The sequence below is a fragment of the Pseudomonas sp. lyk4-R2A-10 genome (assembly GCF_030209075.1).
Lineage (GTDB): Bacteria > Pseudomonadota > Gammaproteobacteria > Pseudomonadales > Pseudomonadaceae > Aquipseudomonas > Aquipseudomonas glycinae.
This window is the reverse complement of the sequence record NZ_JARVSR010000015.1, coordinates 111,830-168,267: the sequence shown is the minus strand read 5'-3', so window position 1 is coordinate 168,267 and position 56,438 is coordinate 111,830. Positions and strand designations below refer to the sequence as shown.

At 61.3% G+C, this 56,438-nt stretch carries 53 protein-coding genes; 24 read left to right on the top strand and 29 right to left on the bottom strand.

Features of this window, described 5'->3' with window-relative positions; all coding sequences use genetic code 11:
• Positions 1-80 precede the first annotated feature (80 nt).
• Positions 81-497, bottom strand: a complete 417-nt coding sequence (locus tag QRN46_RS25945) for an organic hydroperoxide resistance protein (protein WP_007956881.1) — start codon at positions 495-497, stop codon at positions 81-83.
• A gap of 158 nt (positions 498-655) precedes the next feature.
• Positions 656-1,669, bottom strand: coding sequence for an ABC transporter substrate-binding protein (locus QRN46_RS25940; protein ID WP_011333633.1), 1,014 nt, complete (start codon positions 1,667-1,669; stop codon positions 656-658).
• Positions 1,670-1,922: 253 nt separating this feature from the next.
• Between QRN46_RS25940 and QRN46_RS25935 the strand changes: the two genes are divergently transcribed.
• Positions 1,923-2,258 (top strand): hypothetical protein, encoded by a 336-nt coding sequence (locus QRN46_RS25935; RefSeq protein ID WP_011333632.1) that lies wholly within the window; start codon positions 1,923-1,925, stop codon positions 2,256-2,258.
• A gap of 305 nt (positions 2,259-2,563) precedes the next feature.
• The gene (locus QRN46_RS25930; protein WP_011333631.1) at positions 2,564-4,774 is read left to right on the top strand and encodes an LTA synthase family protein; all 2,211 of its coding nucleotides are present in this window, start codon (positions 2,564-2,566) and stop codon (positions 4,772-4,774) included.
• Positions 4,775-4,870: 96 nt separating this feature from the next.
• Here QRN46_RS25930 and QRN46_RS25925 read toward each other — a convergent pair whose 3' ends face one another.
• Complete coding sequence (locus QRN46_RS25925; protein ID WP_041475214.1) at positions 4,871-5,248, bottom strand: hypothetical protein; 378 nt, start codon at positions 5,246-5,248, stop codon at positions 4,871-4,873.
• Positions 5,249-5,522: 274 nt separating this feature from the next.
• Between QRN46_RS25925 and katG the strand changes: the two genes are divergently transcribed.
• Positions 5,523-7,790, top strand: a complete 2,268-nt coding sequence (gene katG / locus QRN46_RS25920) for a catalase/peroxidase HPI (RefSeq protein WP_285358134.1) — start codon at positions 5,523-5,525, stop codon at positions 7,788-7,790.
• 66 nt (positions 7,791-7,856) lie between these two features.
• Here the strand turns inward: katG and pepN are convergent, their stop codons facing one another.
• The 6 genes from pepN to QRN46_RS25890 are packed head-to-tail and all read right to left on the bottom strand — an operon-like array spanning position 7,857 to position 14,370.
• Positions 7,857-10,514 carry an aminopeptidase N gene (gene pepN, locus QRN46_RS25915; RefSeq protein ID WP_285358132.1) on the bottom strand — a complete coding sequence of 886 codons (2,658 nt, stop codon included), beginning with the start codon at positions 10,512-10,514 and terminating at the stop codon, positions 7,857-7,859.
• Positions 10,515-10,524: 10 nt separating this feature from the next.
• Positions 10,525-11,355, bottom strand: coding sequence for a DUF2797 domain-containing protein (locus tag QRN46_RS25910; protein WP_201817404.1), 831 nt, complete (start codon positions 11,353-11,355; stop codon positions 10,525-10,527).
• Positions 11,352-11,612, bottom strand: a complete 261-nt coding sequence (locus tag QRN46_RS25905; RefSeq protein WP_011333626.1) for a YeaC family protein — start codon at positions 11,610-11,612, stop codon at positions 11,352-11,354. Before QRN46_RS25905 ends, QRN46_RS25910 begins: the two co-directional genes overlap by 4 nt.
• Before the next feature lie 30 nt (positions 11,613-11,642).
• The gene (locus QRN46_RS25900; RefSeq protein WP_201817409.1) at positions 11,643-12,512 is read right to left on the bottom strand and encodes a rhomboid family intramembrane serine protease; all 870 of its coding nucleotides are present in this window, start codon (positions 12,510-12,512) and stop codon (positions 11,643-11,645) included.
• Positions 12,509-13,483, bottom strand: a complete 975-nt coding sequence (locus QRN46_RS25895; protein ID WP_181457917.1) for a metallophosphoesterase — start codon at positions 13,481-13,483, stop codon at positions 12,509-12,511. The genes QRN46_RS25900 and QRN46_RS25895 overlap by 4 nt, the downstream gene beginning before the upstream one ends.
• Entirely contained in the window at positions 13,480-14,370 is an 891-nt protein-coding gene (locus QRN46_RS25890) for an NAD(+) kinase (RefSeq protein WP_011333623.1), read from the bottom strand. Before QRN46_RS25890 ends, QRN46_RS25895 begins: the two co-directional genes overlap by 4 nt.
• Positions 14,371-14,485: 115 nt before the next feature.
• Here QRN46_RS25890 and QRN46_RS25885 point away from each other — a divergent pair, with 115 nt between their 5' ends.
• Positions 14,486-15,436, top strand: coding sequence for a DUF1853 family protein (locus tag QRN46_RS25885; RefSeq protein ID WP_221615760.1), 951 nt, complete (start codon positions 14,486-14,488; stop codon positions 15,434-15,436).
• Here the strand turns inward: QRN46_RS25885 and QRN46_RS25880 are convergent.
• Both QRN46_RS25880 and QRN46_RS25875 read right to left on the bottom strand, forming a co-directional pair.
• Positions 15,433-16,716 (bottom strand): arsenic transporter, encoded by a 1,284-nt coding sequence (locus QRN46_RS25880; protein ID WP_221615759.1) that lies wholly within the window; start codon positions 16,714-16,716, stop codon positions 15,433-15,435. The genes QRN46_RS25885 and QRN46_RS25880 overlap by 4 nt on opposite strands.
• Before the next feature lie 102 nt (positions 16,717-16,818).
• Positions 16,819-17,376 (bottom strand): NADPH-dependent FMN reductase, encoded by a 558-nt coding sequence (locus QRN46_RS25875; RefSeq protein ID WP_011333620.1) that lies wholly within the window; start codon positions 17,374-17,376, stop codon positions 16,819-16,821.
• A 185-nt stretch (positions 17,377-17,561) separates the two neighbouring features.
• On the opposite strand from QRN46_RS25875, the gene QRN46_RS25870 reads away from it, so the two are divergent.
• Together QRN46_RS25870 and QRN46_RS25865 are read left to right on the top strand one after the other, a co-directional pair.
• Positions 17,562-17,798, top strand: coding sequence for a hypothetical protein (locus tag QRN46_RS25870; RefSeq protein WP_007956926.1), 237 nt, complete (start codon positions 17,562-17,564; stop codon positions 17,796-17,798).
• An 85-nt stretch (positions 17,799-17,883) separates the two neighbouring features.
• Positions 17,884-18,777, top strand: a complete 894-nt coding sequence (locus QRN46_RS25865; protein WP_285358123.1) for a LysR family transcriptional regulator — start codon at positions 17,884-17,886, stop codon at positions 18,775-18,777.
• On the opposite strand, the gene QRN46_RS25860 is transcribed toward QRN46_RS25865, so the two are convergent.
• The 5 genes from QRN46_RS25860 to QRN46_RS25840 all read right to left on the bottom strand — a co-directional run bounded on the left by QRN46_RS25860 (position 18,743) and on the right by QRN46_RS25840 (position 23,936).
• A complete protein-coding gene (locus tag QRN46_RS25860; protein ID WP_221615757.1) occupies positions 18,743-19,357 on the bottom strand; it encodes a GNAT family N-acetyltransferase in 615 nt (204 codons plus the stop codon). The two genes, QRN46_RS25865 and QRN46_RS25860, sit on opposite strands and share 35 nt — an antisense overlap.
• A 14-nt stretch (positions 19,358-19,371) precedes the next feature.
• Positions 19,372-21,627 carry an Orn/Lys/Arg family decarboxylase gene (locus QRN46_RS25855; protein ID WP_285358121.1) on the bottom strand — a complete coding sequence of 752 codons (2,256 nt, stop codon included), beginning with the start codon at positions 21,625-21,627 and terminating at the stop codon, positions 19,372-19,374.
• 155 nt (positions 21,628-21,782) lie between these two features.
• Positions 21,783-22,541 (bottom strand): DNA polymerase III subunit epsilon, encoded by a 759-nt coding sequence (gene dnaQ / locus QRN46_RS25850; RefSeq protein WP_011333616.1) that lies wholly within the window; start codon positions 22,539-22,541, stop codon positions 21,783-21,785.
• Between the two features lie 82 nt (positions 22,542-22,623).
• Complete coding sequence (gene rnhA, locus QRN46_RS25845) at positions 22,624-23,085, bottom strand: ribonuclease HI (protein WP_011333615.1); 462 nt, start codon at positions 23,083-23,085, stop codon at positions 22,624-22,626.
• A gap of 92 nt (positions 23,086-23,177) precedes the next feature.
• Complete coding sequence (locus QRN46_RS25840; RefSeq protein WP_007956935.1) at positions 23,178-23,936, bottom strand: methyltransferase domain-containing protein; 759 nt, start codon at positions 23,934-23,936, stop codon at positions 23,178-23,180.
• A 65-nt stretch (positions 23,937-24,001) separates the two neighbouring features.
• Here QRN46_RS25840 and gloB point away from each other — a divergent pair, with 65 nt between their 5' ends.
• From gloB to fabI, 8 genes are all read left to right on the top strand, one after another.
• Complete coding sequence (gene gloB / locus QRN46_RS25835) at positions 24,002-24,769, top strand: hydroxyacylglutathione hydrolase (protein WP_236197186.1); 768 nt, start codon at positions 24,002-24,004, stop codon at positions 24,767-24,769.
• A 99-nt stretch (positions 24,770-24,868) separates the two neighbouring features.
• Positions 24,869-26,347 (top strand): transglycosylase SLT domain-containing protein, encoded by a 1,479-nt coding sequence (locus QRN46_RS25830; RefSeq protein WP_064382288.1) that lies wholly within the window; start codon positions 24,869-24,871, stop codon positions 26,345-26,347.
• A 175-nt stretch (positions 26,348-26,522) separates the two neighbouring features.
• The gene (locus tag QRN46_RS25825) at positions 26,523-28,355 is read left to right on the top strand and encodes an extracellular solute-binding protein (RefSeq protein ID WP_285358116.1); all 1,833 of its coding nucleotides are present in this window, start codon (positions 26,523-26,525) and stop codon (positions 28,353-28,355) included.
• Entirely contained in the window at positions 28,352-30,193 is a 1,842-nt protein-coding gene (locus QRN46_RS25820; RefSeq protein WP_285358114.1) for an extracellular solute-binding protein, read from the top strand. Before QRN46_RS25825 ends, QRN46_RS25820 begins: the two co-directional genes overlap by 4 nt.
• Positions 30,194-30,197: 4 nt before the next feature.
• The gene (locus QRN46_RS25815; protein WP_039770815.1) at positions 30,198-31,271 is read left to right on the top strand and encodes a microcin C ABC transporter permease YejB; all 1,074 of its coding nucleotides are present in this window, start codon (positions 30,198-30,200) and stop codon (positions 31,269-31,271) included.
• 1 nt (position 31,272) lies between these two features.
• Positions 31,273-32,292 carry an ABC transporter permease gene (locus QRN46_RS25810; RefSeq protein WP_221533088.1) on the top strand — a complete coding sequence of 340 codons (1,020 nt, stop codon included), beginning with the start codon at positions 31,273-31,275 and terminating at the stop codon, positions 32,290-32,292.
• A 1-nt stretch (position 32,293) separates the two neighbouring features.
• Complete coding sequence (locus tag QRN46_RS25805) at positions 32,294-33,904, top strand: ABC transporter ATP-binding protein (protein WP_285358110.1); 1,611 nt, start codon at positions 32,294-32,296, stop codon at positions 33,902-33,904.
• Between the two features lie 19 nt (positions 33,905-33,923).
• Complete coding sequence (gene fabI, locus QRN46_RS25800) at positions 33,924-34,718, top strand: enoyl-ACP reductase FabI (RefSeq protein WP_003202751.1); 795 nt, start codon at positions 33,924-33,926, stop codon at positions 34,716-34,718.
• Positions 34,719-34,830: 112 nt separating this feature from the next.
• Here fabI and QRN46_RS25795 read toward each other — a convergent pair whose 3' ends face one another.
• From QRN46_RS25795 to QRN46_RS25780, 4 genes are all read right to left on the bottom strand, one after another.
• Entirely contained in the window at positions 34,831-35,796 is a 966-nt protein-coding gene (locus tag QRN46_RS25795) for a sensor domain-containing diguanylate cyclase (RefSeq protein WP_285358106.1), read from the bottom strand.
• Positions 35,797-35,857: 61 nt separating this feature from the next.
• Positions 35,858-36,436, bottom strand: a complete 579-nt coding sequence (locus QRN46_RS25790) for a hypothetical protein (RefSeq protein ID WP_285358103.1) — start codon at positions 36,434-36,436, stop codon at positions 35,858-35,860.
• A 1-nt stretch (position 36,437) separates the two neighbouring features.
• On the bottom strand, positions 36,438-38,600 hold the full coding sequence (locus QRN46_RS25785) for a xanthine dehydrogenase family protein molybdopterin-binding subunit (RefSeq protein ID WP_285358101.1): 2,163 nt from the start codon (positions 38,598-38,600) through the stop codon (positions 36,438-36,440).
• A 17-nt stretch (positions 38,601-38,617) separates the two neighbouring features.
• Positions 38,618-39,073, bottom strand: a complete 456-nt coding sequence (locus QRN46_RS25780; protein ID WP_007956954.1) for a (2Fe-2S)-binding protein — start codon at positions 39,071-39,073, stop codon at positions 38,618-38,620.
• 240 nt (positions 39,074-39,313) lie between these two features.
• On the opposite strand from QRN46_RS25780, the gene QRN46_RS25775 reads away from it, so the two are divergent.
• Positions 39,314-40,144, top strand: coding sequence for an alpha/beta fold hydrolase (locus tag QRN46_RS25775; RefSeq protein WP_285358097.1), 831 nt, complete (start codon positions 39,314-39,316; stop codon positions 40,142-40,144).
• Between the two features lie 35 nt (positions 40,145-40,179).
• Here QRN46_RS25775 and QRN46_RS25770 read toward each other — a convergent pair whose 3' ends face one another.
• Positions 40,180-40,572, bottom strand: a complete 393-nt coding sequence (locus tag QRN46_RS25770) for a GFA family protein (RefSeq protein ID WP_011333604.1) — start codon at positions 40,570-40,572, stop codon at positions 40,180-40,182.
• 109 nt (positions 40,573-40,681) lie between these two features.
• On the opposite strand from QRN46_RS25770, the gene QRN46_RS25765 reads away from it, so the two are divergent.
• Positions 40,682-41,830: a GGDEF domain-containing protein gene (locus QRN46_RS25765; protein WP_011333603.1), complete on the top strand. Its 1,149-nt coding sequence runs from the start codon at positions 40,682-40,684 to the stop codon at positions 41,828-41,830.
• 38 nt (positions 41,831-41,868) lie between these two features.
• Positions 41,869-42,540 carry a class I SAM-dependent methyltransferase gene (locus tag QRN46_RS25760; protein ID WP_011333602.1) on the top strand — a complete coding sequence of 224 codons (672 nt, stop codon included), beginning with the start codon at positions 41,869-41,871 and terminating at the stop codon, positions 42,538-42,540.
• Between the two features lie 5 nt (positions 42,541-42,545).
• On the opposite strand, the gene QRN46_RS25755 is transcribed toward QRN46_RS25760, so the two are convergent.
• Positions 42,546-43,700, bottom strand: a complete 1,155-nt coding sequence (locus QRN46_RS25755; RefSeq protein WP_285358093.1) for an NnrS family protein — start codon at positions 43,698-43,700, stop codon at positions 42,546-42,548.
• Between the two features lies 1 nt (position 43,701).
• Entirely contained in the window at positions 43,702-43,950 is a 249-nt protein-coding gene (locus tag QRN46_RS25750; RefSeq protein WP_064382301.1) for a hypothetical protein, read from the bottom strand.
• A gap of 264 nt (positions 43,951-44,214) precedes the next feature.
• On the opposite strand from QRN46_RS25750, the gene QRN46_RS25745 reads away from it, so the two are divergent.
• Together QRN46_RS25745 and QRN46_RS25740 are read left to right on the top strand one after the other, a co-directional pair.
• Positions 44,215-44,718 (top strand): VOC family protein, encoded by a 504-nt coding sequence (locus QRN46_RS25745; protein WP_041475212.1) that lies wholly within the window; start codon positions 44,215-44,217, stop codon positions 44,716-44,718.
• Between the two features lie 35 nt (positions 44,719-44,753).
• Positions 44,754-45,587, top strand: a complete 834-nt coding sequence (locus tag QRN46_RS25740; RefSeq protein WP_011333598.1) for a helix-turn-helix transcriptional regulator — start codon at positions 44,754-44,756, stop codon at positions 45,585-45,587.
• Between the two features lie 121 nt (positions 45,588-45,708).
• On the opposite strand, the gene QRN46_RS25735 is transcribed toward QRN46_RS25740, so the two are convergent.
• Positions 45,709-46,296 carry a LysE family translocator gene (locus QRN46_RS25735; protein WP_285358087.1) on the bottom strand — a complete coding sequence of 196 codons (588 nt, stop codon included), beginning with the start codon at positions 46,294-46,296 and terminating at the stop codon, positions 45,709-45,711.
• Between the two features lie 142 nt (positions 46,297-46,438).
• On the opposite strand from QRN46_RS25735, the gene QRN46_RS25730 reads away from it, so the two are divergent.
• Positions 46,439-47,194, top strand: coding sequence for a type 1 glutamine amidotransferase domain-containing protein (locus tag QRN46_RS25730; RefSeq protein WP_285358085.1), 756 nt, complete (start codon positions 46,439-46,441; stop codon positions 47,192-47,194).
• Between the two features lie 8 nt (positions 47,195-47,202).
• On the opposite strand, the gene QRN46_RS25725 is transcribed toward QRN46_RS25730, so the two are convergent.
• Positions 47,203-49,440, bottom strand: coding sequence for an ATP-binding protein (locus QRN46_RS25725; RefSeq protein WP_011333595.1), 2,238 nt, complete (start codon positions 49,438-49,440; stop codon positions 47,203-47,205).
• A complete protein-coding gene (locus QRN46_RS25720) occupies positions 49,437-50,042 on the bottom strand; it encodes a biliverdin-producing heme oxygenase (RefSeq protein ID WP_011333594.1) in 606 nt (201 codons plus the stop codon). Before QRN46_RS25720 ends, QRN46_RS25725 begins: the two co-directional genes overlap by 4 nt.
• A gap of 273 nt (positions 50,043-50,315) precedes the next feature.
• Between QRN46_RS25720 and QRN46_RS25715 the strand changes: the two genes are divergently transcribed.
• Positions 50,316-50,936: a LysE family translocator gene (locus QRN46_RS25715; protein ID WP_011333593.1), complete on the top strand. Its 621-nt coding sequence runs from the start codon at positions 50,316-50,318 to the stop codon at positions 50,934-50,936.
• Here QRN46_RS25715 and QRN46_RS25710 read toward each other — a convergent pair.
• Positions 50,933-51,346, bottom strand: a complete 414-nt coding sequence (locus QRN46_RS25710; RefSeq protein ID WP_011333592.1) for a VOC family protein — start codon at positions 51,344-51,346, stop codon at positions 50,933-50,935. The genes QRN46_RS25715 and QRN46_RS25710 overlap by 4 nt on opposite strands.
• A gap of 109 nt (positions 51,347-51,455) precedes the next feature.
• Here QRN46_RS25710 and QRN46_RS25705 point away from each other — a divergent pair, with 109 nt between their 5' ends.
• The 3 genes from QRN46_RS25705 to QRN46_RS25695 are packed head-to-tail and all read left to right on the top strand — an operon-like array spanning position 51,456 to position 53,988.
• Positions 51,456-52,538 (top strand): bifunctional transcriptional activator/DNA repair enzyme AdaA, encoded by a 1,083-nt coding sequence (locus QRN46_RS25705; RefSeq protein WP_221615741.1) that lies wholly within the window; start codon positions 51,456-51,458, stop codon positions 52,536-52,538.
• Positions 52,539-52,560: 22 nt separating this feature from the next.
• Positions 52,561-53,358, top strand: a complete 798-nt coding sequence (locus QRN46_RS25700) for an isocitrate lyase/PEP mutase family protein (protein ID WP_285358079.1) — start codon at positions 52,561-52,563, stop codon at positions 53,356-53,358.
• A gap of 3 nt (positions 53,359-53,361) precedes the next feature.
• Positions 53,362-53,988, top strand: a complete 627-nt coding sequence (locus QRN46_RS25695) for a DNA-3-methyladenine glycosylase family protein (RefSeq protein ID WP_011333589.1) — start codon at positions 53,362-53,364, stop codon at positions 53,986-53,988.
• Positions 53,989-54,185: 197 nt separating this feature from the next.
• On the opposite strand, the gene QRN46_RS25690 is transcribed toward QRN46_RS25695, so the two are convergent.
• Positions 54,186-55,283, bottom strand: coding sequence for an extracellular solute-binding protein (locus QRN46_RS25690; protein WP_201817437.1), 1,098 nt, complete (start codon positions 55,281-55,283; stop codon positions 54,186-54,188).
• A gap of 2 nt (positions 55,284-55,285) precedes the next feature.
• The gene (gene aguA, locus QRN46_RS25685) at positions 55,286-56,401 is read right to left on the bottom strand and encodes an agmatine deiminase (RefSeq protein WP_285358077.1); all 1,116 of its coding nucleotides are present in this window, start codon (positions 56,399-56,401) and stop codon (positions 55,286-55,288) included.
• Between the last annotated feature and the right edge of the window lie 37 nt (positions 56,402-56,438).

Here is a 56,438-nt window from a genome sequence, read left to right as displayed (position 1 = left end):
CTGACTGACAGATACACGGCTTCAAAAAACAAAAGGGGCGGCATGATCGATGATCATGCCGCCCCTTTTGCATCTGAATGTCAGACCAGTTTCAATTCGACCTCGATATTGTTGCGCGTGGCCTTGGAGTACGGGCACACCTGATGCGCCGCATCCACCAGCTGCTGCGCCGCGCCGCGCTCCATGCCCGGCAGGCTTACATTCAGTCGAGCCTGCAGCAGATACCCTCCCGAATTAGTGCCCAGGTCCACTTCGGCATCCACCGCCAGGTCCGCCGGCAGGCTGATTTTCTGCTGCCCCGCCACCGCTTTCATCGCGCCGATGAAACACGCCGACCAGCCTGCGGCGAACAGTTGCTCCGGATTGGTCCCGCCGCCACTGGAACCGGGCGACGACAGTTTTACATCGAGGATCCCGTCGGAACTGCGCGATGCGCCGTCACGTCCGCCGGTGGTGTGGGTTTTCGCGGTGTAGAGGACTTTTTCGATCTGACTCATGGCGATCTCCTGAATGAAAAACAGCAGATTGTTCACTCGGCGCCTCCCGTCGCAGCCTTGAGGTGCGCCACCGGTTTCACACAGCCCTCTCACTATAGACGCGGGTTTACCGCTCACCCGGCAAGAGGATGGGCGGATGGTTCAGCAATCACGACTGCTCAACTTCCCGCACCGCCATGCGCCTCTTCAAAGAAATAATCCTTCCAGCTGTCCGCCTTGTTCTTCAGCACGCCCAGCTCCTGCAATTTCTCTGCATAGATAAAGGTGCGTTGCGGCACCACGGTGAAATCGATTTCCGGGTCGGTGACGATTTTCTCCACCAGCGCCAGCGGCAGCTTTGACTGTTCAACCCGAATGTAGGCCTGAGCCGCCGCAGGTTTGTCGGCCTTGATGATCTTCTCGGCCTCGGCCAAGGCGTCATAGAAAGCCTTGTAGGTTTTCGGGTTTTCGTCGTGGAATTTTTCCGTGGTGTAGAGCACGTTGAACGTGGCCTGGCCGCCGAGCACGTCGTAGGAACTCAGCACTTTGTGCACGTTGGGATTCTGCAACGCCTGATACTGGAACGGCGGGCTGGAGAAATGCGCGTTGATTTCCGAGCCGCCGGCGATCAGTGCAGCCGTGGCATCCGGGTGCGGCAGGCTGACGGAGATGTCGTCGAATTTCTTGTAGTGGTCATTGCCGAATTCCTTGGCCGTTTCGATCTGCAGCGTGCGTGACTGGAAGCCCACGCCCGCCGCCGGCACGGCGATGCGATCCTTGTCGCTGAAGTCCTTGAGGGTTTTCACGTTCGGGTTATTGGTCAGCAGGTAGTTGGGCATCGAACCCAGCGAAGCGATGGCCTTGACGTTCTGCTTGCCCTTGGTGCGATCCCATACGGTGAGCATCGGCGGCACGCCCGCCGAGACCACGTCCAGCGATCCGGTGAGCAATGCTTCGTTCATCGCGGTGGCGCCGGAAATGCTGTTCCAGTCGACCTTGATGTCCAGACCCTGAGCCTTGCCGTGTTTCTCGATCAATTGCTGATCGCGCACCACATCCAGAATCAGATAACCGATGCCGAATTGCTGGGCGATGCTGATCTTGCCTTCGGCTTGCGCAGTGTTGCCGAGCAGTGCGCCAGCCAGCGAGGCCGCCAGCAGCGTCAGTGCAGAACGTTTGAACGGTAGGGTCATGACAACCTCGCAGTGATTTACAGGGAAATCTGTGAGGCGGGACTCTATCGCTATAAAAAACGAAATTTAAATACCGTTATCGCATATTGATATCACCTTGAAGCCGGTCTTGAATCGGCGCCGGGAATTATAAAATCGCCTCAAAGAATGATTTGATCTAAAAAACTGACAAGTTTGACAGGTTCAGCAACGACATTTGCTCACTAATCTGCTGAGAGGTTATTTCCGACCGCAATTTCACAGGAATCTTAAAATGAGTCACCTCTCTCGGCAGAATCTAGGCCCAAACACCGCCACCTTTAAGGACTTCGAAATCGAAGGTTTAAACCCTGTAGACATGACGATTTCCTTGAGGGCGATCTCCGCTCAAGGGGCGAGAGTCACAACTAAACTTGCGACAAACGGACTCACAGTAGATCTCCTTAATCCCGACTCACTGCGAATGGAGCGCAAGTCTCAAACAACGCGAATTCTGGACACAATCATCCCTCGCTCGTATCTGGAAGATGCATATAACAAGAACCTGGATTGCATATTGATCGCTACGGGGATCGGCATGGTCTTCGGATTAATCAAGGTCATCTCGTAATAACTGCGATAAGAGTAGCTGAGCCGCTACAGCTACTTGGCGCTTCATCCCTTTGGGCTGCAACCGCTGCGAGAAGGAGCGAAGATGTTGCTCCGGCCAAACACTCAGTAACAATAATTATGTCAGGCAGTTTTCCTTCGGTTGGACCTCTTTAGTCAAGTCGGTCAAAGGCCTCACGCATTTCTCGCTCGCGTGCTCCACGCGCAATGGGCTCGTTACTGCGTTTAAAAACACGATCAGCCTTCCTACCCTTGGTATCATCGCCCACACTTTTATGACGGTTTAATGGCTGGAAGGTCTTTTTTGTGAGCGCTCTTTTTCAACGGCTGCGGCGCCTGGATGCCCGCCTTCTTTCTCTGGTTTTCCTGGTACTGATCGTGCCGGTGTGCCTTCGCGCGGCGCTCGGCTGGTCGAGCCTGTTCGGCTACCTTTCGGATCTGGCCATCGGCAGTCTGCTGTTGGTTTTGTTGCATCGCCGTCCCTGGTGGCTGGCGCTGCCGGTGCTGCTGTTCTGGGGATTGCTGGCGGTGGCGACCGCTGAACTGGTCAGCGCAGTCGGTCGCCTGCCGACCGTGGCGGATCTGCATTACCTGATCGACCCGCAGTTCGTGGAAAACTCCACCGGCGGCGGATTCGCCCATCCCGGTGTGGCGGTTACGCTGCTGGTGGCTCTGGCCTTTTGGTTGCTGAGTCATTGGACTCGACGCGGAAGAACCGCCCCCGCTCTGCCCCGCACAGCCTGGGCGACGCCGGTGCTGCTGTTCTGCGCGTACTGGGGCGCGCAGCACCTGAACCCGAGCGATGCCGACCCATGGCGTCTGTACAACCTGCCGCACCAACTGCTCGCCGCGCAGGTCGCCGACGTGCAGATGCAGGCCGAAGAATGGCTGGACGGCGACACTCAGGTTGCTCCCCCACCGATGGCCGGCCTCACCGATGTCGATCTGAACGGTCATCCGCTGCTGGCGGCCAAGGGCCAAGCGCGCAATGTGCTGATCGTCGCGCTCGAAGGCATTCCCGGCGCCTACATCGGCGCCAATCGCCAGGCCATCGGCAGCCATTATCAGGAAGACCTGATGCCCAACCTCAGCCGCTGGGCCGAGCGCGGCATGAACACCCCGGATTACGTGCTGCACACCCACCAGACCATTCGCGGTCTGTACGCCATGCTCTGCGGCGATTACGACAAACTCGACAACGGCACGCCCAAAGGCGTGGAAATGCTGACCCAGCACGAGCGCAATCAAGCCTGTCTGCCGGCTCAGTTGCGTCAGCACGGTTTTGCCACTCACTACCTGCAAGGCGCAGGGCTGCGGTTCATGGCCAAAGACAAGATCATGCCGCACATCGGGTTCGACGCGACCCATGGCCTGGAGTGGTTCACCAACGCCAACTACCTGGAATTCCCGTGGGGCAAGGATGACAAGGCGTTCTTCGAAGGCGCGCTGAAATACGTCGGCGACCTGAAAAAGCAGAAACAACCGTGGATGCTCACGCTGCTGACCGTCGGCACCCACCAGCCCTACTCCGCGCCGGAGGAATACCTGCAACGCTACGACACACCCAAGCAAGCCGCCGTCGGTTATCTGGACGATGCACTGGAACAGTTTCTCAGTGGCCTCGAACGCCAGGGCGTGCTGAAAGACACGCTGGTGGTCATCACCTCGGACGAGTCCCACGGCATCGACGGCGTCCGTCTCGCGTCGTCCTGGGGCTTCAACCTGACCCTCGCGCCGGAACAGGCGCAACTGCCGCGCCTGAACGCCGGGGTCTACGGTCACGTCGACCTGAGTGCGTCGATTCTGGATTACTTCGACTTTCCGGTGCCTTCCGCCCTCAGCGGTCGCTCACTGTTTCGCGATTACGATTCGGGCCGCGAAATCATGTCGTTCACCAACGGCAAGCTGCGTTATCACGACGGTCGCGGCCTGCTGACCGAATGCGACATGCCGCGTCGTTGCCGCAATTACGCCAGTGAAGGATTCATCGCCGAAAGCGCCACGTTCAAGGGCAACGCCAGCGGCCAGAATGCCCGGGACATCGCCGCCCGCGCCTCGGCCCTGGACCTGTCGCTGCTGCGCACCCCGCTCAACCAGCGCTATCAGTTCGGCAGCGCCAACGTCATCCCGCTGCAAGCGCAGATCAAGGACGACTGGGCCGACAACCTGATCGGCGCGCAATACCTGGAAATGCCCAAGGGCTCCCACACCCGCGTGCGCCTGACCGTGCGCTCGGTCGATCCGCAGCAGGCGGCGTACATTCAGCTCAAAGCCAAGGAGTTCGAACAGGACGTGCAACTGGGCCTGCCGACCGAGATGGTCGCCACAGCGGATCAGCCGCTGGAGATGGATTTCAGCTTCGACAACCCGCAACCACGCAAGGCGTTTTCGTTTCACTTGTTGGGATATGGGCTGGGCGCGGTGGAAGTCAGTGACTTCAGCGTGATCACCGAACTGCCGGGGCAGGAAGATATGCTGGATGAAACGCCGGCTGACGAGACGGCGCAATCCAGTTGATCGCCGTGGACAATGCAGGAGCGGCCCGAAGGCTGCTCCTGGATGGTAAAGCGCACCGGCCGCCGCATTGTCTGCCTGAATCGGCTTCTTATTGGGTTAAACCAGGTTAGTGATATCAAAATCCCCGGCCACCGTCCCTTTATCATCCTGCAAAACGAGATAGACTGTACCCTTTACGCTTTCGTGATCTTGGTCAATAGTTACGATCACATGCCCGGAATCGATAGCATAAATTTCATTGTCGATTTGGACGGTCCATGCGACCGGTGAGTTCGGGTCATACATCACTTCATGCGGCCCACCCACTAATAGACCAATAAAAAAAACTATGAAACTATTTTTATTGTCATAACCTTGAATGATGTCCCCATTGTTTGTCTCGTGAAATTTAACCAAGGTGCTGGTAAGAAACTTCTCGCCATTGAGAGAGGCCTCGAAAGTACCTTTGCTGGGTCTATTTACATTTTGGCTCATACAAACTTCCTTCTTTAAGGATGGAGGGGCTTTTATATCTTTCACAACTCAAACCTACACTTGACGACTGCACGCCCCAACTGTCATTTACGACAGTTTTTTATCACTATTCGAAGTAAGCACCACGATCATCATTACTCATCGTTGTTTGTGAGAGAGCAGCTCTATCAGATACCAATACTTCGCCTATTAGCTGACTCGCCGAGTCGGGTCTAGCCTTACTACTCCGAAGTCGGCACGAGCCGGCCGCAGAAGACCTGATAAGGACCCGAACATGGCAAATGAATCGAAATGCCCGTTCAATCACGCCGCCGGCGGTGGCACGACGAACCGCGATTGGTGGCCGAATCAACTGAACCTGAAAATCCTGAGTCAGCACTCGCCCGCATCCGATCCGCTGGGCAAGGACTTCGACTACGCCAAGGCTTTCAAAAGCCTGGATTTCCAGGCCCTCAAACGCGATCTGACGGCACTGATGACCGACTCTCAGGAGTGGTGGCCAGCGGACTTCGGCCACTACGGCCCGCTCTTCATCCGCATGGCCTGGCACAGCGCCGGCACCTATCGCACCGCTGACGGTCGTGGCGGTGCCGGTTCCGGCCAGCAACGTTTCGCCCCGCTCAACAGCTGGCCGGACAACGTCAGCCTCGACAAGGCCCGCCGCCTGCTGTGGCCGATCAAACAGAAATACGGCCGCAACATTTCCTGGGCCGACCTGATCGTGCTCACCGGCAACGTCGCGCTGGAATCCATGGGCTTCAAGACCTTCGGTTTCTCCGGTGGCCGCGCGGATGTGTGGGAACCGGATGAAGATGTGTACTGGGGTTCGGAAAACAAATGGCTGGGCGGCGACAACCGTTACGGCAAGGATCCGGAATCCATGCAGCCGCCGGGCGAAGGCACGCTGGTGGCCGAACCAGCCGAGCACGGCAATGAAGAGAGCCGCACCAACCAGGGCGAACGCAACCTCGAGAACCCGCTCGCCGCGGTGCAGATGGGCCTGATCTACGTGAACCCGGAAGGTCCGGAAGGCAATCCCGACCCGGTGGCTTCGGCCAAGGACATCCGCGAAACCTTCGGCCGCATGGCCATGAACGACGAGGAAACCGTCGCCCTGATCGCCGGTGGTCACGCCTTCGGCAAGACTCACGGCGCAGGCCCCGCCGATAATGTCGGCCCGGAACCGGAAGCCGCCGGCCTCGAAGAACAAGGCCTGGGCTGGAAAAACAGCTTCGGCACCGGCAAGGGCGCCGATACCATCACCAGCGGCCTGGAAGTGACCTGGACCACCACCCCGACCAAGTGGAGCAACAACTATCTGGAAAACCTGTTCGGCTTCGAGTGGGAATTGACCAAGAGCCCCGCCGGCGCCCATCAGTGGAAGCCGAAAAACGGCGCCGGGGCCGGTACCATTCCGCACGCCCACGACCCGAACAAACGCATCGACCCGACCATGCTCACCTCCGACCTGGCCCTGCGTTTCGACCCGGCCTACGAGAAGATTTCGCGGCGCTTCCTGGCCAATCCCGATCAACTGGCCGACGCCTTCGCCCGGGCCTGGTACAAGCTGATTCACCGTGACATGGGCCCGCTGTCACGTTATCTCGGCCCGGAATTGCCCCAGGAAGAACTGCTGTGGCAAGACCCGATTCCCGAGGCCAACCATCCACTGGTGGACGACAGCGATATCAGGGCGCTGAAAGGCAAAATACTGGCGTCGGGGCTGTCCGTTTCGGAACTGGTTTCCACTGCCTGGGCGGCCGCATCGACCTTCCGGGGTTCGGACAAACGCGGCGGCGCCAATGGCGGTCGTCTGCGTCTGGCACCGCAAAAGTTCTGGCAGGCCAACCAGCCGGAGCAACTGGACAAGGTGCTGAAAGTCCTCGAAGGCATTCAGAACGAGTTCAACGCCGGGGCGGCAGGCAAGCAAGTCTCGCTGGCGGACCTGATCGTGCTGGCGGGTAATGCCGGTGTCGAACAAGCGGCGAAAAACGCCGGGCACACGGTGACCGTGCCGTTCAATCCGGGGCGCACCGATGCGACTCAGGAGCAAACCGACGTCGAGTCGTTCGGTTTCCTTGAACCGCACACCGACGGCTTCCGCAACTACGCCGCCAACACCTACCGCGTGCCGGCCGAGGCATTGCTGATCGACAAGGCGCAATTGCTGACGCTTTCGGCGCCGGAAATGACCGTGTTGATCGGCGGCCTACGCGTGCTGGACACCAACGTCGGCAAGACGAAACACGGAGTGTTCACCGACAAACCCGGCACCTTGACCAACGATTTCTTCCGCAACCTGCTGGACATGGGCGTGGAATGGAAACCGACGTCCAAAACCGAGTTCGAAGGCCGCGACCGTAAAACCGGCAGCGTGAAATGGACGGCGACCCGGGTCGATCTGGTGTTCGGTTCCAACTCGGTGCTGCGGGCACTGGCCGAGGTATACGCCAGTTCCGATGCGAAGGAACAGTTCGTCACGGACTTCGTTGCAGCCTGGGCGAAGGTGATGGATCTGGATCGGTTTGATCTGCGCCAATAAGGGCTTTTCATCGACCCACAAAAACGCCGCTCATTGAGCGGCGTTTTTTATTGTCCCGAAAAGACTTCAGGCAAGGCTTTTGCTGACAACTTCATACACATCGCTGGACAGCTGCCCCGAAGCCAGAATCCGCTCCAGCTCCGCCTTCATCAGCGCCTGACGAGCGCTGTCGTACTTGCGCCAGCGCGTCAGCGGCGCCAATTGGCGAGAGGCGATCTGCGGGTTGAAGCCGTTCAGTTCGATCACCAGATCCGCGAGGAAGCGATAGCCCGAGCCATCCGCCGCGTGGAAGTTGATCAGGTTCTGTCCGGCGAAGGCACCGACCAGTGCACGCACCTTGTTCGGGTTCTTGATGTTGAACGCCGGGTGCTGAATAAGTGCCTTCACGCGCTCCAGACCGCCCGGCAAGGTGCTGCCGGCCTGCACGCTGAACCACTGATCCATGACCAGCGGATTGTCCTTGAAGTGCTCGGCGAAACTGGCCAGGGCTTTGGCTTTCTGCTCGTCGAACGGCGAGTTGACCAGCACCGCCAGCGCGGTCAGGCGCTCGGTCATGTTGTCGCAGCTGTCGAACTGTTCCAGGGTTGCCGCCAGGACTTCCGGCTTGCCGCTGAGCATCAGGTACGACAGCGCGATGTTCTGCAACGCGCGACGGGCGAAGTGCTCGGCCTCGGCCACGTACGGGGTTTGCTTCGACAGGTCGCGGTTGGCTTGATAACGCAGCCACAGTGGTTCGAACAGGTTGTCCGCCAGTTGCTGACGGGCGAATTCGCGGGCGGTGTGGATCGAGTCCACGTCGGCGATTTCACTGATTTCGGTCAGGTACGCTTCGCTTGGCAGCGAGAGCATTTCCGCGACCATCGCCTGATCCAGCGTTTCGTCCGACAGCACGGTGCGCAGCGCGGAAACCAGACGTGGGTCGAGCAGCAGGCTTTCGCCCTTCTGCTGCTGGCCGATCAACTCTTGCAGCACCTGCACCGACAGTTGCTGACCGGCATCCCAGCGGTTGAAACCGTCGGTGTCGTGTTGCATCAGGAACATCAACTGATCGCGGTTATACGGGAAGCTCAGTTTCACCGGCGCCGAGAAGCCACGCAGCAAGGACGGCAGCGGTTGTTCGGCGATGTCGACGAAGGTGAAGGTCTGCTCGGCTTCGGTCACCGAAATCACCCGGGAGGTGCCTTGAGCCGAGGCTTCGCCGGCCAGACGCAGGGCGATCTCGTTGCCCTGGCTGTCGAGCAGGCCCAGTTCGACCGGAATCACGAACGGCAGCTTTTCAACCTTGTCCGGGGTTTCCGGGCAGCTCTGGCGGAAGGTCAGGCTGTAGGTTTTCGCGGCGGCATCGTAAGACTCGCTCACCGCCAGACGTGGTGTGCCGGCCTGGCTGTACCAGCGCTTGAACTGGGTCAGGTCGACGCCGTTGGCATCTTCCATGGCCTTGATAAAGTCATCGCAGGTCACGGCCTGGCCGTCGTGGCGTTCGAAGTACAGATCGCTGCCCTTGCGGAAGCCTTCGGCGCCCAGGAGGGTGTGGATCATGCCGACCACTTCCGAGCCCTTTTCGTACACGGTCAGGGTGTAGAAGTTGGAAATCTCGATAAAGCTGTCCGGGCGCACGGCGTGGGCCATGGGACCTGCATCTTCGGCGAACTGGTGGGTACGCAGGTACGCCACGTCCTGAATGCGCTTGACCGTGGCCGAGTTCATGTCGGACGAGAAACCAGCGTCACGGAAGACGGTGAAGCCTTCTTTCAGCGACAGCTGGAACCAGTCGCGGCAGGTCACGCGGTTGCCCGACCAGTTGTGGAAGTATTCGTGAGCGACGATCGCTTCAACGCGCTGGTGCGCGGCGTCGGTAGCGGTTTCGGCGCGGGCCAGCACGGCGCTGGAGTTGAAGATGTTGAGGCCCTTGTTTTCCATCGCCCCCATGTTGAAGTCGTTCACGGCGACGATCATGAAGATGTCCAGATCGTACTCGCGACCGTAGACCTCTTCGTCCCAGCGCATCGACTTCTTCAGGCTGTTCATGGCGTGCTGACACTTGTCGATGTTTTCCGGCTCGACATAGATGCGCAGCGCCACGTTGCGGTTGGTCATGGTGGTGAAGCTGTCTTCAACGCACCACAAGTCCCCGGCCACCAGCGCGAACAGGTACGCCGGTTTCATGAACGGGTCTTCCCAGGTCGCCCAGTGCCGGCCATCTTCGCCAGGGCCGCTGGCGATCGGGTTGCCGTTGGACAGCAACACCGGATAGCTGTGCTGCTCGGCGACCACGGTGGTGGTGAACTTGCTCATCACGTCCGGGCGGTCGAGGTAATAGGTGATCTTGCGGAAGCCTTCAGCCTCGCACTGGGTGCAGAACATCGTGCCGGACTTGTACAGGCCTTCCAGTGCGGTGTTGGTTTCCGGGTGGATCCTGACGCTGGTGTCGACCGTGAAGGTTTCGCTGGCCGGTTGCAGGGTCAGGTGGTTTTCAGTCAGTTGGTAATCGCTCGCGCTCAGTTCCTGGTCTGCCAGGGTCACCGAGAGCAATTCCAGCTGCTGGCCATCGAGCACCAGCGGCGGCAGGCCCGGGCCACGGGCCGGGTTGCGGCGCATCACCAGTTGCGCGTGGACCAGACTGTGGTCCTCGAACAACTCGAAGGTCAGGTGTGTTTCATCGATCAGGTACTCGGGCGCCTGATAGTCCTTCAGGTAAATCATCTTCGGTTGTTCGGTGCGCATGCTGAAGTCCTTATTGATGCACGGCGAGCTGATAGGCCGTGTACTTGCGAATGTTGATCACGCCGGTGTCGAAGATCAGGTACTGGCCCTTGATCCCCAGCAGCGTGCCTTCGGCAATCGGGTTCTTGTCCAGGTTGAAACTGACGATCTTGGCCGGGTACTGCTCGACCGGGTAACGGATTTCCAGCGGCTCGACATCGGCGATGGTCTGAATGGCCTGGAGCCCGAAACGCTCCTGCAAGCCTTGCAGGCCTTCGGCGCAGCTTTCGAACAACTGATCACGCACCTGCGCCAGATCCACCGCCGCCGCATCGCCCTTGAGCAAGGCGCGCCAGTTGGTCTTGTCCGCCACCTGGCTGCGGAACAGGTCTTCGACGAAGCCCGACTGCTGCCGCGTCGAAACGCGCATGATCGGCAGCGCCTGACTGGCGCCCTGATCGAGCCAGCGGGTCGGCAACTGGGTGGCGCGGGTGATGCCGACCTTGATCCCCGACGAATTGGCCAGGTAGACGACGTGGTCGGTCATGCAGAACTTCTCGCCCCACTCCGGCTCACGGCAGGTGCCGGCCTCGAAGTGGCAGCGCTCCGGGCTCATGATGCAAATGTCGCACTGGGCGAGTTTGGTCATGCACGGATAGCAGTAACCCTGACTGAAACTGGTCTTGGTCTTGCGCCCGCAATGGGTGCAGTGGATCGCCCCCAGGTATTCCAGACGCACCGTGCTGCCGATCAACGGGTTGGCCGGCACCTCGACGTCATCCAGACGAAACGCGTACTGCACGTTCGGCCCGTCCAGGCGCGCCGACATTTTGCTGATTGCACCGCGGCCGATCTCGATCAATGGAGGGCGTCCGACTTGAACAGGATGTTCGGCACTTCGATCGACTTCGACGCACATTCCTGCGGGCCCATGTAACCGGTGCGCTCTTCTTCGGGCAGGTTCTGCATTTCCCAAGCGATCATCGCCTGCAACGACAGTTCACGCTGTTCGGCGGTGAGCTTGCCACCGTCCGACCATTTGCCGATCTCTACGGCCAGTTTCAGGCTCTGGTAGATGTCGGGGGTGATGTTCTTGATCAAATCGTTAAAAGAGGACATCAGGGTCTCCGTGCTCTTTATTCAAAAAATTCAGGCGGCCAGTTTACGGCGGTTGTACAAACCGCCCAACAAACCGGTGAAGCATCCGATGAGTAACCCGCCGACGTGGGCGGCGTTGGCGATTTCGCCGAAACCGATCATCGAGACCAGCCCCGACATGCACACCAGCAACCACACCAGCATCATCGCCAGCACGCCGCGCGGCAGGCGATAGGCCGGGTTCGGCGCCAGCAGCTGGAAGATCCAGCAGTGACCGAGCAGCCCGTAAAGTACGCCGGACAGGCCGCCGAACAGGCTCGGGCCGCTCCAGGCGAACTGCGCATAGTTGGAAACCAGGCCGAACAGCAGCGTCAGGCCGATCAGGTTGACGCTGCCCTGGCGCGACTCGATGCGCCGCCCCAGTTCCCAGTACCACATGCCGTTCATGGCCAGGTGCAGGATGCCGAAGTGGATCAGCATCGGCGTAAACAGGCGCCACCACTGCCCCGCTGCCAGGCTGTCGGCCAGTGGTGTGAAGTGGATGTAGTCGCCGACCACGCGGAAATCGAGGAAGGTCAGCCAACGCAGGGTGTCGAGGTTATCGCCAAGGAAGGTCAACCCGCCGACGATCAGGCTCAGCAGCAGAATGAATCCGGTGGCTTTGGCATGTTTCAGTTGCTCGGCGAAGCTCGGGCGCTTGAACGTCGGCGCCGCCGGAATTTCCAGCTGCTGATCCGGGTCACCCGCCGGGAAACGCTCGTACAGCGAGCGTACGTCATCGCTGATTTCCGACGGCACCCACAACACCTGCTCGCCCGCCTCTTCACTGACGCGATGGGGCACTTGCATGCGTTGCAGCAGTTTGACGAAACCACTCAGGTCCGCCGCCAACGGCACACGCAAGACGGCTATGGCACTCATCGCAGCACCTCCGGCCGCTCGACGTCGACCCAGACAAATTTATGCGGATCGAGGCGGGTTTCCTGATCCAGACGATAGGCCACCAGTTTGCCGTACAGCACCGCGCTGTAATCCAGGCACGCGAGGTTCGGGCGGATCGGCGCCGGTTTGCCGCTGCGCCAGTAGTGGCCGACGAACAGCAATGGCTCATCGACGCCGTAGCGCAGCAGGGAATTCTTTTCGCTGGAGGTCAGCGGTTTTTGTGCCACCGGTTCGGGCAGTGCATCGGGCTGGAACACGATGTCGCCGTAGGTTTGCGGGTCGTCTTCCCAGAACTTGGTGCGGAAGAACGAACGCACCAGGCCGTCGCCGCTGGTCATGGTCAGGCCATCCGGCAGGCGCATGTCAGTGCCGCGCAGCAGGCGATCGAACACGGTGCAGGCGAAACTGCCCGGCACGGCCGAGGCCTGGAGGAAGTGTTCATCAATGCAGCCATCCGGGAACAACCCGCGCAACGGCTCGATCAGGCCGGCATCCCAGCAGGCATGCACCACGCGGAAGCGTCCGGCGTCGACGAACAACGGCAGTTGATAGAACCACTGCTGGAAATCGTGCCAGTCGCGCGGATGGTTTTCGAATTGGGTCAGGGTTTCGTGCAGCAATCGGGCATGGCGCGGGGTGTGTTCACGGACGAATTGCTTGCCGCTGCCCGGAGGCGCCGGGGTACTCCAGCCGAGCGCGTTGAATTCGTGGTTGCCCATGATGCACAACGCCTGACCGGCTTCGACCATGTCGTGAACGATATGCAGCGCTTCGCGAATCCGTGGGCCACGGTCGATGATGTCGCCGACAAACACGGCCATGCGCGACGGATGCCGCCAGACTCCGCCCTGCTTGTGATAACCGAGACGGTCCAGCAGGTGTTCCAGGGTCAGGGCGCATCCGTGCACGTCACCAATCAGGTCATAACTGCGCGCGGGATCGAGCATCAGTCGCCTCCACCACCCAACTTGCTGCCCCAGCCGAGCTTGGTCCGGCAGACTTCGTAGTAGTTGTGGTCGAGCGGATGAATCAGCCGCAGCTTCTGCGCTTTCTTGCTGACGGTGATGGTGTCGCCCGGCGCGCAGGTGAAGTGGTTCTGCCCGTCGCAGGAGACCTGCGGGTAGATCTGCATATCTTTGGACACGACGATTTTCAGCTCACTGTTGCCATCGACCACAATCGGTCTGCCCGACAAGGTATGGGGGTACATCGGCACAATCACAATAGCGTCAAGCTTGGGATGCATGATCGGGCCGCCGGCGGACAGTGCGTACGCGGTGGAACCGGTCGGGGTGGCGACGATCAGGCCGTCGGCCTTCTGGCTGCAGACGAACTGGCCGTCGATGTACAGCTCGAACTCGATCATCCGCGTCGATTTGCCGGGGTGCAGCACCACGTCGTTCAGCGCATCGCCCTGGCCGATGGCCTCGGCGTGGCGACGAACTTCGGCCTGCAGCAGGAAGCGGTTTTCCACCAGATAATGGCCGTCGAGTACCTCGGCGACCTTGATTTCCAGCTCGTCGGGGCGGATATCGGTGAGAAAACCGAGGCTGCCACGGTTGATCCCGAGCACCGGAATATTGTGTTTGGCCAGTGCCCGCGCCGCGCCGAGCAGGCTGCCGTCACCGCCGACCACGATGACCATGTCGCAGACTTCGCCGAGCATCTTGCGTGACGAAGTTTGCAGGCCATGGCCCGGCAGGACTTCGGCGATGGTGTCTTCGAGAATCACATGCAGGTGACGATCGAGCAGGAAGCGTTTCAGTCGGCGGACGGTATCCAGCACCTGGGAGCTGCCCAGGCGACCGATGATGCCGATATTACGAAATTGCTCCATGGGACTCCTGCGGGGGACTGAGACGGCGAAAAGCACGATTATGGGCGAAAGCGCCGGATAGACAAAATCCTTTCAGCCCCGAGGATGCACCGGTGTTTGAGGCTATGCTCGCAAGATGATCCTATTTCCCGATTTGCTGCAGTTGCCCCACCAGTTACGCCACCCCGAGGTGCGTGATCTGGCGTGGGTGATCCTCGCCCCGCCGATGCTCGCCGCCACCCCGTGGCCGCAGCGCCATCCGCTGGCGGGCAGCGACTGGGTCAGCGACCCCGAGCGTCTGGAACACTGGCTGCGCCAGCTCGACCGCGACAGTTACGGCCTGCTGCACTGGCTGTCCCAGGCCCGTACCCGGCGCCTGGGCCTGTATTACGAACGGTTGTGGCAATTTGCGGTGAAACACGCGCCGGGCATCGAACTGATTGCCGCCAACCTGCCGATCCGCCGCGAAGGCCACACCCTCGGCGAGCTGGACATGCTGCTGCGCGATCGCGACGGCGTGCACCACCTGGAACTGGCCATCAAGCTCTACCTCGGCCCGCAGAACGGCGACGGTCATGATCCGGCGTCGTGGCTGGGGCCGGGCTGTCATGATCGACTGGATCGCAAACTGGCGCATTTGAGCGAACATCAGCTGCCGATCTCCGCGCGCCCGGAAAGCCGCGAAGTGCTGGCGGCGCTGGATGTCGGGTCGTTCAGTGCGCAACTGTGGCTGGGTGGGTATCTGCTGTATCCGTGGCCCGGCCAATCCGTGCCGCCCAGCGGCGCCCATCCTCAGCATTTGCGTGGCAGCTGGCTGCATCAGAAAGACTGGCCGGCGTTCGTCGCCCAGCGCCCGGACGGACGCTGGCAACCCCTGCCCCGCCACGCCTGGCTGGCGCCGGCGCACTACCCGGCGGAGCAGACCTGGAGCAACGGGCATTTGCAGGCCTGGCTCGATGAACTCGAACCGTTGGCACCGGCGCAACTGATGGTGCGCCTGACCGAAAATGCCCGGGGCGAGTGGGAAGAAGCCGAGCGGCTGTTTCTGGTGTCGGACCTGTGGCCGAACGTGCCCGGGCAGAGTTAGACGCTCAACCGCACAGCCAGTGCGGCCAGCGTCACCAGCAACACCGGCACGGTCAGCACGATCCCGACCCTGAAGTAATACCCCCAGCCGATCTTGATGTTCTTGCGCTCCAGCACATGCAGCCAGAGCAGAGTCGCCAGACTACCGATCGGGGTGATTTTCGGGCCCAGGTCACTGCCGATCACGTTGGCGTAGATCATCGCTTCCTTCACCACACCCGTAGCCTGGCTGGCATCGATAGACAGCAGGCCGACCAGCACCGTCGGCAGGTTGTTCATGATCGACGACAACAAGGCCGTCAGCACCCCGGTGCCCATCGCCGCGCCCCACACACCGTGACCGGCGAACACATTGAGCCACCCAGCCAGATAATCAGTGAGACCGGCATTGCGTAGCCCGTAGACCACCAGGTACATGCCCAGCGAGAAAATCACGATCTGCCACGGCGCCTCTTTCATCACCTTGCGCGTGGAGATCTTGTGCCCGCGCGCGGCAATCGCCAGCAACAGCGCCGCGCACACCGCCGAGATCGCGCTGATCGGAATGCCCAACGGCTCCAGCGCGAAACAGCCGATCAGCAGAATCACCAGCACCGCCCAACCGGCGTAGAACGTGGCTTTGTCGTGGATGGCGGTTTCCGGGTGTTCAAGCTGTTCCGGGTCGTAGCTCTTGGGAATATCACGGCGGAAGAACCACAGCAACATGCCCAGCGTGGCCGCGACGCTAACGAAGTTGACTGGCACCATCACCGCCGCATAGCGATTGAAACCGATGTGAAAGAAGTCGGCCGAGACGATGTTCACCAGGTTCGACACCACCAGCGGCAGGCTCGCGGTGTCGGCAATGAAGCCCGCGCCCATGACGAACGCCAGGGTCGCCGCCGGGGAAAAACGCAGGGCCAGCAGCATGGAAATCACGATAGGCGTGAGGATCAGCGCCGCGCCGTCATTGGCGAACAGCGCCGACACCAGTGCACCGAGCAGCACCATGAAGGCAAACAGCTTGCGCCCGCTGCCCCGCCCCCAACGCGCTACGTGCAGGGCGGCCCAGGCGAAAAAACCGGCCTCGTCGAGCAACAGACTGATGATGATCAGCGCCACAAACGTACCGGTAGCGTTCCAGATGATTTGCCACACCAGCGGGATGTCGCTCAGGTGCACCACGCCGAAAATCAGCGCAACGATGGCGCCGAACGTTGCACTCCAGCCGACCCCGAGGCCTTTGGGTTGCCAGATCACCAGGGTAATGGTCAGCAGGAAAATCAGTGACGCAGCGAGCATTCGCGACAGCCTTCAATAAAAGGGAAAGAATCAGACCACACAAAAAAAACCTGTGGAAGCCAGCCCCCACAGGTTCGTTATCGTGTCAGAAATATTGCCAGATCACTTCTTGTGCTGCGCCACCCACTCACCAAACGCATTGATGAAACTTTGCAGGAACGGTTTCACCGACTCGTTCAGCTTGCCCGCCTCATCGAATGCCGTGCCCGCGCCGCCCAGGTAGGCTTCCGGCTGCTGCATGCACGGCACGTTGAGGAAAACAAAGGACTGGCGCAGATGCTGGTTGGCGCCAAAACCGCCGATGGCACCCGGCGAAACGCTGATTACCGCCCCCGGCTTGCCGCTCCAGGCGCTCTTGCCATACGGCCGCGAACCGACGTCGATCGCGTTCTTCAAAGGCGCCGGCACCGAGCGGTTGTACTCCGGAGTGACAAACAGCAGAGCGTCGGATGAAGCCACTTTCTGACGGAAAGTGCTGTAGGCTGCCGGCGGTGAATCGCCGTCGATGTCTTCGTTGTAGAGTGGCAGATCGCCAATTTCGACAATGTTCAGTTTGAGATTGGCCGGTGCCAGTTCCGCCAGCGCCAGGGCGACTTTGCGGTTGATGGACGCCTTGCGCAGGCTGCCGACCACTACTGCGACGTTATAGACATTGCTCATTGGGAGACTCTCGACTGTCCGTGGGAGGAGCCAGTAGTTATAGATGATCCGATGACGATTCCACCAGACGTCGAAGGTTATTTCCCGCGTCTGGAATATTTTTTTCCTGTAGGAAAACTTACCAAGCTCGATGAAGGTCTACCAAGCCGCAAATCAAGCGTTTTATCTCCAGAGGTTCTAAGCAGATGGCAGCAGTACTCGTCGGTCAGTTCCATGCAAGAGATGCGGAAGGCCGCGTTTATTCCGTGCATGAGTTCCAGGAATCCAACCCGTCGGCAGACGGTTTCACCGGCACGGAGCCCGTTACCACCTACAAACTGGCGATTGGCGACCGCGTCAACAAGATCGACGACAACGAGTTTCTGCTGGTTCAGTCGGGCATCACCCTGATCCGCGAACCCGAGCCATCGGTCGCTTCATAACCGATCGTTATGAGCAGAAGTCATCCGCGCCGAGTTGGGGTAGGATTCAGCCACTGACCCCAACGGCCGGACATGGACTTCACGCATGCGTTTACGTCATATCGAAGTGATTCAGGCGCTTTTGCAGACCGGTCACGTGGGCACCGCCGCCGAATGGCTGCAACTATCGGCGCCCGAGGTCGAAGAGCGTTTGCGCGAAGCCGAGAGTCAGCTCGGTTTCATGCTGTTCGCCAGCGTACGCGGACGACTTCAGCCAACCCCGGAGGCCCGGGCGCTGCAAGTCGAGATCGGCCACATCTATGAAGCGCTGGAACCGGTGCAACGGCTGGCCAGCAGCCTCAAGCAATACCTCGCCCCGCCCCTGCGGATCATCGGCACCCCGCCGCTGGCCCAGCAACTGCTGCCGCAAAGCCTCGCGGCCCTGCGCCGTCGCTTGCCCGACGTGCCCTGCACCCTGCTCAGCGAACCGACCCGCGACATCGTCCGCCACTTGCTGCTGCGCGACAGTGATCTGGGCCTGAGTCTGCATGATCCGCAACACCCCGACATTCATTGCCAGCCACTGGCCCAGGGCAAGCTGCAATTGCTTGCGCCCCACGGCTGGCTGCAACCGAAGCAGAAATACATTTCTCTGCAGGATCTGGCCGGCCAGGCGATGGTCGGCCTCGAAGGCCAGGACCCGCTGAGTCCGGCCCTGGAAAACAAGCTCCAGGCCCTGCGCCCGGTGCCGACCATCCAGACCCGCGTGCAAACCCACCAGATGATGCGCAGCATGGTCGAGGCCGGCGAAGGCCTGGCGATCGTCGATCCGTTCACCGCCCTCGGTGCACGGGCGGGCGGTCTCGATGTCTGCCCACTGTCGCCGGCGGTGCCGATCAGCCTCTATGCCCTGACCTTCAAACACGCCACACCGTCAGCGGCGATTCAGACGCTGATCGGGATCGTCACGGAACAAGCCGAGGCGATGCTGGCGAACTGATCGGATGCTCCAGCGGGTTATCGAACAATCGATACCAAAACAACGCCACTTCGGCGGTGTTCGGATCGATGCCGCGATAACGCAGATGGTCGATGCCGCCGATCACATAGCCGCAACGCTCATACAGGCGGCAGGCGCCGAGGTTGTTGTTCTGGGTTTCCAGCATGATCCCCGGCAGTTTTTTCTTGCGGCTCCAGAACTGCGCCACGTCGAGCAAGGCCTTGGCCACCCCATGGCGCCGCGCCGGAGCGTGCACCGCCAGTTCATCGATGTGGGCGAAGCCGTTCCAGTTGGTACTGATCACCAGATGACCGACCGGCTCGTCCTCCAGATACGCCATGAAAATCGCACTGTCGGCGGCATCGCGAAAGCTGCTGAATTCCTCCGGATCGATGCCGTAGCACTTGCGATACGGCACGATGGGCGTCATGGCCCATTGCGCCACGGGTTTGCCGATTTCAGCAGTGCCGTAGGCGGCCACCTCGAAGCTGAAATCGCTGCCCCAGATATACGCGGCAAAACCGTCGTCGGCGACCCGCACCGACAGCCCTGGGTATTTCGGATTCATGACCGGTTGCATACTCGGAAAAGCCCTCATTCCTTGACGCAATCGACGGTGTAGTGCCGCCCATTGCCCTCATCTTCGTGTTGCAGACCGTGCACATCGACCACGAACCCCGGAAACGTTGTGTCGAACGTGCGGGCAAACCTGAGGTATTCGATGATCGAGCGCGTGGATTCGGTAAAGCGTTCGCCAGGCATGATCAGCGGAATGCCCGGCGGGTACGGCACCAGCATCACCGCTGCCACCCGGCCTTCCAGCTCATCGATCGGCACCGCCTCGACTTCGCCGCGCACCAGTTGGTCGTAGGCGTGGGCCGGTTTCATGGCGATTTCCGGCAGCACCGTGTACATGCGCTTGAGGTGTCTGGCGGTGGCGTTGCTGCGGTAGCAGGCGTGGAGCTGATCGCACAGATCGCGCAGGCCCATGCCGCGATAGCGCACAGGATCTTCCTGGGCGACACACTTCAGGCAGGTGTCGAGGCTGACGTTGGCGTCGTAGCTGCGTTTGAACTCCAGCAGTTCGGTCAGCAGCGTGCTCCACTTGCCCTTGGTGATGCCCATGGAGAACAGCACCAGAAATGAATACAGACCGGTTTTCTCCACCACCAGCCCGCGCTCCCAGAGGAAACGGCTGACCACGGCCGCCGGAATGCCCTTGTCGCTCAAAGCGCCGCCAGCAGTCAGGCCCGGCATGACCAAAGTGACCTTGATCGGGTCGAGCAGTACGTAGTCGTCGCTGACCTCGCCGAAACCGTGCCAGTCCGCATCCGGTTGCAGCAGCCAGTCCTCGGTCTGCACACGATCGATGCCTTCGACGCCCGGTGGCTGCCAGATCGAGAACCACCAATCGTCGGCGGCGATGTGCTGACGCAGATTGGCCAGGGCCCGGCGAAAGCTCAGGGCTTCGTCGAAGGTCTCCTGCAACAGTGAGCGTCCGGCCGGGCCTTCCATCATCGCCGAGGCGACGTCCAGCGAAGCAATGATGCTGTACTGCGGCGACGTCGAGATGTGCATCATGAACGCTTCGTTGAACCGGTCGCGATCCAGTTGCCGCGCGCCGCCGTCCTGCACATGAATCATCGACGCCTGGCTGAACGCCGCCAGCAGTTTGTGGGTTGAATGGGTGGTGAACACCAGCGGACTGTCCTCGCTGCGCGAGGTGGCCATGCCGTAACGGCCGGCAAAGAATTCGTGAAACGCCGCATAGGCGTACCAGGCTTCGTCGAAATGCAGGACTTCGACGCTGTTGCCCAGACTCTGCTTGATCAGTTCGGCGTTGTAGCAGAGGCCGTCGTAGGTGGAGTTGGTGATCACCGCCAGTTTGACTTTCGGCTCGCGGCCCTCGGTCAAAGGGCTGGCGTCGATCTTGGCCTGGATCGATTCGCGGCTGAATTCACTGAGCGGGATCGGCCCGATGATCCCCAGCTCGTTGCGCTCCGGGCACAGGTACAGCGGAATCGCGCCGGTCATGATGATCGCGTGCAGCACCGACTTGTGGCAGTTGCGATCCACCAGCACCAGATCATCGCGCCCGACCATCGAGTGCCAGACGATCTTGTTGGCGGTCGAGGTGCCATTGATCACGAAAAAGGTGTGATCCGCGCCGAAATTGCGCGCGGCCCGCGCTTCCGCCTCGGCCAGCGGCCCGGTGTGATCGAGCAAGGAACCCAGCTCCGGCACCGAGACCGATAAATCGGAGCGCAGGGTGTTTTCCCCGAAGAACTGATGAAACGCCTGCCCCACCGGACTCTTGTGATAGGCCACCCCGCCGCCGTGACCGGGGGTGTGCCAGGAATAGTTGGAATCGGCGGTGTGCTGGACCAGCGCCTTGAAGAATGGCGGCAACAGGCCGTCCAGGTATTTGCGCGCTGCCCGCGCCACTTGTCGGGCGAGAAACGGCACGGTGTCTTCGAACAGGTAGAGAATGCCGCGTAACTGGTTGAGTTCGGCCATCGCATCGGCCGGGGCGTTTTCCAGGGTGACTTGCTCGCCGAGGGCAAAGATCGGCAGATCCGGCGCCCGCACCCGGGCCAGACCGATCAGTTCGGCCATGTTCTGCAACAGATGGGAGTTGGTGCTGGCGTCTTCGGCGGCGATCAGCATGCACGCCAGACCATGGTGGGTCGACGCCACGAGCCGGCCTTCGGTGTAGTCGGTGGCCGAAACGATACTGAAACCTTCCAGCTCCAGCTCTCGGGCAATGCCGCGGATGCGGTCACCGGCAACCGTGTCGGCCTTGATGTCGCGGTGGACGATCAACACCGGGAACTTCAAATCTTTGTACATGAGGCTCAGTGTCCTGAGGCGGCGGAGAGTGATCTGCCAATGTCCTCAGGTTAGAGGGTCGGAGCCGATGTGGCGAGGGTGGCCAGTTGTCAGTACTGCCAAAAACAAAGGATCGCCTGAACACGGCCTGGATGTTCGGGCGATCCTTTTTTGCCTTACGCCTGAGCTTCGGCTTCCAGCAACTGAGTCCACAGCGCGGGGGCGCCAGCTGACTTGGCGATGATTTCCAGGCGCACCTGGTGCTCGGCCAGCTCGGCTTCAGTGGCGCGAATGATTCGCCCCGGCTGACGATCTGCCGGCAGACGGCGGATTTCGGTGGCGGAGTTGTCCGCGCCCTCGCCCGTGCCATTGCCGTCGGAAGCGTTGCCGGCCAGCGACAGGCTGGTCTGGCCACCGGTCATGGTCAGGTAGACGTCGGCGAGAATCTCCGAGTCGAGCAAGGCGCCGTGCAGCTCACGACCGGAGTTGTCGACGCCGTAGCGTTTACACAGGGCATCGAGGCTGTTGCGCTGACCCGGGTGACGTTCCCGGGCCATCATCAGGGTGTCGAGGATCGTGCAGTGCTGCGTGATGTCCGCGCGATCGTGCTGGCCCATCAGGGCGAATTCGTTGTTGATGAAGCCAACGTCGAACGCCGCGTTATGGATGATCAGCTGCGCGCCGTTGATGAACTCGAAGAACTCGTCGGCCACTTCGGCGAAGCGCGGCTTGCCGACCAGGAACTCGTTGGTGATGCCGTGAACGGCAATCGCGCCTTCGTCACTCTCGCGATCCGGTTGCAGATAAACGTGAAAGTGCCGGCCCGTCAGACGTCGACCGATCAGCTCGACACAACCGATTTCGATAATCCGGTGGCCGTCGGTCACCGGCATGCCGGTGGTTTCGGTATCGAGTACAACGGATCTGGTGGCCATCAGTGTTCAGCTCTCAACGGGGTCAATCGTGCAAAAGCGGCGATGTTAACACGCTCGCCGGGAGTGTTTCAGCGAGAAGGATTCAGCTCTGCTTGTAACCGCGAACTTCATCCACCCCACGGTTGGCCAACTGGTCGGCGCGTTCGTTGCCGTGGTGGCCGATGTGGCCGCGGACCCATTTCCAGGTGACTTTGTGGCGGTTGACCTGCTCGTCGAGCGCTTTCCACAGATCGGCGTTTTTGACCGGCTCCTTGGCAGCGGTTTTCCAGCCGCGTTTCTTCCAGTTGGCCATCCACTCGTTGATGCCTTTCATCACGTATTGCGAGTCAGTCACCAGCAGCACTTCGCACGGACGCTTGAGGGCTTCCAGGCCGCGAATCGCGCCGAGCAGCTCCATGCGGTTGTTGGTGGTGTTGGCTTCGCCGCCCCACAGTTCCTTTTCAACACCCTTGCACACCAGCAAGGCGCCCCAGCCGCCGGGGCCGGGGTTGCCTTTACAGGCGCCGTCAGTGAACAGTTCTACGCTATCGACGCTTTCGCTCATGCCAGTCTATCCAGAAAAAATGCGTGGCCTCGCCGATCACGGATCGACGATGGCCAAGGCCGGGATATACCCGGCCATGAATAAAAGAAGGTTTACGGTTCGATGCGTCGGCGGTTGACCTTGGCCATCGGCAGCGGAATCAGCTTGCCCATCGGCTCGCGGCGTTCCTGACGCACCGGACGCAGGCCGACCACAATCTTGCGTGCGACCAGTAAATAGAAACCGCCGCCGGACAATTGCCAGTCACCGGCCTTGCGCTCCCAACCGGCCAGACGGGCCTGCCACTTGGGTGAAGCGAGCGGCGGACGATAGCACCCGAAGCGGCGTTTCTCCAGCGCAAAGCCCAGCAGGTTCAGCCAGTCTGCCACCCGTGACGGCGAGATGCAGCGCGCCTGACGCAACGCATCATGGGCGAACACATGGCGCAGCCCCCAGGTGCTCCAGGGGTTGATTCCGACGATCAGCAGATGCCCGCCAGGGCGCACGCTGCTGGCCGCTTCGCGCAGCAAGCCGTGGGGCGACAGGCAGAAATCCAGGCCGTGCTGCAACACCACCACATCGGCGGCGTGCTCGCTCAACGGCCAGGCTTGTTCTTCGCAGACGATTTCCACGCCCGGCAACGGCGCACCGAGCCGCACGTTGCGCTGCACCTGCGGCGCCGACGGCGGTGTTTCGGCGGACGGGCCGTAGTGCACCAGATAGCCGCCGAAGAACCGGCCCAGCTCGTCTTCGAGCATGCGCCGTTCTTCGTCCAGCAGAAATTGCCCGAGGGGGCCGGACAGCCATTCACGGGCTGCACCGATCAGCGCGAGCCAGTCAGGATCGGCCTGAGCGAACGCTTTATCGATCATTGCATTCTCCAACACGCCAGGAACCTCTAAGATGCGCCAATGTTACCCGCTTGGCGAATTCGACGATGATACAGATCAGTGCCCTGCCCGCCTTCACCGACAACTACATCTGGTTGTTACAGGATCATGCCACCCAGCGTTGTGCAGTGGTCGACCCAGGCGATGCCGCCCCGGTGCAGGCGTGGCTCGACGCGCATCCGGGCTGGGTGCTCGGCGACATCCTCATCACTCACCATCACCACGACCATGTCGGCGGCGTCGAGACGCTGAAGAAGGCCACCGGCGCCACGGTCTACGGACCGGCCAGCGAAAGCATTCCGGGGCGGGACGTGGCTCTCAAGGACAACGACACGGTGCGCGTGCTCGGCTGGGACTTCGATGTCTATGCCGTTCCTGGCCACACCCTCGGACACATCGCCTACTACCATCACGGCCTGCTGTTTTGCGGTGACACCCTGTTCGCTGCCGGCTGCGGCCGTCTGTTCGAAGGCACGCCGCAACAAATGCACCAGTCGTTGAGCCGTCTGGCGGCGCTGCCGGAAGACACGCTGGTCTACTGCACCCACGAGTACACCCTGAGCAACCTGAAATTCGCTGCTGCCGTGGAGCCGGACAACCGGGACATCGCCGCCCGTCTGGAAAAAGTCACCCGGCAACGTGAGAACGGTGTCATGACCCTGCCCTCGACCCTTGCGCTGGAAAAACTCACAAACCCGTTTTTGCGCACCGGTGAAATATTAGTTACACAAAAAGTGGACGAACGGAACGGCCCTCAAAACCGGGCGCCGAGTGAGGTTTTTGCGGCTCTGCGGGCATGGAAAGATACGTTCTGAGTGGCTCGCCGCCTGGTACAAAAATTCTGAATGGTTGACCGCAGGGGGTGCGCTTTCTAGAATCGCCCGACATTTTTGCCCGGAACTTACTTCCAGCCAATGTCGTCATCCATACGTAAGTCCGTCAATTCAGATGCATTGACCCGCCTGGCGCAAGCCATCGCGGTGGCTGTGTCCGCCACGCTGGCGGGCTGTTCCAGCCATGCTCCGCAGACTGAAGCGACGCATACGCCGAACATTGCTGCGCGAGCCAAGCAGAAGCCCATCTGGTTGTCGGAAAAGCCCAGCCCGCAGGTACCTCAGGACATCTGGGAGCGCATGCGCAGTGGTTTCCAGCTGCAGGAAGGTCTGGGCGTGAACCCGCGCATCGAGCAACAGCGCCTGTGGTTCGCCAGTAACCCTTCCTTTCTCGAGAACGCCGGCGAACGCGGCAGCCTCTACATTCATTACATCGTCGAGCGCCTCGAAGAACGCAACATGCCGCTGGAACTGGCACTGCTGCCGGTCATCGAAAGCGCCTACAACCCGATGGCCTATTCCCGGGCCGACGCGGTGGGCCTCTGGCAGTTCATCCCTTCAACCGGGCGCTACTTCAACCTGCGTCAGACCCGCTTCTACGATGGCCGTCGCGACATCACTGCCTCGACCACGGCAGCGATGGACTACCTGACCCGCCTGCACGACATGTTCAACGGTGACTGGCTGCTGGCACTGGCCGCGTACAACGCCGGTGAAGGCACGGTCAGCCGCGCCATCGAGCGCAACGAAAAGCTCGGTCTGCCGACCGACTACTGGAACCTGCCACTGCCGGCGGAAACCCAGGCTTACGTGCCGAAACTGCTGGCGCTCTCGCAAGTGGTGCTGACGCCCGAAGCCTATGGCGTGAACCTCAACCCGATCGCCAACGAACCGTATTTCCAGGTCGTCGAAATCAACCAGCGCATGGACCTGTCCAAGGTCGCAGCGGTGGCCAACATCGACGAAGACGAGTTGTTCCAGCTCAATCCGGCGTTCAAGCAGCGCACCACCATCGACGGCCCGCAGCACCTGCTGGTGCCGACCTCGAAGGCGCAACTGCTGACCGCCAGCCTGCAGACCATGCGTCCTGAAGAGCTGATCAGCCCGCGTTCGCTGAAACCGGTGTTCGAAGGCGCCGATCCAAGCGAGATCGCCCAGGCCAAGCGCGCCTATCGGGTCAAGCGCGGCGACAACCTCGGCTCCATCGCCAAGGCCAACAAGGTCGAGGTCAAGGACCTGCAACGCTGGAACAAGCTGACCGGCAAGAACCTCAAGGTCGGCCAGACCCTGGTCATGCAGGACACCACCAAACGCACCCCGACGCGTAACAGTGGCGGGCGCATCAATACGGTCATCGCGGCCAACAGCAAGACCAGCAGCAAGGCCAAAGACAAGGACGACACCAAACAGCAGACCCAGTACAAGGTCAAACGTGGCGACACGCTGTACGTGGTGGCCAAACGCTTCAACGTCGAGATGCAACACCTCAAGCGCTGGAATCCGGGCGCCGGCAAGGCGCTCAAGCCTGGGCAGATGCTCACGGTCTACCAGCCGCACTGACCAAGAGCCCCTGAATTTCAGGGGCTTTTTTTCGCCTGTCATTTTTTGATATTTCCGTAGATCGGCGCAGACAGCTCCCACAATTAACCGCGCATTAAGCCCCTGTCTTTTTCCTGTCCATACAAGCTGTTACTGTACGGCCCACAAAGCCCAAGCCGCCTGGATCGGATCTGACTTGAAGCGTCCCCTCCTCCTGCTCCTGATCAGCCTGGCCTTGAGCTCCCCCGTCAGCGCGACGATCACCGAAAGCCACGGTTATGCGCAGTTCGGCACGCTCAAGTACCCGGCCAGATTTACCCACTTCGACTGGGTCAACCCGCAAGCGCCCAAGGGCGGCACCTTGCGGGTGATGGCGTTTGGCACCTTCGATACGCTCAACCCCTACACCTTCAAGGGCACCAGCCCGGTTACCACCCCCAATTTCCTGCAGTACGGCATCAACGAGCTCAACGAGCCACTGATGGTCGGCACCGGGCAATACGCGCCGTCCGGGGACGAACCAGCATCCAGTTACGGCTTGATCGCCCAATCGGTGGAGTACAGCGAAGATCGCAGTTGGGTGGTGTTCAATCTGCGCCCGCAAGCGCATTTCCACGACGGCACACCGATCACCGCGTACGACGTGGCGTTTTCCTATCGCCTGCTGCTCAAGGAAGGTCACCCGCTGTATCGCACCGCCCTTCAGGAAGTGCTGCGGGTCGATATCCTCAATCCGCAGCGCATCCGGTTTGTGCTCAAGCGCAGCGGCAATCCGTTGCTGATCCTGCGTCTGGGCGAATTGCCGGTGCTGCCCCAGCATTACTGGAAGGGCCGCGACTTCAAGGCCACCACCTTCGAGCCGCCGCTGGGCAGCGGGCCGTATCGCATTACCTCGGTCACGCCGGGGCGGCAGTTGATTTTCGAGCGGGTCAAGGACTACTGGGGCAAGGACCTGCCGGTCAATCGCGGCAAGTACAACGTCGACCGCATGGAAGTCGAGTTCTACCGCGACAGCGATGTGGCCTTCGAAGCGTTCAAGGCCGGCGAGTTCGACATCTATATCGAGCATCAGGCCAAGAACTGGGCCAACGGCTACAACTTCCCGGCGATCCGTCGCGGCGACGTGATCAAGGCGCAGATCCCGCACCAGATCCCGACCCAGAGCCAGGGCCTGTTCATGAACACCCGGCGCCCGGCCTTTGCCGATATCAAAGTGCGCGAAGCGCTGGGCCTGATGTTCGACTTCGAATGGACCAATCGCGCGCTGTTCAGCGACGCCTACAAGCGCACCACCAGCTACTACCCCAACAGCGAGTTCAGCGCCGTCGGCCTGCCGGTCGGCCATGAATGGCTGATGCTCAAGCCGTACAAGGATCAACTGCCGGCGCGCCTGTTCACCGAGCCGTTCACGCTGCCGCAGACAGACGGGCGCGGCATTCCCCGGGAAACCATGCGCAAAGCCCTGGCGCTGCTGGCCGAGGCCGGCTGGAAGCTCAACGGCCAGCGCCTGCAGAACGCCGCCGGCCAGCCGCTGCGGTTCGAGCTGCTGCTGGTCAATCCGAACCTTGAACGAATCCTTCAGCCGTACATCGAGAACCTCAACAGCATCGGCGTCGACGCGCGCCTGCGCACGGTGGATCGCGCCCAGTACAAACAGCGTCTGGACCAGTTCGATTTCGACATGATCCTGATGACCCTCAACCAGACTCTCAGCCCGGGGCTGGAACAATGGCAGTACTTCCACTCCAGCCAGGTCGGGGTCAAGGGCAGCAAGAATTACGCGGGCATCGCCAACCCGGTGGTCGATCATCTGCTCGAGCAACTGCTCGCCGCCCGCACCCGCGATGAACAGGTCGCCGCCGGCAAGGCGCTCGACCGCGTGCTGCTCTGGCAGCACTACAGCATTCCCAACTGGTACCTCAATTATCACCGTCTGGCGTACCGCAACCGGTTCGCCTTCGTCACTACGCCGCCCTACACCCTGGGCCTGAGCGCGTGGTGGCTGAAATCTTCGGAGAAAGATCGATGAAGCCTATCCGCGCCCTGCTTGTGCAGGCCAGCGGTCTGCTGTTCGCCGGGCTGGCCTGTGCCGCCCCGCAACACGCCGTGACCCTGTACAACGAGCCGCCGAAATACCCCGCCGACTTCAAGCACTTCGATTACGTGAACCCCGACGCGCCCAAGGGCGGGATCTTCCGCCAGGCCGGCTTCGGCGGTTTCGACAGCCTCAACCCGTTCATCAGCAAAGGTGTGCCGGCGGACGATATCGGCCTGATCTACGACACCCTGGCCAAACAGGGGCTGGACGAGCCGTTCACCGAATACGGTCTGATCGCCAGCCAGATCGAAAAGGCCCCCGACAACAGCTGGGTACGCTTCTATCTGCGGCCCGAAGCGAAATTCCACGACGGTCACCCGGTACGTGCCGACGACGTGGTATTCAGCTTCCAGACCCTGACCAAAGAAGGCGCGCCGATGTATCGCGGCTACTATGCCGACGTTGAAGAAGTGATCGCCGAAGACCCGCTCAAGGTGCTGTTCAAGTTCAAGCACACCAACAACCGCGAGTTGCCGCTGATCCTCGGTCAGTTGCCGGTGCTGCCGAAGCACTGGTGGGCCGAGCGTGATTTCAACAAGGGCAACCTGGAAATCCCCTTGGGCAGCGGCCCGTACAAGGTCACCCAAGTGAAGGCCGGACGCTCGGTGCGTTATGAGCGGGTCAAGGACTACTGGGGCAAGGACCTGCCGGTCAATCGCGGCTTCTACAACTTCGACGTGATGACCACCGACTATTACCGCGACAACACCGTCGCGCTGGAAGCGTTGAAAGCCGGGCAATTCGATTACTGGCTGGAAATGGCCGCGAAAAACTGGGCCAACGCCTACAACGTGCCGGCAGTGACCGAGGGGCGACTGATCAAGGAACAGATTGCCAACAGCAACCCGACCGGCATGCAGGGCTTCGTCTTCAACTTGCGCCGGCCGGTGTTTCAGGACGTGCGGGTACGCCAGGCCCTCGGCCTGCTGTTCGACTTCGAATGGACCAACAAGCAATTGTTCAACGGCGCTTATGCGCGCACCCGCAGTTACTTCGAAAACTCGGAAATGGCCGCCACCGGCCTGCCTGATGCAGAGCAGGTAGCAATCCTCGATCCATTCCGCAGCCAGCTGCCGGCGCAGGTGTTCAGCGAAGCCTTCGAGAATCCGAAAACCGACGCCAGTGGCATGATCCGCGCACAACAGCGTGAGGCGTATCAGTTGCTGCAAGAGGCCGGCTGGAAAATTGTCGACGACAAAATGGTCGACGCCACCGGCAAACCGGTGGTCATCGAATTCCTGCTGGCGCAAACCGAATTCGAGCGCGTGCTGTTGCCGTTCAAGCGCAACCTCAGCGACCTCGGCATCGATCTGGTGATCCGCCGCGTGGACGTATCGCAATACGTCAATCGAGTGCGTTCGCGGGATTTCGACATGATGGTCGGCAGCTTCCCGCAGTCCAACTCGCCGGGCAACGAGCAGCGCGAATTCTGGATGAGCGCCGCGGCAGACAAACCCAGCAGCCGCAATTCGATGGGCCTCAAGGACCCGGTGGTCGATCACCTGGTGGAAAGCCTGATCAACGCTGATTCGCGCAAGAGCCTGGTGGCCCACGCCCGTGCTCTGGACCGTGTGCTGCAATGGGGCTACTACGTGATCCCCAACTGGCACATCAAGACCTGGCGCGTGGCGTACTGGAACCACATCGGCCACCCTAAAGTCTCCCCCAAGTACGACATCGGCATTAACACCTGGTGGGTCAAACCCGATGCGAAACCTGCGGTAGAAGTCGAAACCCAACTGCAAGCCGACCCTGCGGGCACGGAGTAATCAGATGCTGGCGTACATTTTTCGGCGACTGCTGCTGATCATCCCGACCCTGTTCGGCATTCTGCTGATCAACTTCGTGATCATCCAGGCCGCGCCCGGCGGGCCGGTGGAACAGATGATCGCCAAGCTCGAAGGCTTCGAAGGCGCCACCAGCCGCATCGCCGGCGGCGGTGCCGAGGTGTCGGTGGCCGGCTCCTCCTATCGCGGCGCGCAGGGCCTTGACCCGGCGCTGATCAAGGAAATCGAGAAGATGTACGGGTTCGACAAGTCGGCCCCGGAACGCCTGTGGATCATGGTCAAGAACTACGCCCGGCTGGATTTCGGCGACAGCTTCTTCCGCGACGCCAAGGTCATCGACCTGATCAAGGAGAAGATGCCGGTGTCGATCTCCCTGGGGCTGTGGAGCACGCTGATCATGTACCTGGTGTCGATCCCGCTGGGGATCGCCAAGGCCACGCGGCACGGCAGCCATTTCGACGTCTGGACCAGTTCGGCGATCATCGTCGGTTATGCGATCCCGGCATTCCTGTTTGCGATTTTGCTGATCGTGGTGTTTGCCGGCGGCAGTTACCTGGACTGGTTTCCTTTACGCGGACTGACCTCGAACAACTTCGATGAGCTGAGCCTGGGCGGCAAGATCCTCGATTACTTCTGGCACCTGGCGCTGCCGGTGACGGCGCTGGTAATCGGCAACTTCGCGACCATGACCCTGCTGACCAAAAACAGCTTCCTCGACGAAATCAACAAGCAGTACGTGGTCACCGCCAAGGCCAAGGGCCTGACCCGCCACCGCGTGCTCTACGGCCATGTGTTCCGCAATGCGATGCTGCTGGTGATCGCCGGTTTCCCGTCGGCGTTTATCGGCATCTTCTTCACCGGATCGTTGCTGGTGGAAGTGATCTTCTCCCTCGACGGCCTCGGCCTGATGAGTTTCGAAGCGGCGATCAACCGCGATTACCCGGTGGTGTTCGGCACCCTGTTCATCTTCACCCTGCTGGGGCTGGTGGTGAAACTGATCGGCGACCTCACCTACACCCTGGTCGATCCGCGCATCGACTTTGCCAGCCGGGAGCATTGAGATGAACCTGTCCCCTCTCAACCGCCGGCGCTTCGAACTGTTCAAGGCCAACAAGCGTGGCTGGTGGTCGTTGTGGCTGTTTTTGATCCTGTTCGGCCTGAGCCTCGGTGCCGAGCTGATCGCCAACGACAAGCCGCTGGTGGTGCATTACGACAACAACTGGTATTTCCCGGCGATCAAGCGCTACCCGGAAACCACCTTCGGCGGCGAATTCCCGCTGGAAGCCAATTACAAGAGCCCGTACATCCGCGAACTGCTCAAGGCCAAGGACGCATGGGTACTGTGGGCGCCGATTCCGTTCAGCTACCAGAGCATCAACTACGACCTGAAAGTCCCGGCTCCCGCCCCGCCGTCGGCGGTCAACCTGTTGGGCACCGACGATCAGGGCCGCGATGTGCTGGCGCGGGTCATCTACGGCTTCCGGGTGTCGGTGCTGTTTGCCCTGACGCTGACCGTGCTCAGCTCGATCATCGGCGTGATCGCCGGCGCCTTGCAGGGCTTCTATGGTGGCTGGGTCGATCTGGCCGGCCAGCGTTTCCTGGAGATCTGGTCGGGCTTGCCGGTGCTGTACCTGCTGATCATCCTCGCCAGTTTCGTCCAGCCGAACTTCTGGTGGCTGCTGGGCATCATGCTGTTGTTCTCGTGGATGAGCCTGGTGGACGTGGTGCGCGCCGAGTTCCTGCGCGGGCGCAACCTCGAATACGTGCGCGCAGCCCGGGCGCTGGGCATGCAGAATGGCGCGATCATGTTCCGCCACATCCTGCCCAACGCCATGGTTTCGACCATGACCTTCATGCCATTCATCCTGACCGGCGCCATCGGCACCCTCACCGCGCTGGACTTCCTCGGTTTCGGCTTGCCGGCCGGCAGTCCGTCGCTGGGTGAACTGGTGGCCCAGGGCAAATCCAACCTGCAAGCGCCGTGGCTGGGCATGAGTGCGTTTGCGGTGCTGGCGCTGATGTTGAGTCTGCTGGTGTTCATCGGCGAGTCCGCTCGCGATGCCTTCGACCCGAGGAAGTGAAATGAATCAGGACAATCTGATCGAAGTGCGCGACCTCGCCGTCGAATTCGGTTTCGGCGAGCGTGTGCACCGGGTCGTGGAAGGCGTGAGTTTCGACATCAAGCGCGGTGAAACCCTCGCGTTGGTCGGCGAATCCGGCTCGGGCAAATCGGTGACCGCGCACTCGATCCTGCGCTTGCTGCCCTACCCGCTGGCGCGGCATCCGGCCGGCAGCATCAATTACTCCGGGCAGAACCTGCTGGAACTGGGCGAAAAGACCATCCGTCACATTCGCGGCAACCGGATCGCAATGATCTTTCAGGAGCCGATGACCTCGCTCAACCCGCTGCACTCGATCGAGAAGCAGATCAACGAGGTGCTGGGCATCCACAAGGGCCTGACCGGCAAAGTCGCGACCAAGCGTACGCTGGAGTTGCTGGAGATGGTCGGCATCCCCGAGCCGCACAAGCGCCTCAAGGCCCTGCCCCACGAATTGTCCGGCGGCCAGCGTCAGCGGGTGATGATCGCCATGGCCTTGGCCAACGAGCCGGAACTGCTGATCGCCGACGAACCGACCACTGCGCTGGACGTGACCGTTCAGCTGAAAATCCTCGACCTGCTCAAGGAATTGCAGGCCCGATTAGGCATGGCGCTGTTACTGATCAGTCACGATTTGAACCTCGTGCGAAGAATTGCGCATCGTGTATGTGTCATGCAGCGCGGTTGCATCGTCGAACAGGCATCGTGCGAAGAGCTGTTCCGTTCGCCGCAGCATCCGTACACTCGGGAACTGCTTGGCGCGGAGCCCAGCGGAGGCCCGGCGAGCAATAAAATCGGGGCGCCGCTGCTTGAAGTCGAGGATCTGAAAGTCTGGTTCCCGATCAAGAAAGGCCTGCTCAAGCGCACGGTGGATCACGTCAAGGCAGTGGACGGCATCAATTTCAGCCTGCCTCAGGGTCAGACCCTGGGGATTGTGGGGGAAAGCGGTTCCGGCAAATCCACCCTCGGACTGGCGATCCTGCGGTTGATCGGCAGCAAAGGTGCGATCCGTTTTGAAGGCAAGCAGCTAGACTGCCTGACGCAAAGCGAAGTCCGGCCGTTGCGCCGGGAGATGCAGGTGGTGTTTCAGGATCCGTTTGGCAGCCTGAGCCCGCGAATGTGCGTGAATGACATCGTTGGCGAAGGTCTGCGGATCCACAGGATGGGCACCGCCGCCGAGCAGGAAGCGGCAATTATTGCGGCATTGAAGGAGGTAGGTCTGGATCCGGAAACCCGGCACCGCTACCCCCACGAATTTTCCGGTGGGCAACGGCAGCGAATTGCCATCGCCCGGGCCCTGGTGCTCAAACCGGCGCTGATCCTGCTGGACGAGCCGACTTCGGCCCTCGACCGGACGGTGCAGCGGCAAGTGGTGGAGCTGTTGCGTTCACTGCAAGCCAAGTACAACCTGACGTATTTGTTCATCAGCCATGACCTGGCTGTCGTCAAAGCGCTGAGCCACCAGCTGATGGTGGTCAAGCATGGCCAAGTGGTCGAACAGGGAGACGCGCAAAGTATCTTTGCCGCCCCCCAACATCCGTATACACAGCAGTTGCTGGAGGCCGCTTTCCTGGCACCAGCCACTGCGCAATAACCTGAAAGAGGAGCAACACATGGGTTTTCTCGCCGGTAAGCGCGTACTGATCGTCGGTGTCGCCAGCAAGCTGTCCATCGCATCCGGCATCGCTGCCGCCATGCATCGCGAGGGCGCTGAGCTTGCCTTCACTTATCAGAACGACAAACTGAAAGGTCGCGTCGAAGAGTTCGCACAGGGCTGGGGTTCGAGCCCTGAGCTGTGCTTCCCGTGCGACGTGGCCAGCGATGAAGAAATCGCCAAGGTCTTCGAAGAACTGAGCAAGAAGTGGGACGGCCTGGACTGCATCGTGCACTCCGTCGGCTTCGCCCCGGGCGACCAACTGGACGGCGACTTCACCGAAGCCACCACCCGTGAAGGCTTCCGCATCGCTCACGACATCAGCGCCTACAGCTTCGTGGCCCTGGCCAAAGCTGGCCGTGAAATGATGAAAGGCCGCAACGGCAGCCTGCTGACCCTGTCGTACCTGGGCGCCGAGCGCACCATGCCGAATTACAACGTGATGGGCATGGCCAAGGCTTCGCTGGAAGCCGGCGTGCGTTACCTGGCCGGCTCCCTGGGCCCGGACGGTACTCGCGTCAACTGCGTATCGGCTGGCCCGATCCGCACCCTGGCAGCTTCCGGCATCAAGAACTTCCGCAAGATGCTGGCCGCCAACGAAGCGCAAACCCCGCTGCGCCGCAACGTCACCATCGAAGAAGTCGGCAACGCCGGCGCCTTCCTGTGCTCCGACCTGGCGTCGGGCATCAGCGGTGAAATCATGTACGTGGACGGCGGCTTCAACACCACCGCCATGGGCAACATCGAAGAGTAATCTTCGCGCTGCCGATAAAAAGCCCGCCTATTCAGGCGGGCTTTTTCATGCCTGCGATTTCGTTAACATCGTCTTTTTCTGTGGGAGCCAGCCTGCTGGCGATGGGTTCGCACTAACAACGCTTCAACGCCTGCTTGTGCTCATACATCGCTGCATCCGCATCCGCCAGCAGCTTATCCACGGAGTCATGGCGCTGCGGGTTGTATTCGATCTGGCCGACGCTGAAGCGAATCGCGTAACCCCGGTGCAACGTGGCATTGCGTTCTTCGAGGATTTCCTTGAGTCGCGCCATGATCGCCGTGGTTTCGACGTGGCTTGAGCCGGTCAGCAACGCCACGAACTCATCACCGCCCAGCCGTCCCACCACATCGCTTTCGCGAAAGGCGATGCGCAGCACATCGGCGAAGGTCTTGAGCGCGCTGTCGCCCTCGGCGTGCCCATAAAGATCGTTGATCTGCTTGAAATCATTGAGGTCAAAAAACAGCAGCGTCGCCGGTTTTTCCAGCCGTGCGCAGGCGTCCAGCGCATGCTGGGCCAGCATCTTGAAGCCGCGACGATTGGACAGCAGCGTCAGCTCGTCCATGCTCGCCATCTGCACGGCCATCAGTTCCTGCTCGGCCATGCCGGCCAGATCGCGCAGCAGGGCGCGCTCCTCGTCGTCGAGATCGCGGGGTTTGGTGTCGATCAGGCACAAGGTGCCCATCTTGTTGCCGCTGGGTACGGTCAGCGGATAACCGGCGTAGAACCGGATGTTCGGCTCCCCGGTAACCAAAGGGTTGTCGTGGAAACGCTCGTCCTCTCGGGCGTCAGGTACCAGCATGAGCTCGTCCCTGAGAATCGCATGGCCACAGAATGAAACAGAGCGTGGCGTTTCGGTCGTGTCCAGACCCACGCAGGACTTGAACCATTGCCGCTCCTTATCCACCAGTGTGACCAGTGCGATCGGCACGTTGAACAGACGCTTGGCCAGTCGCGTCAGCCGGTCGAAGCGCTCCTCCGGTGCGGTGTCGAGCAGCTTCAGATCCTGCAACGCTTGAATACGGACAGCTTCATTGGCGGGTTTGCCGGGTACCAGCATCACACACTCCTTTGTCGTCGATGCCTTTGAGCGTAGCCCGAATCAGCGATGACTCAACCTCTCATCCGCCGGCCACCGGACACGGCCCGCCTGCATCGGCCCACAGTTTGAACTGGGTCACGAAGATTTCGTGCGGCACCGGCACCGGCGCACGCCCTGCTCCGGGATTCCAGCCCCAGAGCACCAGTTTGTCTTCGCTGACGTGTTTGATCAGCGCGGCGAAATCCCGATCACCGTTGCTGGCGCGGTCCTTGATCATCGCGCACAAGCGATCCGGCGGCAGACCAATCCAGGCCATTTTGTGGGCGGCCGGCGGCAGGCTCCAGTGCGGCGCCCCCGGTGGCGCATGGGGGCCATAACTGGCCGGCGGATTGCTTTCGGCGTGGCAGGTGGCGCAGGGCAAACCGGCCGCGCCCTTGCCGTCCATGCCGCGCACCACGTTCATCGCGTGGGGGATGCCGGCGTCGAACTGCAACGGCGAATCGCCGGGAATGTGGCAGTTCTGGCAACGCGGGCTCTGGAAGACTTTCTGCACCGTGCCGAAGGCTTTCAAGGCTTCCTGATCGTCGGCGAACAGATCCGACGCGTAACCGCCCAGCCCAAGCAGAATCACCGTGCCCAACAACAGATGTCGTTTCATCTCACACCCCCGACAGTTGCAGCGGCAGTTCCCGCAGGCGTTGCCCGGTCAGGGCGAACACCGCGTTGGCCACCGCCGGCGCCGTGGGCGGCACACCGGCCTCGCCGATGCCGCCGGGTTTGTCGCTGCTGGGCACGATGTGCACCTCGACCAGCGGCATTTCATTGAGCCGCAACACCTGATAGTCGTGATAGTTGGACTGCACGACATGGCCGTCCTTGAGGGTCAGTTTGCTGTGCAGCGCCATGCCCAGGCCGAAGGTGATGCACGACTCCATCTGCGCCGCGATGCTCTGCGGGTTGACCGCAATCCCGCAGTCCACCGCACACACCACGCGATGCACGCGGATCGCCAGATTGTCCTGGGACACCTCGGCCACCTGCGCCACGTAACTGCCGAACGATTCGTGCACCGCCACGCCCAGCGCATGGCCGTCCGGCAGCGGGGCTTTCCAGTTAGCCTTCTCCACCGCCAGGTTCAACACGCCGAGATGCCGGGCGTGATCCTTGAGCAGCGTTCGTCGGTATTCCACCGGATCCTTGCCCGCCGCCGTGGCCATTTCATCGATCAGCGACTCCATGACAAACGCGGTGTGACTATGGCCCACCGAGCGTAGCCACAGCACGTTGATCCCGGTGGTTGGCGAATGCAGATCGACCTGATGATGGGCCAGGCCCTTGATGTACGGGCTGTCCGAAACGCCTTCGACCGAGGTCTGGTCGACGCCGTTCTTGACCATGGTTTTCTCGAGCATGGTGCCGGCCATGATCGATTGCCCGACCAGCACATGCTGCCAGGCCAGCGGCAGGCCGTCGGCGCCGAGGCCGATCTTCGCCTGATGCAGGAACATCGAGCGGTAGTAACCACCGCGAATATCGTCTTCGCGCGACCACACGGTTTTCACCGGCATCGCCGCAGCCTTGGCCACTTGCACCGCTTCGGCGACAAAATCCGAGGTCGGGTTGGCCCGCCGGCCGAAACCACCACCGAGGAATTCGGTGTGAATCTCGACCTGCTCCGGTTTGAGCCCGGTGATCTTGCCGGCGACCATTTGATCCAGCGTCTGGAACTGGGTGCCGGTCCAGATCTCGCACTTGTCGGTGCTGATCTTCACCGTGCAGTTGAGCGGCTCCATCGGCGCGTGGGCCAGGTACGGCACGCTGTATTCAACATCGATTTTCTTCGCTGCCTTGCCGAAGTTGCCCTTGGCATCGCCGGCCTGCGCCGCCGAGGTGCCCGGGGTGGCCGCCAGTTTGCGAAAACTCGCCAACAGCTTTTCACTGCTCAGATCAGCGTTCGGCCCCAGGTCCCAATCGACCTTCAGCGCATCACGACCGAGTTTCGCCGCCCAGTAATGCTCGGCGACCACCGCCACACCGGTCGGCACCTGCACCACTTTGTGCACGCCGGGAATCGCCAGGGCTTCTGCGCCTTCGAAGGATTTCACCGTGGCGCCGAACGCCGGCGCCCGCGCGACCATCGCGGTCATCAGTCCGTCGAACTGCACGTCCATGCCGAACTTGGCGCGGCCGGTGATTTTTTCCGGGGTGTCGAGGCGTTTGGTGGGTTTGCCGATGACTTTCCAGTCCTTGGCTTCCTTGAAGGTAATCGACTTCGGATCCGGCACTGGCAGTTGCCCGGCGGCGTCCGCCAGTTCGCCGTAGGTGGCGCGGTTGTCACCGGCAATCACTACGCCGGACTCAGTGCGGATCGTCGACGGCGCCACGTTGAAACGCTTGGCCGCCGCTTCGATCAGCATCTGCCGCGCCGTGGCGCCGGCGAGTCGGTAGCGGTCGAATTCCATCCAGGTTGAAGTGGAGCCGCCGGTAATCTGCATCCCGCCAAACGCCGGCATGCCGTAATCGGCGGCCGAAGCCGGGGAATGCTCGACGCGGATCTTCGACCAGTCGGCGTCCAGCTCTTCGGCGATCAACATGGTCAGGCCGGTCCAGATGCCCTGGCCCATTTCCGAATGGCCGAGCAGCACAGTGACGCTGTTGTCCGCCGCAATCCGCAAGAACGCGTTCGGCGCAAACACCTTGCCTTCATTCTCGGCCGCCATGGCAAAGCGGTTGCCGCCGGGCACCACGAACGCCACCACCAGACCACCGCCCAGCACGGCGCTGCCCTTGAGAAATCCGCGACGGGATACAGGACTGTTCATCACTCACCTCCCCTCGCTCAGCCGATGTCGGCGGCGCGTTTGACCGCCGCGCGGATTCTTGGATACGTGCCGCAACGGCAGATGTTGCCGGAGAGCGCCTGATCGATATCGCTGTCGGTGGGTTTGGGGATTTTCGCCAGCAACGCGGCGGCGGACATGATCTGCCCGGACTGGCAGTAACCGCATTGCACCACGTCCAGTTCGGCCCAGGCCTGCTGCACCGGGTGCGAGCCGTCGCTCGACAGGCCTTCGATGGTGAGGATCTTCTGGCCATGGGCGACGGCCGTGGCCGGCGTGATACACGAGCGCAACGGCGCGCCATCGACGTGCACGGTGCAGGCACCGCACTGGGCCATGCCGCAACCGAATTTGGTACCGGTCAGGTGCGCGACATCGCGCAGGACCCAGAGCAACGGCATGTCCGCAGGGACATCGAGCTCCTGATCCTTGCCATTGATATTCAAGGTCAGCATCGGGGACTTCCTCAGACTCACAGTGTTCTGAAGGGCGCTGCTACGGCCATCGTTGGCGGTGCGCGCCTCGGCTTATCCCTTTCAGCTAAGCGCATTTTGCCCCGACGACCAGCCGCCGCGACCACCGGTCATGCAGCACCGTTCGGGAATTCTTCGATCAAAGTGTCGACTTTGCTCCTACAGTTGATTCCGGTTATCACCGCAAGACCTGCCTTCTCACATTTTCCAGGAGTCGCGAACATGGGATTTGTCACAACGAAAGACGGCGTCGAAATCTTCTACAAGGACTGGGGCCCGAAAGACGCCCCGGTGATCCACTTCCACCACGGCTGGCCGCTCAGCGCGGACGACTGGGATGCGCAGATGTTGTTCTTCCTGGCGCAGGGCTTCCGGGTCGTGGCCCATGATCGACGGGGTCACGGGCGTTCGAGCCAGGTCTGGGACGGCCATGACATGGATCATTACGCGGACGACGTGGCGGCGGTGGTCAATCATCTGGGGACGCAGAAAGCCGTGCATGTCGGCCACTCCACCGGTGGCGGCGAGGTGATTCATTACATCGCCCGGCATGGCGAGGATCGGGTGTCGAAAGCCGCGATCATCAGTGCCGTGCCGCCGCTGATGGTGAAAACCGAGAGCAATCCGGGCGGCTTGCCCAAGTCGGTGTTCGACGATCTTCAGGCGCAACTGGCAGCCAATCGCGCGCAGTTCTATCGCGACGTGCCCAGTGGGCCGTTCTACGGCTACAACCGCCCTGGCGCCAAGCCATCGGAAGGGATCATTGCGAACTGGTGGCGCCAAGGCATGATCGGCAGCGCCAAGGCGCACTACGACGGTATCGTTGCCTTCTCGCAGACCGACTTCACCGCTGACCTCAAAAGCATCTCGATCCCGGTGCTGGTGATGCACGGCGACGATGACCAGATCGTGCCCTATGAAAACGCCGGCGTGCTGTCGGCGAAACTGCTGAAAAACAGCACGCTGAAGATTTATCCGGGCTTCCCCCACGGGATGCCGACCACCGAGGCGCCGACGATCAACGCGGATCTGCTGGCGTTCATTCGCGGCTGATAGTGGCCGGGGTCAGGCGCCCTGCCTGACCCCGGCTATTCTTCGGTTCGCCCCGTTCTCTCGCGATCGCGCACGTAGTGTCTGGCCAATGGAAAAGCCGGTAACCACGACTCGCGACGCAGGGTCCACAGCTCGTAGGTGGGCTGGAATTGATCCGGTGCATCCAGCGCCCCCAGATTCACCTCCACTTCATCGCCACTGCGGCCGAACACCGACGAACCACAGCGCGGGCAGAAATGTCGCCCCGCATAGTCATGGGTTTCGCCGCTGATCGTCACCGCGTCCTCGGGAAAGATCGCCGACGCGGCAAACAGCGCGCCCTGGTGTTTGCGGCAATCCAGACAGTGACAAACGCCAACCCTGTAGGGTCGCCCTGACGCCTCGATGCGCACTTCGCCGCAGAGACAACCGCCGGTCAATCGATCCATGGGACACCTCGTCTGAAAATGGAATATCCGGTGAGTGAAAATAGCAGCCCAAAGGGGGAACGCTTACAATCGTGGCCCATTAATACTACTCAGGCAGACCCGTTCTTTCATGGCGCTCGATCCCCTCACGATGCTCACCATTTCCACCGCCCTGGCCGCGGCGGCCGCCCTGTATCTGGCGGTCGAATGGCGCAGCATCCGCGAATCTTCCCTGCTGTTCTGGAGCGCCGGTTTCGCCACCATCACCGTCGGCTCAAGCCTGGCCCTGTTGCGCGCCAATGGCTATCCGCTGATCGGCATCTGGTTTGCCAACGGCCTGCTGGTGGTCGCGCACTGGCTGTTTCTGCTGGGGGTCGCGCGATTTACCCAGCAGCGGTTGTCGCGGGCCTGGTACTTGATGTTCCTGCTCTGGCTGGCGTTGCTGCTGTTACCGGAAGATCCGTCGTGGTCGAAGATCATGCTGATGGCCAACTCGCTGCTGGTGGCCGCGTTGATGCTGCGGGCCAGCCTGTTGCTGCGCCCGCACGGCAAATCGTTGAGCGTCGGCGCGGTGCAATTGCGTTATGTGTTGCTGATCCACGGCGCGTTCTATTTCACCAAGGCGATCATCGCGGTGATTCCGGGCACGTTGATCGATCTGGCGTCGCTACGCGGCGAAATCATTCAGATTTCCCTGGTTGAAGGCGCGATGGCGATCATGCTGATCGCGCTTTCGATGACCGGCACCGAGCGCTACCGCCGGGAAAAGCAGATTGCCGAACTGGCCGCTCGAGACCCGTTGACCGCGCTGTACAACCGCCGCGCCCTGGAAGTCCGCGCACCGCGCCTGCTTGATGAAGTGTCCAGCGCCCGCCCCGGCGCGCTGCTGCTGATCGACATCGACAACTTCAAACTGGTCAACGATCTGTACGGCCACACCGCCGGCGACCGGTTGCTCATCGCCCTCAGCGAAATGATCCGCGCAGTGCTGCCCAATGGCGCGCTGGCGGCACGGCTGGGCGGTGACGAATTCGTCATGCTGCTGGGCGATGCGTCCCACGCCCAGATCATGGATCTGGGCAGTGCGCTGCGTGAGCAGTTCCAACAGATGACTTCCCAGACCTACACCACCCCGCAAGCGGTCACCCTGAGCATCGGCGCCAAGGTGTTCGATCAGCCGCCCGCCAGCCTCGCAGCGTTGATCGAACAGGGTGACAGCGCGCTCTACGAATCCAAGCGCGGCGGTCGCAACCGGATTCAACTGGCCGACTACACCTGACCTATCCTTGCCTGCATCCCGTAACGTCGGAGTTCGCAATGTCCTCGCCTGAATCCATCCTCCTCCAGAGCTGGCACCACAACGCCCAAGCCTGGACCGAAGCCGTGCGCAGCGGCGCCATCGAGAGTCGCCGGCAGGTGACCGATCAGGCCATGCTGCTGGCGGTGATGTGGCGCCAGCCCGAACGGGTTCTCGATCTGGGATGCGGTGAGGGCTGGCTGTTGCGGGCGCTGGCCGAGCGAGGATTCGAGGCGGTCGGCGTGGACGGTGATCCGACGCTGGTCGAGGCCGCGCGAGTGGCCGGTTCATCGCCCGTGCATGTCGCCAGTTATGAGGATCTGGTTGAGGCGAAGGTCGACATTGGCCGCGACTACGACCTGATCTGCGCCAACTTTTCCCTGCTGCATCAGGACATCATCCCGCTGCTCGCGGCGATGAATGCGCTGCTCGTGCCCGGCGGTGCACTGGTGATCCAGACGCTGCATCCGTGGTCGGTGGCCGCCGGTGATTATCAGGACGGCTGGCGGGAAGAAACCTTCAATGGCTTCAAGGGCCAGTGGCAGCCGATGCCGTGGTATTTTCGCACCCTGTCCAGCTGGCTGAATGCGCTGGACATGGCCGGGCTTCAGTTGATCAGTCTGCGCGAGCCGCAGCATCCGCAAAGCCCGGTGCCGCAATCGTTGTTGATGATTGCCGAGCGTCGTGGGTAAATAGCCTAGAGCCTAGGCTTGAGCAGAATCCCGGTGTAATGCCGCAAAAACAGCGCGAACCCCGCGCACCAGAGCACCACGGACAGCCCCAGCCCCAGACTGGAAAACGGCACCAGCAACACCCGGCAACCCGCCGCGAGCAGCACCAGCGCAAAACCCAGCGCCATGCCTTTCGAGGGCTGCAACAACCGGCCGGTGTGCCCAAGGCTTACCCGGGCGATCATCGCCAGAATCAACCCGCCCACCCCGCCGACCGCCAATGCATGGGTCGCCAGGCTTTGCTGGCCGATCAAGCCCAGATGCCACAGTGCCATGGCCCAGGTTGCCAGCGCCATCCAGCCGTAAGCCAGATACAACGACCACAGCAGCGGCACGCGCCACATCCCTCGATCATGCCAGCGGATCAGCCGCATCAACTGCAAACTGCCGGTCAGCATGAACAGCCCCGCCAGCCACCACTGTGGCGAATCATTGAGGCCTGACGCAAAAGTGACAGCGGTCAGCAGACTGCCGATCAACAGCAAGCGGGTTGGCAGTGGATTGGCGGCCGGTGCCGGCGGACGGTTCAAGGCGCGCTGGATAAAGAACGGAATCACCCGCCCGCCAATCACGGTCATCAGCGCCGCCACCAGCCACAACGCGCCCAGCACACCCTGGCGTTGCAGGCCGTCATCGTCGTTGTACAGGCCGATCAAAGTCAGCGCCTGACAACCCGCCATCAACCCAAGCACGAACACAATCGGGTAGTTTTCACGTTTGCGGGCTGCGACCAGATCCCGTCCCAGCATCACCGCCAGCAGCGGCAGAAACCCCCATTGCAGTGCAAGAATCAGCCCGGTCGGCAACGGCAGCCACCACGCCAATCGACCGACCACCCAGACCGACACCAACGCAATCAACGTCCCGCCGCGCACGCCGGGAATCCCGGTCCAGTTGGGCACCGCCGTCAACAGAAATCCGGCAACGATCGCCGCCGCGAAGCCGAACGGCATTTCATGCCGATGCCAGGCCAGCATACCGCCCGCCGGTTGCAGATCGAACCAGTGGCCGTAAAGCCACAGGCCCCAGATAAGAATCGCCAACGCGGCGAATCCGGCACCGGCCAGAAACAGCGGCCGAAAGCCCAGGCTGAACAGCGGTGCCGCAGCGAGTCTGCGCATCTCAGGCCACCGCCAGTGCGGGTGACTGGCCCAACCGATACTGCGACAGCAGGCGCATCACATAGCCAATCTTGATCAGCGTCGGGCCGACGATGGTCATGGCATGCATCCCCACCAGCAACGCAATCGGCATGTGGCCCTGATACAGATAAGCGCCGTAGATCCCGGCCAGCAACATGACCAGACCGGCGACGAGCACTTTGCTCGACAGGTGCAGAACGTTCAGCGGATTCTCGAAGAAAGTGAACATTTTTTCGTACTCCTGAGCGGATCAGTTTGTACGTAAGGCAACTCAACTTGCGTGCCAGATTTCCAGCCCAGAAAAATCAGTCAGTTGCGAAGATTCGAGTCAATTCGACATAGATGCGAAAGAGTCTTTTTGACACAGAACAAGGTCAATACGACTACACGCCTTATTCACAACAACCAACCACTCGACCCATGGCACCGCCAGCTGACCGCAGACTGACTACGCTTTTAATCCAGCGTGTCCAACCTGCCGAGGATGACTGCCATGCAACGCTTTCAAAAGCTGACCCCGTGCCTGTGGTTCGACGATCAGGCGGAAGCTGCGGCGAAATTCTACTGCTCGATCTTCGACCACTCGAAAATCACCGCCCTCACCCACTACAGCAAGGTCGGCCAGGAATTTCACGGCCGCCCGGAAGGCTCGGTGATGACCGTCAGTTTCGAACTCGACGGCCACACCTTCACCGGGCTCAATGGCGGGCCGGTGTTCAAGTTCAATGAGGCGATCTCGTTTCAGGTCAATTGCCAGAACCAGGAAGAAGTCGACCATTTCTGGGGCAACCTCAGCGCCGGCGGGCCGGTGCAAGCGCAACAATGCGGCTGGCTCAAGGACCAGTTCGGCGTGTCGTGGCAGATCGTGCCAGTGGCGTTCATGCACATGATGACCGACCCCGACCAGACCAAAGTCCAACGGGCAATGCAGGCCATGTTCGGGATGAAAAAACTCGATATTGCCGAACTGGAGCGAGCCTTCGCCGGCCAGAGCTAATACACTCGGGCACTGGCCTGCCGAGAACTCCAACGATGAAACACGCTGCCGCCAAGAACCCCGAACAAGCCCCGCGCTTCTGGCGCGACGACGCCCTGCCCTTCATCGAGGCGCGGGCCATCGCCGACGGGCGTGAGGTCTGCTATTCACGGCACTCCCACGCGCATTTCTCCATCGGCGCGATCACCGCCGGGCGCAGCACTTACGTGCATGAGCAATCCTCGTTCGAAGTGGCGGCCGGCACGGTGGTGCTGATGAACCCGGGAGACGTGCACGCGTGCAACCCGATCGATGATCAGCCGTGGTCGTATTTGATGTTGTACGTGGAAACGCCGTGGCTGACCGATCTGCAGCATCAGTTGGGGTTCAGTGCGGAGCTTGAGTTTCGGCGGTTTTCCGATACCCACTTGAATGATGCTCGCCTGTTTCGCGACTTGAATGGGTTGTACGGCGTGTTGGTCGACGATCAGCAAGACGTGCTGCGCAAACAGAGCGCCGCCGTGGAGTTTTTCAGCGAGCTGCAACTGCGCCTGAACCCCATCGAACAATCCATCCGCGAACCGAATTTCAAACTCGAACGCGCCGCCGACTTCATCCGCCAGCATTGCACCGACCTGCTCAGCCTCGACGACATCTGCGCCGCTGCCGAACTGTCACCGTCCTACCTGATCCGCGCCTTCAAACAGCACTTCGGCATGACGCCCCATGCGTTTTTGGTCAATCAGCGAATTCAGTTTGCCCGCGAGCGTTTACGGCGCGGGCAGTTGATTGCGGATGTGGCGCTGGAGGCCGGGTTTGCCGATCAGGCGCATTTTCAGCGAGCGTTCAAGCAGCATCTGGCGGCTACGCCGGGGCAGTATCGGGGATAAGCTCAAACCCAACACCCGCTACCTCATCGCCCCCGGCATCGACAGCGAAGAATTGCTGGCCGACGCCTGTGAAACCCTGACCTCGGCCAAAATCGGTTTCGTAAGGCAAACCCCGCCCCGCTCACGGCAGCAACAGATACCCCGCACTCACCGCCAACAGTAACGCCATCACCCGATTGAACAAGCGCATCCCCGCCGGGTTGCCGAGATAACCGCGCAAGAACGTCCCGGCATACGCCCAGCACCCCACCGACAGATAACAGATCACCAGATACACCGCCGCAAACTGCCACACCAGCCGCGCCTCGCCATCGGCGACAAACGCGCCCATCCCCGCCACACAGGCCAGCCAGGCCTTGGGGTTGAGCCACTGCATCACCGCGCCGTAGAGCATCGAAGGTGCCCTTCCCGCGCCTCCCGCACTCAACTGCCCGTCATCCATTGCCAGCTTCCAGGCCATGAACAGCAGAAACGCCACCCCGGCCAGTTGCACCACACGGGTCAGTGACGGCCACAGTTCCAGCACTTCATGCAGCCCCAGCCCCATCAACACCAGCAGCAACACAAACCCCAGCGTCGCCCCGGCCACATGCCGTTGGCTGGCGCGAAAACCGAACTGCGCCCCCGAACTCAACGCCACAATATTCACCGGCCCCGGAGTAATGGACGCGGCCAGGGCAAACGCCGCCATCGACACAATCAGACTCATCGCACACCTGCTTCAAATCGAGGAACAAGGCGCTCACGGTAGCCGGCGCACGGCAGGCGGTATTGAAGGAAATTACCCCCGCTCGCGCAGACCCACTACGCTCTGGCTATGCGATCACTTTTGACCAGGAAGTCTGCACTTGATGATTCTGATTCTGCTGCCCAGCGCCGATTACGACCCGACCGAAAGCAGCGTGCCCTGGCAGGCATTGCGCAACGCGGGCATCGGAGTGCGTTTCGCCACGCCACAAGGCTTGCCCGCCCACGCCGACCCACGTTTGGTGACAATCGGTTTCGGCCCGTTGAGCCCGATGCTGATGACGCGCAAAGCCGATCTGGACAGTTACACGCAGATGATCGAGTCCGAAGCGTTCAGGCAGCCGCTGGCGTATGCCGATGTTGATACGAGCCAATTTGAGGGTCTGCTGATTCCCGGCGGCCACGCCAAAGGGATGCGCACGCTGTTGGAATCGACGCAGGCTCAGCAGATCGCCCTGCAATTTTTCAAGGCCGAAAAACCCGTGGCGGCGGTGTGTCATGGCGTGCTGTTGCTGGCCCGGACGCTCGAGCCCGATACCGGGCGGTCGGTGTTGTTCGGGCGCAAAGTGACGGCATTGCTCGCGGCAACCATGGAGTTGCCGGCGTGGCTGATGACGGCTGCCTGGATGGGGCGCTACTACCGCACCTACAAGCAGACCGTCGAGGCGGAAGTGAAAACCGCGCTGGCCAGCAAATCCGACTTCATACGCGGGCCGCTGATCGCCAAACGCGATTGTGCGCAGAAACTGCAATCAGGATTTGTGGTGCGCGACGGCCAACTGCTGACGGCGCGCTGGCCCGGCGATTGCCATCGATTCGCCGCAGAATGGGTGGCCATGTTGCAGCCACCCGAGCGCTGATCCGTTTTTCAGTCCAGGCGCGGCACGGTGAAGCGGAATTCGCTGCCCTGCCCCGGCTCACTCTCGGCAACAATCTGCCCGCCATGGGCCTCGACGATGCCCTGCGTGATGTACAGACCCAGCCCGGTGCCGGTCGGATTGCCTTCCTTCACCGTCCAGTAACGGTCGAATACGTGCGGCAAGTGATCCTTGGGAATGCCTTCGCCGCTGTCACGCACCGTGAAGACGATGTCATCACCGACCGATTTGGCATACACGTCGACCGTGCCCAGGCGCGGAGTGAACTTGATCGCGTTGCCGACCAGATTCGACAGCACCTGAAACAACCGCTCGGGGTCGGCATGGATGCTCAGGTCGGGATCGGCCTCGAACGAGATGCTGATGTCCTTGTCCAGCGCCAGCGGCGCGAGCAGCGATTGCGCCTCTTCGAACATCTGCGCGACATCGAGTTTCTGCGGCGCGATGGTGTAGCGCCCGGCATCTATTTTCGAGGTGTCGAGCAAGTCTTCCAGCAGCGTGTTCATGCGCCCGGCGGCTTGTTGCATGGTGTCGATCGCAGTCGAGATGCGCCGCGAAGTGTGCGGCCCGTCCGAGCTGAACGCCTTCTGCATCATGCCGCAGAGCATCGAGATCACGGTCATCGGGTTGCGCAGATCGTGGGAAACCACCGCCACCAGTTCATCACGGGCGCGCACCGCTTCTTGCTCGCGGCGTACTTGGCGGGCCAGATCATTTTCCAGCGCCGAGCGACGCAAGTCGTTGGCGGCGAACAGATCGCCGTGACTCCACTTGGTGGAGATCCCGGCCATCTCGACCTTCCAGATTTCGAACGAAGTACGCGGCCGCAGGCGCAGGCCGGCGTCGGAGTTTTCCAGGTCCAGCGGCTTGCGCGGGTCGCCGCTCCAGTTGATGTTCTCTTTGACTTCGGGGCGGAACCACAGCACGCCGTTGTCCACCGGTTTGGGCAGGCTCATGGCGAGCACGCCGCTGGCGACCTGCTGATAGTGCGCGGCCGGCGGGTAGACGCTGGCCAGGTGATGACTGGCAAACACCGGCTCGCCACGCTCCTGCAACCATTTGTGCAGGGCCCGAATTTCTTCAGGCTCCGGGCAGTTGCCGTAACGGTGCAATTGCTTGTCTTCGATGATCGCGATGCCGCCGGCATTGGCCAGCGCCATCAGGACTTGTGGCTGGTTGGCCAGGCCATCGAAGACGTTCTGTGGCGAGTCGATCATCGCCTGATTGAGCAGCGCCAGCGCCTCGAGCTTTTCTTCCCGTTGACGGCTGACCTCCAGCGCTTCCATCGCGCTGATCTGCAACGACAGCACCTGGCCGATGGTTTGGCACGCCGTGCGCAATTCATGCGGTACATGCAGCGGCTGGCGATTGCCGCAACTGATCAGGCCCCAGAGCTTGTCGCCCTTGAGCAGGGAAATGCTCATCGAGGACAGCACGCCCATGTTTTTCATGTACTGGCAGTGGATCGGCGACACGCTGCGCAACGTGGCGAAGCTCAGGTCCAGCGGGGTCTGGGTGTCCGGACGCAACTTGGGCACCAGCGGCACCGGTTGGTAGTCCGCGTTCGGAATGATCCGCAGCCAGTTGGTGCGGTACAGCTCGCGGGCTTGCTCGGGGATGTCGGAGGCCGGGAAAAACAGACCGTTGAAGACTTCCATCGACGGATCGGACGCTTCGGCGATGACCTGACCGTGGCCCTCCTCTTCGAAGCGATAAATCAGCACCCGGTCGTAACCGGTCATGGCCTGGATTTCCTTGACGCTGATGTCGTACAGCGCTTGCAGGCTCTGGGCCTTTTGCAGGCGCGCGAGCATCCGTCCCAGGTGGGTTTCGGTGCCGGCGACGTTGCGTGGCTGGAAATTTTCGACGTGGATTTCCAGCTCCAGAATCAGCACATCCTGATGCCGGTGCAGCAAGCCTTCGAACGCCGTGCCATTAAGGCGAAAGTGCAGCGGCGGCGCATCGGACAAGGCTGCTTGCTGCAAGGCTTCGCGAACCTGCGCGGCATGGGCATCGCCGATCAGGCTTTGCAGTGGCTGGCCGATCAGCTCTTGCGCCGGGCGCGCGAGCAAGGTCTCGACGTTGGCGCTGATCTGAATGATCGAAAGGTCCGGCTCGCTCAGGGTCAGCAGCAAACCGTGCGGCTGGATCGCGCCGGGAAAGCGGATCGGCTCGTCGGCGCAGTTGGCCAGCAACTCTTCAAAGGCTTCTTTGTCTTGCGGGTTCATACCAGAACCTCCTGACTTTCGAGCCACTGCTCGAAACAACTGAATGTAGTGTGGGCGGCCGCCACGACGGCTTTACGCTCGTCGGCGTCCATCGGGCGGCTGCCCAGGTATTCGATGAAATCGCGCCAGCGACGGCCGGTGGCAGCGCCGTAGATGTCCAGAAACGCTGCACCGTTGTCCGCGCCAAGGCTCAGGCGTGTGGCGATTTCCCGGCGCAGGATCTGCCCGCCGAGGGTTGCGCCTTCCAGCACGTACAACACGCCCAGGCAGGCGGCGGCGGAATCGATGGCGGGCAACCGGCGGCAGATCGGAAAATCGCCACCATTTGCGCCCAGTGCTTGCAGATCGCGTTGCAGGGTCGGCGCCTTGAGGCGGGAAGCCAGATCAAAATCGGCGGGAATCGCGTCGCTGTCCTGCAGCACGGCTTCCAATGGCTGATAGAAGCCGTAATAGGCGCGCATCAGTCGCTCGAAAGCGTTCAGATCAAGGGTGTCGGAGAAAAAAGGAAGGCGCTTTTCAAGTGCAATGTGCAGTTCGGCCGTGCCGGCGCGCAAATCTTGCAACACCGGTGGTACATGAACCTCGCGGGCCTTTGCTTGCATGTAGTCGCTCGTACAGTGGGCCGCCTGGGGCCATAGGGGAATGGAGAAGCATGGCGCGAAAGCTTACACGGCAATGGTAGTTTCTGACCCGGCAGATGGGATTCTCTGATGAATTCATCAACCTGTGAAGGGTTAAGAGCTGACCGGACGGTAGAAAGTTCGAAGGAATTCACTGCCGATAGTCGCTGTACCGCGACTCTGGCGCCTGACTGTACGGTTAGGCCCGCACACCCGCGTGATAAAAATAACGCTCCCGTCACCGGAGCCCGAGTCATGGATATCGCCACCCTCTCCCTGTTTCTGCCCGCCTGTTTCGCCCTGAACATGGCACCGGGGCCGAACAATCTGCTGTCGGTCAGCAACGCCACCCGCTACGGCTATCGTCGCGCCTGCGTGGCCGGTGTCGGTCGGTTGCTGGCGTTCGCCGGGATGATCGCCCTCGCGGCGGCGGGGCTGGCGGTGGTACTGCAAACCTCTGAACTGTTGTTCTATGGGATCAAGATCATCGGCGCGGGGTATCTGCTGTACCTGGCGTGGCAGCTGTGGCGGGCCAATCCTGCCGCCGAAGACGCCGTTGCGGCGTCGGCGAACGGACTTATGGCTCTGGCTCGCCAGGAATTCCTGGTGGCAGCGGGAAATCCCAAGGCAATCCTTATCTTCACCGCCTTCCTGCCGCAATTCGTCGACCCGGCCCGCGCCATCACCCCGCAATTCATGTTGCTGGGCGCGCTGTTTCTGTTGCTGGAATGGATCGCCATCAGCGCCTACGCGTACATGGGGCTGCACATGCGCCGCTGGTTCGCCGAGCCGCGCGGCAAGCGGATTTTCAACCGTTGCTGCGCCGGGCTGCTGTCGGCGGCGGCTTCGGTGTTGCTGATGGCCAAGCGGGCCTAGGCTTCGGACGGGCCTTTGAGTTCGACCTGATTGCCGTCCGGATCAAAGCAGTACAACGACAGGCCGTTGCCCTCGGCGCCGAAACGGGTGGCGGCCTTGTCGACGGTCAGGCCGCAGGATTGCAAATGACTGATCAGCGCCGCTTCATCGAACGGCTCGATGCGCAGACAGAAGTGATCGACATTGCGCCGCTCGCTGCCGGCAGCGGCGCCGCCCTTGCGGCCGATTTCGCCGTCGAGGTCGACCAGATCGATCATCGACGTGCCGGCGCGCAGGTGCACCAGACCGAACTTTTCGTTGCGCTTGACCACTTCGGCACCGAAGACCCGGTCATAGAAATCAACGCTGCGTTGCAGATCGGCGACGCGCAGCACGATGTGATCGATGTGGTGAATCGTGAACGGTGGCATACCTTCATTTCCCGAGTTGTAGCGACCCGATCACTGTAGTGCAGCGGCCCGAAAATTCACTGTCGATTTTTCGGTGGAGCCATCGAATAACTGGTTTTATCCTCGGCCCATGAACATACAGACCGCTGTCCTGCCCCCTCACGCCGAAATGGTTCGCGCCATGCTCGCAAGCGACACTGCCTATGAAGGCGTGTTTTTCACGGCCGTGAAAACCACCGGGATCTTTTGCCGCCCTACCTGCACGGCGCGCAAGCCGAAACCGGAAAACGTCGAGTTCTTCGCCCACGCTGACGATTGCCTGTCCGCTGGTTACCGCGCCTGTTTGCGCTGCAAACCGCTGGATGCCGCGGCCATCGCCCCGGATTGGGTGCAGCAGCTGCTAAAAGCGGTCGACGCCGATCCGGAACTTCGCTGGAGCGATGCGCAATTGCTCGCCGAAGGTATTGAACCGCTGAAGCTGCGGCGCTGGTTCAAGCAGCATTTCGGCATGACCTTCCATGCGTGGCTGCGCACCCGCCGACTCGGCGTGGCGCTGGGCGGGATCAAGCAAGGTACGTCCATCGACCATGCCGCGTTCGACTCCGGTTATGAATCCCTCAGTGGTTTTCGCGATGCGTTTCAGAAGTCGTTCCACATCACGCCGGGACGCGCAGCGGCCAGTGAACCGCTGCTGTTCACCCGCCTGACCACGCCGCTGGGGCCGATGATCGCCATGGCCGAACGGCGCGGGCTGGTATTGCTGGAATTTCTTGATCGTCCGGCGCTGACCCGCGAAGTTGAAGAATTGCAGAACCGCTACGGCTACGTGGTCGCACCGGGGCAGAACGCGCATTTGCAGCAGATCGACAACGAGCTGGCGTTGTACTTCGCCGGCAAGCTGAGCGAATTCGGCGTGCCGCTGCACCTGCCCGGCAGCGAGTTTGCCCAGCAGGTCTGGGCCGAACTTCGGCAAATCCCTTACGGCCAAACCAGCACCTACGGCACCATCGCCGCACGCCTGGGCAAACCCGGCGCCAGCCGAGCAGTGGGGCTGGCCAACGGACACAATCGGCTGTCGATCGTGGTGCCATGCCATCGGGTGATCGGTGCGGACGGCTCGTTGACCGGCTATGGTGGTGGGCAACCGCGCAAGGCGTTTCTGCTCAGGCTGGAAAACGCCGCCGTGCAGCTCACGCAACAACTGGCTTTTTGACCAACGACAAGAAGGGATTTCGATGAACGCGCTCGACACTCAGTTTCACCAGTTGCACCACGATGGCCTGCTGATCCTGACCAACGTTGCCGACGCCACCGGCGCGCGACTGGTCGAGCAACTGGGTGGCAAAGCTGTCGCCACCAGCAGCGCCGCTGTCGCGTGGGCCCACGGTTACCCGGACGGCAACACCCTGCCGCTCGAGCGGTTGATCAGCACCGTGGAATCGATTGCCCGGGTCATCAAGGTGCCGTTGAGCGTGGACGTCGAAGCCGGTTATTCCGATGACCTCGACCGGGTCGCCGAAGTGATCGATGCGGTTATCGCAGCCGGCGCGGTCGGGATCAACATCGAAGATGGCAGCGGCACGCCGGAACTGCTGGTGCGCAAGATCAAGGTCGCGCGGCAAGTGGCCGAGAAGCGCAATGTGAAGCTGTTCATCAACGCCCGCACCGACGTTTACCTCAAAGGTCTGGTGCCGGCCGAGGATCGTGTCGCCGAAACCCTGCGTCGCGCGGCGCTTTATCAGGCAGCCGGGGCCGATGGGTTGTTCGCTGCCGGGGTGACGTCCGCCTACGAAATCGAAGCCATCTGCAAAGGTACGACCCTGCCGGTCAACGTCCTGGGATTCGCTTGCCTGCCCTCCCCCGAAGAACTGCAAACCCTCGGCGTGCGCCGCTTGAGCGTCGGTTCCGGCATCGCCGAGTTCCTGTACGGCGCCATGGGCTCACTGGTGAAAAGTTTTCTCGCCAGCGGCAAGCTCGACACCCATGACCTCAAGGCCTTCACCTATGGCGAAGTCAACGGTCTGCTGAAGTAACTCATGCCCGATCCCTACCAACCGGCCAGCGAGTTTCTGGCCAGCCTCGATGCCGACTGGCAGCGCCACATTGCTGCGGTCGGTCCCTGCCTGCATCAGCCGCATCCGACGCGCGATCCGTATGAATCGCTGGTGCGGGCGATTGCCTATCAGCAACTGCACGCCAAGGCTGGCGATGCGATTGTCGGGCGGCTGGTGGGGTTGTTTCCCGGGCAGACGTTTCCGCGTCCGGAGCAGATTCTGGCGACGGACTTCGATCAATTGCGCGGTTGCGGGTTTTCGGCGGGCAAGATTGCGACGATTCAGGGGATTGCCCAGGCGACCCTGGACGGTGTGGTGCCGGATTACCCTACCGCGCTGGCGATGGAGGATGAGGCGCTGATCGAGCGGTTGGTCAGCCTGCGCGGGGTTGGGCGCTGGACGGTGGAGATGTTGCTGATCTACAGCCTGGAGCGGCCGGATATTCTGCCGGCCGACGATTTCGGAGTGCGCGAAGGGTATCGGCGGTTGAAGGGGCTGGAGGTGCAGCCTGCGCGCAAACAAATGATTGAGATCGGGTTGGATTGGAAGCCGTTTCGGACGGTGGCGGCCTGGTATTTGTGGCGGGTGCCGAAAAGCCCCTCACCCTAGCCCTCTCCCGGGGGGTAGAGGGGATTGATTCGGGGATATTGGCGATTTCCGCCGACCTGAAACGGCAACTGTGAATCCAGCGGCGCCAAGACTTTTTGAATCCATAATCGACACGGTGTGTCAGGTCGATGTAAGACGCAGGACACCTCGGTCGGCTCCCTCTCCCTTTGGGAGAGGGCCGGGGTGAGGGGCTTGGGCTACAGACCGGATTTCAACCGACTGAACGCGCGAATCAAAGCCCGGTTGAACGCCTTGCCATTGTCATTCTTGCTATACAACGAAGCCTTCACCGCCTCCGGCGGATAAGTCCCCGGATCATTGCGTATCGCCGGATCAACCAACCCGTCCGCCGCCGTAATCGCATTGGCGTAATGAATCGTATCGGTAATCGGTGCGATCACCTCGGGCGTCATCAGGTAATCCATCAGCGCCAATCCGGCCTCGGGATGCGGTGCATCCTTGGGTATGACCATCGCGTCGAACCAGATCAACGTGCCCTCCTTCGGAATCCGGTAATTCAACTTGAACGGTTTGCGGGCCGCTTCAGCCTGACCTGCCGCGATGGCAACGTTGCCGTTCCACGACATCGCCACGCAGGTGTTGCCGTTGGCCAGGTCGCTGATGTTCAGGTCATTGTCGAAGTAGCGGATGTACGGGCGGATCTTCGCCAGTTGCTGTTCGGCGAGTTTCAGGTCGTCGAGGCTCTGGCGATTGATGTCCAGGCCCATGTACTTCATGACCGCCGCGAACACTTCGTTCGGATCGTTGAGCAGGCTCACCCCGCAATCGGCGAATTTCGACACCACCGCCGGATCGAACAGCATCGCCCAACTGTCCCTCGGCGCGTCCGGCAGGCGCTGCTTCACGGCCTCCTCCTGATAACCGACACCGGTGGTGCCCCAGGCATAGATCCCGGCGTAGCGGTTGCCCGGATCGAACACCGCCATATGCTGACGGAACTCGTCACCAACCCCGGCAAAGTGCGGGAGCTGCTGCTTGTTCAGGGTCTGGATCGCGCCGCTCTCGATGGCCCGCGACAGGTGCTGACCGGCGGTCAGCACCAGGTCGTAGCCGCTGCGGCCGGTGAGCAGTTTGGTCTCGACGGTTTCCAGCGAGTCGAAGTGATCGGCGACCACCCGAATCCCGGTTTTTGCCTCGAAATTCTTCAGGGTATCCGGGGCCAGGTACTCGCCCCAGATATACAGATTGACCACCGGTTTCGCCGTCTCGGCAGCCTGCACACACAGGGGTGCAAGCACCAGCAATAACGCTTTACTCAGGTTGTGCAGGCCCATGGTCAGGCTCCTTTTTTCTGGCCGGCGTATTGCGGCATGGTGATGCACGCGACATTGCCGCCACCGAGCAGAATTTCCCGGGAGTTTTCGATGCCGACGATCTTGTGCTGCGGGAACAGTTCGGCGAGGGTCGCCAGCGCCACCTGATCGTTGCGATCACCGAACAGCGGCACCACGATCGAGCTGTTGCCGGCGTAGTAGTTGATGTACGACGCACAGATTTTGGTGCCGGCCTGGCGGGTGTGGGTGCTGTCCTGCTGATCGAGGCCTTCGGCTTCTTCGGCGGTCCACTCCAGCACGTCCGGTTGCGGCAGTTTGTGCACGATCAGTTCGCGGCCACGGCTGTCACGGGTGCTGCGCAGGATGTCGTAGGCCTCCTGATAGATTTCCCACTGCGGATCGTCGCGGTTGTCGGTCCATTGCAGCACCACTTCGCCGGGTCGCACGAAGCACGCGATGTCGTCGACGTGGCCGTCGGTTTCGTCGAACTTGCAACCGCGTGGCAGCCAGATCACTTGCTCGGCGCCGAGGTAATCGGTCAGCCGGCGGGTGACTTCGTCCTTGCCCAGGTGCTGGTTGCGATTGCGGTTGAGCAGGCATTGCTCGGTGGTGAGGATGCTGCCCTGACCGTCACTCTGGATACCGCCAAGCTCGGCAATCAATGGCGCGCGATAGCGGTCGAAGCGTTCGATTTCGAGGATCTTGCTGGCGATCTGATCGTCCTTGTCCCACGGGTAGTAGAGCCCGCCGTCGAGGCCGCCGTAGGCGTTGAATTCAAAGTCGACACCACGCACTTCACCGCTCTGGTCGTTGACCACGAAGCACGGGCCGCTGTCGCGGAACCAGGTGTCGTTGCAGGTCATTTCCACCACCCGCACTTGTGGCGGCAACTGGCGGCGGGCAGTCGCGAACTGGGAGGCCGATGCGCAGACCGTCACCGGCTCGCTCTGGGAGATCGCGGTGACGATCTGCACCCAGACTTTCTGCGCAGGCTTGGCGCCGTTGCGCCAGACGTCGGTACGCTCCGGCCAGCCGAGCCAGCAGCCGGCCTTGGCTTCGAATTCGCCGGGCAGACGGAAGCCGTCCTGTTTCGGGGTGGTGTCGAGCAAACGTGCCATGGTCAAACCTCGTCATCGGGATGGGAATGACCTCAGG

What these genes read in the sequence shown, in the direction of transcription:
- QRN46_RS25710 (WP_011333592.1), bottom strand. Translation starts at nt 51,346, where the DNA reads ATGCCACCGTTCACGATTCACCACATCGATCACATCGTGCTGCGCGTC.
- QRN46_RS25705 (WP_221615741.1), top strand. Translation starts at nt 51,456, where the DNA reads ATGAACATACAGACCGCTGTCCTGCCCCCTCACGCCGAAATGGTTCGC.
- QRN46_RS25765 (WP_011333603.1), top strand. Translation starts at nt 40,682, where the DNA reads ATGGCGCTCGATCCCCTCACGATGCTCACCATTTCCACCGCCCTGGCC.
- QRN46_RS25720 (WP_011333594.1), bottom strand. Translation starts at nt 50,042, where the DNA reads ATGCAAGCAAAGGCCCGCGAGGTTCATGTACCACCGGTGTTGCAAGAT.
- QRN46_RS25795 (WP_285358106.1), bottom strand. Translation starts at nt 35,796, where the DNA reads ATGCTGGTACCCGGCAAACCCGCCAATGAAGCTGTCCGTATTCAAGCG.
- QRN46_RS25875 (WP_011333620.1), bottom strand. Translation starts at nt 17,376, where the DNA reads ATGAGCAATGTCTATAACGTCGCAGTAGTGGTCGGCAGCCTGCGCAAG.
- pepN (WP_285358132.1), bottom strand. Translation starts at nt 10,514, where the DNA reads ATGCGCACCGAACAACCGAAGATGATTTACCTGAAGGACTATCAGGCG.
- fabI (WP_003202751.1), top strand. Translation starts at nt 33,924, where the DNA reads ATGGGTTTTCTCGCCGGTAAGCGCGTACTGATCGTCGGTGTCGCCAGC.
- QRN46_RS25860 (WP_221615757.1), bottom strand. Translation starts at nt 19,357, where the DNA reads ATGCAACCGGTCATGAATCCGAAATACCCAGGGCTGTCGGTGCGGGTC.
- QRN46_RS25855 (WP_285358121.1), bottom strand. Translation starts at nt 21,627, where the DNA reads ATGTACAAAGATTTGAAGTTCCCGGTGTTGATCGTCCACCGCGACATC.
- QRN46_RS25925 (WP_041475214.1), bottom strand. Translation starts at nt 5,248, where the DNA reads ATGAGCCAAAATGTAAATAGACCCAGCAAAGGTACTTTCGAGGCCTCT.
- QRN46_RS25785 (WP_285358101.1), bottom strand. Translation starts at nt 38,600, where the DNA reads ATGAACAGTCCTGTATCCCGTCGCGGATTTCTCAAGGGCAGCGCCGTG.
- QRN46_RS25780 (WP_007956954.1), bottom strand. Translation starts at nt 39,073, where the DNA reads ATGCTGACCTTGAATATCAATGGCAAGGATCAGGAGCTCGATGTCCCT.
- QRN46_RS25945 (WP_007956881.1), bottom strand. Translation starts at nt 497, where the DNA reads ATGAGTCAGATCGAAAAAGTCCTCTACACCGCGAAAACCCACACCACC.
- QRN46_RS25770 (WP_011333604.1), bottom strand. Translation starts at nt 40,572, where the DNA reads ATGGATCGATTGACCGGCGGTTGTCTCTGCGGCGAAGTGCGCATCGAG.
- QRN46_RS25775 (WP_285358097.1), top strand. Translation starts at nt 39,314, where the DNA reads ATGGGATTTGTCACAACGAAAGACGGCGTCGAAATCTTCTACAAGGAC.
- QRN46_RS25700 (WP_285358079.1), top strand. Translation starts at nt 52,561, where the DNA reads ATGAACGCGCTCGACACTCAGTTTCACCAGTTGCACCACGATGGCCTG.
- gloB (WP_236197186.1), top strand. Translation starts at nt 24,002, where the DNA reads ATGATACAGATCAGTGCCCTGCCCGCCTTCACCGACAACTACATCTGG.
- QRN46_RS25805 (WP_285358110.1), top strand. Translation starts at nt 32,294, where the DNA reads ATGAATCAGGACAATCTGATCGAAGTGCGCGACCTCGCCGTCGAATTC.
- QRN46_RS25695 (WP_011333589.1), top strand. Translation starts at nt 53,362, where the DNA reads ATGCCCGATCCCTACCAACCGGCCAGCGAGTTTCTGGCCAGCCTCGAT.
- QRN46_RS25870 (WP_007956926.1), top strand. Translation starts at nt 17,562, where the DNA reads ATGGCAGCAGTACTCGTCGGTCAGTTCCATGCAAGAGATGCGGAAGGC.
- QRN46_RS25820 (WP_285358114.1), top strand. Translation starts at nt 28,352, where the DNA reads ATGAAGCCTATCCGCGCCCTGCTTGTGCAGGCCAGCGGTCTGCTGTTC.
- QRN46_RS25735 (WP_285358087.1), bottom strand. Translation starts at nt 46,296, where the DNA reads ATGAGTCTGATTGTGTCGATGGCGGCGTTTGCCCTGGCCGCGTCCATT.
- QRN46_RS25815 (WP_039770815.1), top strand. Translation starts at nt 30,198, where the DNA reads ATGCTGGCGTACATTTTTCGGCGACTGCTGCTGATCATCCCGACCCTG.
- QRN46_RS25885 (WP_221615760.1), top strand. Translation starts at nt 14,486, where the DNA reads ATGATCCTATTTCCCGATTTGCTGCAGTTGCCCCACCAGTTACGCCAC.
- QRN46_RS25810 (WP_221533088.1), top strand. Translation starts at nt 31,273, where the DNA reads ATGAACCTGTCCCCTCTCAACCGCCGGCGCTTCGAACTGTTCAAGGCC.
- katG (WP_285358134.1), top strand. Translation starts at nt 5,523, where the DNA reads ATGGCAAATGAATCGAAATGCCCGTTCAATCACGCCGCCGGCGGTGGC.
- QRN46_RS25755 (WP_285358093.1), bottom strand. Translation starts at nt 43,700, where the DNA reads ATGCGCAGACTCGCTGCGGCACCGCTGTTCAGCCTGGGCTTTCGGCCG.
- QRN46_RS25730 (WP_285358085.1), top strand. Translation starts at nt 46,439, where the DNA reads ATGATTCTGATTCTGCTGCCCAGCGCCGATTACGACCCGACCGAAAGC.
- QRN46_RS25900 (WP_201817409.1), bottom strand. Translation starts at nt 12,512, where the DNA reads ATGAGTGCCATAGCCGTCTTGCGTGTGCCGTTGGCGGCGGACCTGAGT.
- QRN46_RS25760 (WP_011333602.1), top strand. Translation starts at nt 41,869, where the DNA reads ATGTCCTCGCCTGAATCCATCCTCCTCCAGAGCTGGCACCACAACGCC.
- QRN46_RS25935 (WP_011333632.1), top strand. Translation starts at nt 1,923, where the DNA reads ATGAGTCACCTCTCTCGGCAGAATCTAGGCCCAAACACCGCCACCTTT.
- QRN46_RS25890 (WP_011333623.1), bottom strand. Translation starts at nt 14,370, where the DNA reads ATGGAGCAATTTCGTAATATCGGCATCATCGGTCGCCTGGGCAGCTCC.
- QRN46_RS25830 (WP_064382288.1), top strand. Translation starts at nt 24,869, where the DNA reads ATGTCGTCATCCATACGTAAGTCCGTCAATTCAGATGCATTGACCCGC.
- QRN46_RS25865 (WP_285358123.1), top strand. Translation starts at nt 17,884, where the DNA reads ATGCGTTTACGTCATATCGAAGTGATTCAGGCGCTTTTGCAGACCGGT.
- QRN46_RS25790 (WP_285358103.1), bottom strand. Translation starts at nt 36,436, where the DNA reads ATGAAACGACATCTGTTGTTGGGCACGGTGATTCTGCTTGGGCTGGGC.
- aguA (WP_285358077.1), bottom strand. Translation starts at nt 56,401, where the DNA reads ATGGCACGTTTGCTCGACACCACCCCGAAACAGGACGGCTTCCGTCTG.
- QRN46_RS25690 (WP_201817437.1), bottom strand. Translation starts at nt 55,283, where the DNA reads ATGGGCCTGCACAACCTGAGTAAAGCGTTATTGCTGGTGCTTGCACCC.
- QRN46_RS25745 (WP_041475212.1), top strand. Translation starts at nt 44,215, where the DNA reads ATGCAACGCTTTCAAAAGCTGACCCCGTGCCTGTGGTTCGACGATCAG.
- QRN46_RS25740 (WP_011333598.1), top strand. Translation starts at nt 44,754, where the DNA reads ATGAAACACGCTGCCGCCAAGAACCCCGAACAAGCCCCGCGCTTCTGG.
- QRN46_RS25880 (WP_221615759.1), bottom strand. Translation starts at nt 16,716, where the DNA reads ATGCTCGCTGCGTCACTGATTTTCCTGCTGACCATTACCCTGGTGATC.
- QRN46_RS25940 (WP_011333633.1), bottom strand. Translation starts at nt 1,669, where the DNA reads ATGACCCTACCGTTCAAACGTTCTGCACTGACGCTGCTGGCGGCCTCG.
- QRN46_RS25840 (WP_007956935.1), bottom strand. Translation starts at nt 23,936, where the DNA reads ATGATCGATAAAGCGTTCGCTCAGGCCGATCCTGACTGGCTCGCGCTG.
- QRN46_RS25715 (WP_011333593.1), top strand. Translation starts at nt 50,316, where the DNA reads ATGGATATCGCCACCCTCTCCCTGTTTCTGCCCGCCTGTTTCGCCCTG.
- rnhA (WP_011333615.1), bottom strand. Translation starts at nt 23,085, where the DNA reads ATGAGCGAAAGCGTCGATAGCGTAGAACTGTTCACTGACGGCGCCTGT.
- dnaQ (WP_011333616.1), bottom strand. Translation starts at nt 22,541, where the DNA reads ATGGCCACCAGATCCGTTGTACTCGATACCGAAACCACCGGCATGCCG.
- QRN46_RS25905 (WP_011333626.1), bottom strand. Translation starts at nt 11,612, where the DNA reads ATGTCCTCTTTTAACGATTTGATCAAGAACATCACCCCCGACATCTAC.
- QRN46_RS25725 (WP_011333595.1), bottom strand. Translation starts at nt 49,440, where the DNA reads ATGAACCCGCAAGACAAAGAAGCCTTTGAAGAGTTGCTGGCCAACTGC.
- QRN46_RS25750 (WP_064382301.1), bottom strand. Translation starts at nt 43,950, where the DNA reads ATGTTCACTTTCTTCGAGAATCCGCTGAACGTTCTGCACCTGTCGAGC.